The following is a 56,515-nucleotide window of genomic DNA, read 5'->3' on the forward strand; positions in this document are numbered from 1 at the left end:
AACGGCCATTTTTATCTCGCTTATGCTAATTGTTATTATTGGTATAGGTTATTATGCATTTGAACTTGGAGACTCAGAAGATTGGGAGAATAATGTAGTAGATAAAGAAATCAATCAACTACTTGCTTCCAAAAATAAAATGACCATAAATGCAGTTGCTGCAAACAGAAAAACTCGACGTTTTCTCTTAAACTTAAAAAAAGGAGAGAACGCTAAACATACATCTGGATTCCAAGGATTAACACCAGATAATCTACACTATTACGGAACAGAAATAAACAAACAAGATGTTGAACTATATATTCAACCTGGAAAAAAAGAAAACATTATCGATTACATTTTTCCAAAATTCAAGATAAAAAAAGTTAGACTTCTCACTCAACAGTAAACAGCGTCAAATCTTTACTGAGTTTGAGATTAAGGCACTAAAAAAATTACTCAGGGCATACATGCGGGCAAAAATCTGATCCATAGCACGATTAAGTTTATCCTGGATGAGTTGTCAAAAGAGATCCAATTGATACTCCTGGTCTGGCTGCAATCTCGACAATGTGGTACCGATGCTGCGAACAGGCTGGCCCCAAAGTTCATCTAATAGCGATGTTGCGGTGTGCTATATATATCCACGTTTGAACTAGCTGCAAATACGTTACAGGAGTAAAATAATAAAAATGAAAGAGTTATTCACCAAAAATCTACTACGGAAATCTTACTTCTGCCTGTTAATTGAAAAGACATTAATATCCCCCCTCGTATTGTAAACAATCTTATGTTTTTAAATTTTTGAATTAATAGTGTGCTTTTTACACGAACACTATTCAAAATATTTTTCTGCAAATTTCGATAAAGGGAAGCGATTTGATGAAAAGTAGAATAATCAATACGCTAAATATTCTATGGTTACAGTTACTACGTCAACCTTTATTCTTGGTTCTTTTGCTAGGTGGAATGATTTATGAGGGGCTGGGTTTACATCAGATTGTTAACCCAGGAGAATTTATGCCTAGGTCTAGTTTCTTGGTTCAAGGGGGAATACTTGCCTTCCTTTTTATTGGAATCTGGAGTGTGCGAATGGATACCGTTCATCGTGTTGATGATCTCTATCTCAGCATACATCATGCATTTGTTCCCAGGCTATTTGCAAAATGGATCTTTGGGGCGCTCATTTCAATCTTTGTTGGTGTCATTTTATACATAGAATATGCCATTGTTTATTTGGCTGAAGGCTTTTCGTTGAATCATCTATTCTTCAGTGCTTTTCTCTATGTCATGCTTTACTTTTCTTTTACCTTTTATATTAGTTATTTACTCGGCTTTATGCTTGCTTTCCTTACAAAAGATCGCGTGGTCTATCTGTATTCAATAATTATTTGGGGATTGATCGGACCGGCAAATTTTATTTTTCTTGGACGAACACTTCAACGGGCTGCGGAAATTTTAAATCTTGGAGAACCGAATCCAACGATTGGTTATGATGGCCTTTATGGGTTTGCTAATGACAGTGTTTATTGGCAAAAACACCTCTTATGGTTTGTTATTCTTCTTGGAATTTTTTTGCTTACTCTTTCATTGAAGTATCGTGTGTTTACGCGAAGAAAAACAAATGTGCTTGTGATTAGTTTGAGTGTTATTGTATTGATCCTCACAATTTCTTTGAACTTGGATCGACAGGTTTATTCAGCAGGGAATGCACGCACAAAGCCAAGAGAAATGGTGGAACAATACTATTATTTTAAGAAACAAGTAGTTCCGAAACAGTACACTATAAGAGCGACCTCATACACGATCGATCTGCGCGTAAAAAGATTGGTAACTGCACAAGTCAACATGACACTTAAAAATCAAGAGCAGCACTCTTTACGTCATGTGGATCTATCTCTCTATCATGGATTTAAGGTCAAAACAATCCGGGTCAATGGAAAATCAGCTTCTTTTTCACAGAAGAAGGATCTTCTTCATCTTACGTTGAAAAATAAATGGATACCAGGCCGCAATCTTAAGGTTGATCTCAACTATCAAGGGCTAAGTTCACCGCTCTTTTATGCGAATGGACAATCCGTTTATCTGCCCTATTATTTTAATTGGCTTCCATCCACACAATTAAGTCCTTCGTTTACGCTCGATAACGGGAATTTAACGCGAATGAATCATCAAAACAGGCAAAAGATCTCTTATGTGCTGCACTACAGGGGCAGAACACCGCTTTATACGAATATTCCAGAACGAACCCATAATGAGTGGTCAGGAAACACGCACGGTCTCACACTTGTGTCCGGTGAAGTGCAGAGCGAAAACAAGAATGGAGAACGCTACGTTCATACAACAAACTTAAAAAATCCTCAAATGAATGACATGCAGAAACAAACCGAAACATTTATTAAAACGGCAAAAAAGGATTTAGATCTAGGACATCGAGCAGTTCCAAAAACGATTTTTAGAATACCGATCCTTTCCATCTCGGACTTATCTTCCGAAGAGTTTGCTTGGTATACCGATGACACCTTGATTGTTAGCGATGCTTCCGAGTATTTGCTTAAAGAAGGATTGGATTCTTATGTGAACTGGCTGGTGCCTGCAGTCACTTGGAAATATGATGGTATCCACGTGAGTGACCTAGATTATGTACGAGCATTCGACATGACCTATGCCTATCTGTATAATCAGTCCGCACATAGTCGCAATGATTCAGAAGTATTGGATTGGTATCAAGGCGTAAAGAGTACAGGGGAAAAGCAGGAAGTTCTTGAATGGTTGTCTCATTGGATGAAGGGACAAGTCGCGAAAAACATAGATACCAGCGTGGCTAAGAAAAAAGACTTTTGTCGCTCTTGGTATCGGTTAATGAAATCCGGTGACACATCGTGGGACTCTTTAAATCAGTTGCTCAAGAAAGAAATGGGGAGATCTTAAATGGCTACATTAAAAATCAACAGTATCGCTAAAACCTTCGGTAAAAAATGCGCACTTAATGATGTAACACTAAGTATTACTGGAACATTTGGACTTTTAGGACCTAACGGGGCTGGGAAGACAACGTTGATGCGCTTGATCGCTACATTGGATACTCCGGACAGCGGAGAAATAAAGTTAAATGACTTATCTTGGAAGCAGCCTCACCAGGTTCGAAATTTATTGGGCTATTTGCCGCAACATTTCTCCATTTATAAGTCGCTAAACGTTTATGAAGTCATGAATCACTTTGCTGTCTTAAAAGGAATCAGTGAGAAAGACGAACGCAAGAGGGAAATCAATTATATTCTGGAAGCCGTTAATCTGCAGGATCAAAAAAACATAAAGATTCACGCGCTTTCCGGGGGCATGCTTCGTCGTCTGGGTATTGCACAGGCCATTCTCGGTGATCCAAAATTAGTGATCGTTGATGAGCCCACAGCTGGCCTGGATGTACAGGAGCGTGTCCGGTTTTGTAAGCTTCTGCGACGGCTAGCAGAAAATCGAATTATTATCCTATCCACGCATATTGTCGAAGATCTGGAAGCCACTTGTGATCATATTGCCATTATTAATGAGGGGAAAGTGATTACATCAGGGACAAGGCGTGAACTGACAAAACATGCTGACGGACATATTTGGGAAATGGACAGCCCGATAGATGCGGATCCGCCTATTCCTGAGCAGGCAATCATTTCAACAGTGCAGCAGGGGGATCATTACCGTATTCGTTTTTACCATGATACGGAACTGCCGGGTGCCGGACAGGTGGAACCTAATTTGGAAGATGCCTATCTTTATTACATGAAGGAGGCTGATCATGTTTAAACGAATGGATTGGCCGTTTGAAATAAAGGCGATGGGTTACAATTTCTATGTTCCTTTTTGTCCGTTTCTTGTGTTTCTCGCTACGTACTTTTTTGGTGATCAGACGCTTCCGGACACGTTGCTGCACCAAATGGAATTTATTGTTGCTCCTTTTTCTGCATGGTGGATCTCATTTTTATTTTATGGGTATTTTGAGGAAGGAGGGAGTACGTTCTTGTTCAGTTATCCGCTAAGGACCATAGAGCATGGATTTTTCAGGGTACTGCTCTTTTTCCTAGCTTATGTTGTACTGATTTTCGTTTGCAGCTTATTATTGGCAGTGAGGCTTTACCACGTACCATTCATTGCCTTGTTCTTTCAATTTGTATCTGAGGCTTTGGTCTACACGTCACTAAGTTTTATGATCATTATTTTGTTTAAGCTGATTTGGGTCCCCTTGCTTTTTATAGGCTCCTACGTTTCAACAGAATATTTGACAGGAGGGCAAATCATTCCCTATTATCATGTGATGCTGTTTCAACCTGCTGCATCCATTCAAGCCAGTGTTTCTCCGCAAACATTAATAAATCTAGGTATCTCACTCATTTTTTTCTTAACTGGTCATTACTATTTGAAATATAAATTACATGCTTAATTTTCATGGAAGCAGCTGGCATTTAAATTTCCTTTTTTGGAATCTAGAAAACATCTTTACCAAAAAGCATTCTTCTGTGTTATTTTAACTTTATGGAAAAAATTTCGGAAGCTATTCTTTCAACATCATAGAACAGGAGGTTGCAGCTTTGAAGTATTCAAATAAAGTGGCGGCGATTCAGTCTTCGCCCATTCGAGAGATGATGGTGCGAGCAGCACAGATCGACGACGTGATCTCTTTTGCCGTTGGTGAGCCGGATTTCATTTCGGCACCAAATATTATTGAGGCGGCTAAGCGATCCCTTGATGAAGGGGAGACAAAATACGCACCCGGTGCGGGCATGACCAGACTCAGAGAGGTCTATGTGAACTATTTAGAGAAGACGATCGGCGTTTCCTATAATATAGAAAATTGTCTTGTCACTACAGGCGGTATGGGCGCCCTTTTCCTCGGTCTGACCACGCTCTTGAACCCTGGCGATGAGGTTATCTTCAGCTCACCATATTGGACCAATTATGGCCAACAAGTCGTCCTTTGCGGAGGCACTCCTGTTTGTGTTGATGTGACAGAAGAAAATGAGTTTAACATGTCGGCCGATCAACTGCGCAAGGTTATCACACCAAAATCCAAGGTCATTCTTTTAAACGCTCCAAGCAATCCGACCGGCAGTGTGATGGATAAGAAATCGCTCGGTGAGATCGCAGAAATTGCTAAGAAGCATGACCTTTTTGTCATCAGTGATGAGGTGTACCGTCACATCCTGTTCGATCATCAAGAATACACGAGTATTGCTTCTTTCCCTGGCATGGAGGAACGGACCTTAATCGTGGACAGCTGCTCGAAAACGCATGCCATGACCGGATTTCGTGTTGGTTTTGCCACGGGTCCGATTGATCTTATCTGTGAAATGACCAAAATTACCGAAGATGTCTGGAGTTGCGTCAATTCTTCCGCTCAGTATGCCGCAATCGAGGCACTGACCAATGGTGCAAAGTATCGGGAAATGATGGTGAAGGAATACGAAAAACGTCGTAATTATATCTATAAACGCATAAATGCGATCAATAGAATTTCCTGCATCAAGCCGATGGGAGCTTTCTACATTTTTGCGAACATAAAAGAGACAGGTCTTTCAGCCAAAGAATTCTGCGACCGTTTGCTGGATGAGCAGCATGTTGCCGTGGTGCCTGGAGACAACTTCGGCAGTAACGCTTCCGGATACGTCCGCATCTCCTATGCCACATCCATGGAGAAAATCAAGGAAGGCATGGATCGGATTGAGAAATTTATTAAGAGTTCACAAGTTATTTGAAAGAAAAATAGTAGGTCATCACTCGAAGCATTAGGGTGATTTTTTTGCCTATGTATAAATATATTTATCGATAGACTATAAAAACATAATTTGTTTTATCAGTTTGACGCGATTAGACTAACAGGGTACTAGATAATCCATTTAGGAGGTCATGATTGTGTCCAAAAGTATTTTGATGGTTGTCACGAATCATACGGAACTTACAGAAGGCAAAACCACGGGTATTTGGTTATCCGAGTTTGCTGAAGCATATAGTGAATTCATAAAGAAAGGGTATAAGGTTACGGTTGCAAGCCCTCTTGGCGGAAAAAGCACCGTTGATCCCGGAAGTATCGATGAGAGCACACCGCAAGAGATCCTGGATACGGAAAAGTACCTGCAAGATACTGTGAAACTCGATGATGTGTCTTATGAGCGTTTCGATGCCATTTTCTTACCGGGCGGACATGGAGCAATGTTCGATCTTCCTGGGAACAAAAAGTTGCAGGAATTGCTGCGCGATTTCTATGAAGCAGACAAGATTGTAGCTGCTGTTTGCCACGGACCGGCAGGATTGACCGGAGCAACGCTGTCCAACGGCGAGCCGCTTGTCGCCGGCAAGCGTGTGAATGCATTTACGGACAAAGAAGAGGCACAGACGGGACTAGAACCGGTACTGCCTTTCTTGTTGGAAAGTAAGATTCGTGATCTAGGCGCTATTTTCGTTGCCGCGCCAAACTGGTCGACGCATTACGAAGTGGACGGTAACCTGATCACCGGCCAAAATCCTCAGTCTACTTTAGCTGTAGCTAACGCAGTGATCGAAAAACTAGGTTAATCAACGAAAAGCTGGTATCTTATAGGGTATCAGCTTTTCTTTTAGGAAATGAGGCGGACACTATGGAAATGGCACTTGTTACAGGCGTATCAAAAGGGCTTGGGTTTGAGGTCAGCAAAGCCTTAGCGGAGCAGGGTAAAGAGGTTATCGGGTTGTCCCGGAGCATCAATGAACAGGTGCGAAATCTTATCGCAAAGAGCGACGGGAGATTTTCACATGAATGTATCGATCTTAGTCATGTGGAAGAGATTGAGCCCTTTATTAAGAAAATATGCCGGCAAATCGCTGCGCGAAAGCCTCAAAAAGTGTATGTGGTGAATAATGCGAGCACGGTGGAGCCCATTGAGCGCGTCGGCTTTCTAGACAATAGCGCGATTCAGCGAGCAGTCCATTTAAATCTGTTGGCCCCGATGCTTATAAATAATACATTGTTGAACGAATTAAAGAATGAAGCGATTGAGGTGGTAATTGTCAACGTAACCTCCGGCGCGGCCGAGCGACCGATTCATGGATGGAGTGTCTATGGGGCAACGAAAGCAGCGGTTAATATGCACACAAAAGTAGCCGGTCTTGAGCAGGAACAAACAGAAGCTTCTCATAAAATGATCGCATTCAGCCCCGGCATTATGGACACAGACATGCAGGGCCGAATAAGAGATTCTGAAAAAGAAGCATTCACGGACATTGATCAATTTAAACGGTTTAAGACAAGTGGCGCCTTGCGCAATCCCGTCGAGGTAGCACATGCACTAGTTCATTTGATATTAGATGAGCAATTAGTGAACGGAACCGTTTATTACGTTGATGAACTTATCTGAAAAGGAGATTTTGTCATTTGGTGGATTTTGAATGGTATCGAAGCTTTGTTTCGATTTATAAGTATCATTCGGTGTCTGAAGCTGCCAACAAACGAATCATGACACAACCGGCGATGAGTCAGCACTTAGCTGCTTTAGAGGCTGAGGTTGGAGAGCCTTTGTTCATAAGAATGCCAAGGAAAATGGTGCCGACTGAGCGAGGCAAGGCATTATATTCACAGCTCGCGCCTCTTGTCGAGTCATTGGAGAAAGCCACATTGAGCTTCAAAGCAACCTCGTTGCCTACACGTTCTATGGTGAGAATTGGATCGGCGATTGACTATTTTCAGGAAAACATTCTCCAACAGCTTCAAGCCTATCAAACAGACACCGTCTCCTATTTTGGAACGGCTGATCAATTATTGGATTTATTAAAAGAAGACAAAGTGGATCTCATCATTACGTCGCAAAAAGCGCAAGTGCCGGGCATTGAATTCAGCAAACTATGTGAAGAGAAATTTGTCCTTACTGCACCAATACGAATAGGAATACCCGTTAATAATGATTTAAAGGCGACGGAAAAATGGCTGCTGTCACAAGATTGGATCAGCTATGGTCTGGACTTGCCGATCATCAGAAGGTTTTGGCGGGTACACTTTAAGAAGCGCCCGGTGATGAAACCGAAGCATATCATTCCTAATCTGCACTTAATGTTAAAGGCTATTGAAAATGGCGATGGGATCAGTTTAATCCCAACCTATATACTCAATCATTCTATGGATGAAACAAAAGCCAAGGTAATCTTTGAATCGCTAAGCGTTAAAAATGTTATCTATATCGCCTGCAAAAGCAAAAATAAGCATCTGCCTGTATTGAATCGTATCGTGAAGATTATTCAGGAGCAATCCGCGAACTGATCCGATCATTTTACGGATATTACTTGTGGGTACAATAAAGACCGTTTCATCGCGGTCTTTATTTTTTTAGGATCTGCTCATCTTGACATAGGCAGTCGATCATTATACAATTATCTCGAATTCGAGATAATTGAGAGGAGCGTGCTTATGAGCAGTTCGCCAAATACCGGGGATCAGGATCTATCACTCAAATTATTTGTTGTTCTTTCAAGGGCGATGCAAACCATTGCGAAACGTGATGAGGATAATATTAAAAAGTATGGACTCAATCCTACAGAATTTGCAGTGCTTGAACTGCTTGATCATAAAGGGGCACAGCCGATACAAAAAATTGGTGAGCGCATTTTACTTGCAAGCAGCAGTATTACCTACGTCGTAGATAAACTAGAAAAGAAGAACTTCATTAAGCGCAAGCCATGTCCGGAAGATCGCCGTGTCACGTTTGCGGAGATTACGCCACAAGGAAAAGAATTTATGGATGATCTTTTTCCCAAGCATAAGAAAGCCATTCATGAACTATTCAGCGGCGTCACTGATGAGGAAAAACATCAGTTGATTGATCACTTAAAGAAATTAGGCAGGTATGCGGAAAAGCACTGACATTTTTCTGCCTAATATCTCGAATTAAGAATATATGAATTAGTAGTATAAAAAAGGGAGATTATTTATGTTTAGTGTCGGTTTGTTCGTGATTCGTTTGGTTATTGGTATTTTGTTTATCGGTCATGGTGCTCAAAAATTATTTGGCTGGTTCGGCGGTCATGGATTAAAAGGAACAGCGGGCTGGATGGATTCGATCGGAATGAAACCAGGTGTCGTTATGGCTATTCTTGCAGGCGGATCAGAGCTCGTCGGCGGACTTTTCTTTGCTCTGGGATTTCTGACTCCCTTAGCAGGGATCATGATTGCAGGTACGATGGTTGTTGCCATTGTTAAGGTGCACGGTTCCAATGGCTTGTGGGCAACACAAAATGGTTTTGAGTATAATTTGGTCTTGCTTGCTGTCACGATTGGTATAGCAATCGCTGGTCCTGGATACTATGCGGTCGATGCATTCTTATTCTAAAATTTCGGAGAAACGTTGTTCGATTGAGAATAAAAAGGTAAAAAAGAAAGGGTGAAATGATTCATGAAAAAAACAGCAGGTATTCATCACATCACGGCCATCGTTGGCAATCCTCAGCAAAATGTTGATTTTTACGCGAGCATTCTTGGGTTGCGCTTAGTGAAAAAAACCGTTAATTTCGATGATCCGGGAACCTACCACCTCTATTTTGGTGATGAAGACGGCAGCCCGGGCACGGCGATTACCTTTTTCCCATGGGATGAAGGGCATCGCGGAAAAGTCGGTGATGGTCAGGTCGGGCTTACATCATTTGTTATTCCTAAGGGGGCAATGGCATTCTGGGAAAGTCGTCTGGCTCAGTTCAAGGTTGTTTTTTCCAAAGCGGTGCGCTTTGGCGAGCAGAGTCTGCAGTTTCATGATCCGGATGGAATCGCGCTGGAATTGGTTGAACGGGAAGAAGGGAAGACCAGTACCTGGCAATTCGCCGGCGTCACAGCCGATACAGCAATCAAGGGATTCGGCGGGGCCGTGTTGCGCTCCATTCAGCCGCAGCAAACCACTAGGCTGCTTGAAAAAGTGATGGGTTTTGCGCGTATCGGTGAAGAAGACGGCTATATTCGTTTTCAAAGTGAGGCAGATCTTGGCAATGTGATTGATGTGGTTAAGACGCCTTCTGAGCGCGGACGCATGGGCGTTGGAACGGTTCATCATATTGCCTTCCGGGTCGAGGATGATTCGGATCAGCTTGAATGGAAGCAATATCTTGAAGCAAATGGGCTCGGCGTGACCCCTGTCCAGGACCGTAATTATTTCTATTCAATCTATTTTCGGGAATTTGGCGGTATTCTTTTTGAAATGGCTACCGATGTTCCGGGCTTTGCCATCGATGAGCCTAAAGAAAAATTAGGTGAAAACCTGATGCTGCCGCCGCAATATGAAGAATTGCGGCCGCAACTGGAGAAAATTTTACTGCCGATCACCGTTCGAACACGCGACTGACGGCCAAGAAAGCGGGCACTGTTGCTTTCCATCAATCCGTCATCAGTGACGGAAAAAGAACATGATAAGTTGCTAATTGGAGAAATCGTTCCGAGACCGATTGCTTTTGTGACGACTCTGTCCAAAATAAACGCAAAGAAGGAGATTCAGTATGCGCCATCTCTTTATTAAAGGAACCGATCTGTCGAAGCCGACATTGCTGCTTCTCCATGGAACCGGCGGCAATGAAAAGGATCTGTTGCCGTTGGCGAGGCTGATCGATCCTGATGCATCAATTCTCGCCGTGCGGGGAACTGTTTTGGAAAATGGCATGCCTCGCTTTTTCCGCCGCTTAGCTGAAGGAGTTTTTGACGAGGAAGATTTGATCGTTCGTACGTATGAGCTTCATCGGTTTATTGACCAGGCAGCAGAAACCTATTCCTTCGATCGGGAAAATGTGATTGCGATCGGCTATTCAAACGGAGCCAATATCGCTGCAAGCCTGCTTTTTCATCTTCCCAAAGCGCTTCGAGGTGCAGTGCTTCATCATCCGATGGTACCGAGGCGTGGCATAAGATTACCGGATCTTACTAGGACACAAGTATTCATTGCTGCCGGATCGAACGACCCCATCTGCTTAGTGGACGAAACATTAGAACTGCAAACCTTGCTTGAATCCGCACATGCAGAGACCGTTTTGTACTGGGAGAATCAAGGTCACCGGCTCACGCAAAAAGAAGCGGAAGCTGCGGCAAGCTGGTACCATAAGTACATTGATAATTAACGCCTTCGAATGCCCTTAACGAAAGGATGCGAGCAACCAGGTCAAAGCCTGGTTTTTTCTTTTGATTCGTGACCGCCGTTATTGATTATTCGGAAAAAATGTAAAAAAAGTTTGATTCTTATTCAGAAATAAGTGATACTAGGGGTACATTTTCAGTCATTTATAAAGAGTAGGGGTTGCCGGAATGAAAGTCGTTAAGTTTGGCGGAAGCTCACTCGCTTCCGGAGCACAAGTCGAGAAAGTCTATCATATTATTGCAGCTGATCCTGAGCGAAAAATCGTAGTTGTTTCAGCTCCGGGAAAGCGTTATTCGGATGATATTAAGGTTACCGATTTACTAATCAGCTGTGCAGAAAAATATCTTAATGGGCAAGATGCACATCAGCTGGTTGAAACGATACTGAGCAGATATGAAAGCATCGCTCAAGAACTGCATCTTTCAAATAAAGTTATTGGGAAAATATCAGATGATCTTCTAACCTTGCTGAGCGGTGACAAATCGAATCCCGCATCGTTCATCGAAGCGGTGAAGGCGAGCGGTGAAGACAATAATGCCAAGCTGGTTGCAGCTGCTCTGAAACATAAAGGGCTGGATGCACATTATGTTTCCCCTAAAGAAGCCGGACTTTTAGTGAGCAACGATCCGGGGAATGCTCGAGTACTGCCTCAATCGTATGAGCGGCTATATGAGTTAAGAAACAGATCGGGCATTATCGTTTTCCCGGGATTTTTCGGCTACAACACAGACGGCGATGTCGTGACTTTCTCCCGCAGCGGATCGGATATTACCGGATCAATTCTGGCAAATGGTGTTAAAGCCGAACTCTATGAGAATTTTACCGATGTCGATGCGGTATACGCAGTCAATCCACATGTTGTTAAAAATCCGAAAGAAATTCGCGAACTGACCTACCGTGAAATGCGCGAGCTTTCCTATGGGGGATTTTCTGTTTTTCACGACGAAGCACTTATTCCGGCGTTTCGTGCGGGTATTCCTGTCAATGTGAAAAATACGAATAACCCGGAAGCGCCAGGAACAAGAATCGTAAGTGCCAGGAAGAATATAGACGGTCCCGTTGTAGGGATTGCAAGCGATGACAAATTTTGTAGCATCTATGTAGGTAAATATTTAATGAATAGAGAAATAGGATTTGGCCGTAAGATTCTGCTGATTTTAGAGGAATTCGGCCTATCCTTTGAGCATATTCCGTCAGGCATTGACGATATGACGGTCATTGTCCGGCAAAATCAAATGGAAGAAAAGATCGAAAAAAGAATCATGCAAAGGATTATGACCGATCTTGACGCGGATGAGGTCAGGGTTGAGCATGATCTGGCCCTCATCATGCTGGTTGGTGAAGGAATGCGGAAAAAAGTTGGAACGATGGCAAGAGCATCACGGGCGCTCGCTGATGCAAAGATTAATATTGAAATGATCAACCAAGGTTCATCCGAGACGAGCATGATGTTCGGGGTAAAGGAAGCCGTTGAGAAAAAAGCCGTACAAGCGCTTTATGAAGAATTTTTTGCGTCTGTAAGAGTATAAGACGTTAATGGAACAGGGCTATTGGATTCATGCAGTTAAGCATAAAAACAGTAATGGGAGAGGCTTCTTATGGGGACTTTCCCTTTATCTTTTTATGGGATCATCTTTTCGTTGGCGCTATAACCGAAAATGAGCATTTACGTTGCACAATAAATAAGTGTATCATAATATAAGTGTATGAAAATATAAATGGAGGCGAATATATGATAACCGAACTGGAACGTGTATCTGAACTTTCTTCTATGCTAAAGCTTCTTGGTGATAAAACACGGCTAACCCTCCTTTCTTATTTAAAGTACAAAGAGTTGTGTGTATGTGAATTAGTGGACGTATTGAACGTTTCTCAACCGGCGATTAGTCAACATCTCAAAAAGCTGAGGCTCGCAGGGATTATTCGGGAACGGAAACAAGGGACATGGGTCTATTACAGCTTGAATGAAAACATACCGAATTACGTGTCCGTAATTATGGATGCCCTGCCGGATCAACATGTCGAAAGCTGCGGAAGTCCGGAATGTTGTTAATTGAATCGACTGTCTGCAGCTGATACAGACCAAGCAAAAGCCAAAAACGGAAGGAACAGTGACGATGACCAAAAAAATCATTTACTTTCTCTGCACGGGTAATTCCTGCCGCAGCCAAATGGCTGAAGGGTTCGGGGAAAAATATTTGGGAGAAGATTATGACGTGCGTTCAGCCGGCATTGAAGCCCACGGATTAAATCCAAATGCGGTTAAAGCGATGAAAGAAGTCGGTATCGATATTTCGAACCAAACATCTAAGCTGATTGACCAGGATATTTTAAACCGCGCCTACCTTGTCGTGACGCTTTGTGGTGACGCTGAAGAACGATGCCCAATGACGCCTCCGCATGTGAGACGCGAACATTGGGGATTTGATGATCCGGCGAAGGCAGAGGGAACCGATGAAGAAAAATGGGCGGTATTCCAGCATGTCCGTGATGGTATTGGTAAACGAATCAAACAATTTGCAGAGGAAGAGAAGGCATTGAACATTTGAAAAAGGAGATGAATCCAATTGAAAACGATTCAGATTTTTGAACCTGCTATGTGCTGTTCAACCGGTGTCTGTGGACCAAGTGTTGATCAGGATCTCATTCGCATTACTGGAGCTGTAGGTAATCTAAGAAAGAATGGATTTAATATTTCGCGCTTTAACTTAACAAGTGATCCGGCAGCTTTTGTTCAAAATCAGGCGATTCATGATTTGCTGGAGGACGAGGGAATGAGTGTTTTGCCCGTAACAGTAGCTGATGGAAAAGTTGTTAAAAAGGGAACTTATCCGACTAATCAGGAACTGGCTGAGTTGTCTGAAGTATCCATTGACGAAATCAGTAAAAAACAGCAGTTTCAGATCAAGCTTAACGTGAGCAAGTAGGGGAAAGAAGGAGATTCTTTTGACGCGTCTATTTAATCCTCAATCTATGGAGTTGACGCCCTTCCTGTTTTTTACGGGAAAAGGGGGCGTTGGCAAAACCTCGATTGCCTGTGCGACGGCGACCGCTTTAGCAGACATGGGAAAAGGGGTGCTGCTTGTCAGTACGGATCCTGCTTCCAATTTGCAGGATGTTTTTGGTACAGATCTGACGATGGATAACAAAGAAATACCTGATGTGCCTCATCTATTTGTGTCCAATCTGAATCCGGAAGAAGCAGCCGGGCGATATAGAGAAAAAGTAGTTGGTCCATACCGTGGTATACTGCCGGATGCAGCTGTTCAGCAAATGGAAGAGCAACTGTCCGGAAGCTGCACCGTTGAAATTGCAGCCTTTGATGCATTTTCTTCGATGCTGACGGATCAGTCCGTCACTCAATCATTTGATCACATCATTTTTGACACGGCACCTACCGGCCACACACTGCGACTCTTGCAGCTGCCGACCGCTTGGAGCGGCTTTCTCAATGAGAACACCCATGGCGCTTCTTGTCTTGGCCCGCTCGCTGGCTTAAATGATAAAAAACAGCAGTATGCAGAGACTGTTCGCGCACTTTCAGATGGGAAGAAAACAACGCTGATGCTAGTTACAAGACCAGAGAGATCGGCCATAAAAGAAGCTGCTCGGGCATCAAGTGAACTAAAGAAAATAGGCATGAACAATCAATGCTTGGTAATGAATGGTCGGATGAGGCAAACCGACTCCGATGATAATTTAGCCGCTGCTTTTATGAAACGTGAACATGAGGCATTGGCGAATCTGCCGGAAAATTTGAAGGACGTGCCGACATTTGATCTTTTCCTCGCGCCATTCAACATGACCGGTATCCGAAACATCCGACAATTGCTGTCTGATCAAGTGTCGGACAGGGAAAGAAAGAACGAGCATCCGGCGGAAGAAGAGGTTACGGCTAAGTATCCAGAACTTCACGATTTAATTGATGATCTGCTAAACAAAAAGCAGCGTGTGATTTTTACAATGGGCAAAGGCGGCGTTGGGAAGACAACGATTGCCAGACGCATTGCACAAGAGCTTGCAGCACGTGGGAATAAGGTTCATTTAACAACGACAGACCCGGCAGGCCGCTTCGATTCAACCGAATCAGGGGAAGACGGACGGATTACCGTCAGCCGTATTGATCCGAAAAAAGAAGTAGAAAACTATCGGCGACTGGTTATTGAGCGTTCTCGCGATCAGCTGGACAACGAGGGATTGGCTTATCTGGAAGAAGACCTTCGCTCACCATGTACCGAAGAAATTGCCGTTTTTCGTGCGTTTGCCGATGTCGTTGAAAAAGCTAAGGATGAGATTGTGGTCATCGACACGGCGCCATCCGGGCACACTCTGCTGCTTTTGGATGCAACGGAGGAATACCATCGCGAGATTGCGCATTCAGCTGGAGAAGTACCCGTTTCTGTTCAGAAACTTTTGCCCCGATTGCGAAATCCGGAAGAAACGGCCGTTGTTATTGTCACACTCGCGGAAACAACGCCTGTTCTTGAGGCAGAGCGCCTGGCTGCCGATTTGAAAAGAGCCGGTATCCTTCCGTCATGGTGGATCGTAAATCAAAGCTTGATTATGACCCGTACCACGAATTCGTTACTGAAAAAACGTGCGGAAAACGAACGCGACTGGATTGAACGCGTTGATCAAGACGCGAACCATCGATTTGCTGTTATCCCCTGGCAAGAAAGTCAGCAGCCAGGTCTTAAAAAAGGAGTTCGATAAATCATGAAAATAACCGACGAAGCAAAGGACTTACTCGAAAAAAGTATGAAAGAGCATGATTGTGATTGCCTGCGGATTACAGCTGAGCCCGGATGCTGCGGTGCCTCGCTTAATTTTACGCTCGATCAGTTGAAATCAGGCGAACTGCCGATCGTAATTAATGGCATTCCTGTTGTCATGGATCAGCAAGCCCAGGAACAGACGGATGCCCTGACGATCAATGCCGACGATGGCGAGCTTGTCATTGACGGGGGAAGCTGCGGCTGTGGTTCTTCCGGTTGCTGTTGAAGCAGAGCATTTTATGTATCGGAGTTAGAGAAGATAGTATTCTAACTCCATTTTTATTTTGACTTTATCTTTATAGGGGAAAAGGAGAAACGATGATGTTTGCACTCTTAGCTATTGTTGTCTTTTTGCTGACGCTGACGCTTGTGATCTGGCAGCCAAAAAATTTATCGATCGGCTGGTCGGCATGCGGAGGCGCACTCGTTGCACTGCTTGTTGGTGTCGTTCATTTAAATGATGTCTGGACAGTTACCGGTATTATCTGGAATGCCACTCTCGCATTTGTGGCGATTATCATTATCTCATTAATTTTGGACCATATTGGTTTCTTTGAATGGGCGGCTCTGCACATGGCTCGGTTGGCTAATGGGCATGGCATACGCATGTTCATCTTTATTTCGATTTTGGGTGCCTTCATCTCTGCACTTTTTGCGAACGATGGTGGTGCTTTGATTCTAACACCAATTGTATTAGCGATGGTTCGAGCACTGAAATTTGATGAGCGGCGTGTGTTTCCTTTTGTGATTGCCAGCGGCTTTATTGCCGATACGACGTCGTTACCTTTAGTTGTGAGTAACCTGGTAAATATTGTTTCCGCAGACTTTTTTGGCCTATCATTTGGTCAATATGCATTGCATATGATCATACCGACAATTTTCTCACTGATTACCAGTATTGTTGTGCTTTATCTTTATTTTCGAAAAGACTGGCCGCAAAACTATCAGATGGCTGATTTGAAAAAGCCGTCATCTGCACTCAAGGATATCCGAATGTTCCACATTTCATGGTTTGTCTTAGCCGTCCTGGTCATCGGTTATTTTGCCAGCAGCCTGGTTAAGATTCCAGTGTCTTTTATTGCGCTCGCTGTAGCCTTTGTTTTCCTTTTTCTCGGAAGTCGGAGTACGGCCATTCATACCAAAGCGATTTTAAAAAGTGCGCCATGGAGTATTGTGTTCTTTTCTTTAGGTATGTATGTCGTGGTTTATGGCTTAAGAAATGCAGGTATTATTCACCTCCTTTCTCAAGTCATTGAATTCGGAGCGCATGGAGGCCTGTTTGCCGGCACGCTCATCATGGGCTTTCTTTCTGCAGTTCTGTCTGCGCTCATGAACAATATGCCAACCGTCATGATCAATGCGTTATCTATTGACGCGGCATCAATCAACGGAGTCATGCATCAAGCACTAGTTTATGCAAATGTTGTCGGTGCAGATCTCGGACCGAAAATGACGCCGATCGGCTCACTTGCAACCTTGCTGTGGCTCCATGTGCTTTCCGAGAAAGGCGTGAAGATCAGATGGGGAGAGTATTTCAAAATCGGCATTGTGATTACCATTCCCGTTCTGTTTGTGACCTTGATTGGCGTTTATGTATCTATCATTCTCTTGGGGTAAAAGATTGTGATTCATTTTAGCTTTTCGTTTCTTTTGTAAAGATTATATAAAGGTATTGGCGGATGGCTTGTTTTATATAATTATCCACTTATATAATGAAATAAGCATACAATGATAAGCTTAATGAGCTGGAGGGAAACAATGAGAGTTGTCGTTATAGGATCGGTAGCAGCAGGAACGAGTGTTGCAGCGAAAGCAAGAAGAAATACAGAAAATGCTGAGATTGTGGTTTATGACCAAGATAAAGATATTTCCTATTCCGTATGTGGTATTCCCTACTTTGTTGGTGAAGAAGTGGAATCAATCGATAAGTTAACACCGAGAAACGCGGCATGGTTTAAGAAACGTTATAACGTTGATATTTTTACAGAGCATCGCGTCACCCATATTGATCCTTATAAGAAAGAATTGCAGATGACAAATTTACAAACAGGCCAGGCAATCACCGACACTTATGACGTACTTGTTCTGGCAACGGGGGCCGCGCCGGTTACTCCGGAAGCCTTTATCGATCAAAAATGGGACAACGTGTTTCAAGTAAGGTCTATTCAAAATGCCCGATCTATTCGTTCTTATATTGAAGCGCGTCAACCGAAAAGAGCGGTGATATTGGGGGCAGGTTTTATTGGCTTAGAGATGGCGGAACAACTTTTTAATGAAGGCATAGAGGTTACTCTGATCCAGCGCGGGAAACAAGTCATGAAGCATATGGACCCGGATATGGCTTTTCGAGTTGAGCAACTTTTGCGAGATAAAGGTATTCATGTGCTCCTCGAAACAACCGTCGCAGAAGTGGTTGGCACACCGTTGGTGACCGCTGTGAAGACGAACACCGGTGAGATTATTGATACGGATATGGTTATCCTTGCAACTGGGGTCAGGCCAAATACAAAACTGGCCAAAGAAGCGGGCATAACTATAGGCGGCACAGGAGCCGTGCAAGTTGATAAGAAAATGCGGACGAACGTGAGCACTATCTATGCGGTTGGTGATGTCGCGGAAAGTTACTCATTAATCACTGGAAAGCCAATTTATCGCCCGCTAGGATCGACCGCAAATAAAATGGGCCGAATTGCAGGCGATGTGATAACCGGAGGCCGTCTGGAACATCGTGGCATTTTAGGTACGGGTATTGTCCGTGTGTTTGACATGGCTGTCGCTCAAACAGGGCTGACAGAAGAAGAAGCTAGGAAAGCAGGTTACGATCTAGCGGTTTTATTTAATATCAAGCCAGATAAAGCGGATTATCTGGGCGGAATCGAACTGACGATTAAAGCGATTGCGGATAAAGCAACGGGACGTGTACTGGGTGCCCAAATTACAGGGATAAATGGTGTTGATAAACGTATTGATGTGCTCGCAACGGCGATTTCTTTTAAGGCGAAAGCGGAAGATCTGTTTCATTTAGACCTTGCTTATGCGCCGCCGTTTGCGACAACGAAGGATCCTGTTTTGTATACTGGAATGGCTTTAGACAACGCATTGAGAAGGAATCCATTAATCACCCCTGAAGAATTGATAAAAAAACAGCAAGTGAATGAGCGTTTACAAATTATTGATGCGCGCTCACCTAAGCAATATGCGGCTTCTTCTGTAGAAGGTGCGATCAATATTCCACTGGCTGATCTCCGGGAAAAAGCACAAACTTTGGATCCGTCAATTCCCACGATTACTTATTGTAATAAAGGGGTAACAGGGAACGCTGCTCAAAATATTTTGCTGAATTTAGGATTTAAGCAGGTTTTTAATCTATCTGGTGGGAATAAAAATTATCAGATGTACCGTCAATTGAAGAAATGATGCCGATAAAGAAAAGAGGAAACAATCATGCTGACGAACATGATTGTTTTTTTTGCGGGAAATAGTATATAAAAATAATAAAGTTCATGAATTAATAGTTGCATATTGCAAATACATGATTTATAATTTGAATCAATGGAGGAATAGCTATGGAAAACCTTAGAGAACCCTTTCAAATTATGGTCAGACGTTTCGGTTTGCTGGCCAAGTACTGCTGCTCCACCGACGGATACAATATATCGCTTGTGCAAAGCCATATTCTGTACGAGATCGAGCGTAAACCCGGTCAGTCCATGCAAATGGTTGCTGAAACACTCGGTATTGATATTACGACATTCAGCAGACAGATCCAGACACTCGTCAAGATGGATCTTGTGAAAAAGTCGCCAAGCCCGGATGACGGAAGAGTATTCATTCTTACCTTGACAGACGAAGGCCATCAAACGGCTGAAAGCATTGACATGCAAATGAATGCGTTTCTTGGAGATGTTTTTTCGAGGATGAGCAGTTTTGAAAAGGATACGGTCATGCACTCCATTGATTTGCTAAACCGATCAATGGCTGAGTCCGAACATTGCTGCTCCCCATTTTTGTGCAAAAAAAATCAAGACTAATTCTGTTTGGAAGTTGGATGATGACGAAGCACATGGTTTTTTTTATTTTCTTCATTCACATCATATATTTGCATTATGCAAATAAAAGGAGGGCTTCAAAATGCTCTGGACAATTTTTCAAAGTTTCCTATCAATTGCTTTGGAACTTACCGTACTGTTTATTGGCATCTCTTTACTTATTAGTTTGATTCAGGGATTGATCCCTTATGAAAAATTGAATGGTTATTTAAGCGGAAGAAGCACTGCTTTGGGTGTGCTGGCTGCTCTGATTCTCGCTTTTGTTACCCCTTTTTGTTCCTGTTCTACGATTCCGGTTATCGTCAATTTGTTAAAAGAAAAAGTTCGATTCGGAATTGTTATGGTTTTTCTCTTTTCTTCTCCGGTTCTCGACCCTACGATTATTACGCTGATGGGCGCAATGCTGGGCGTTAAAGTTGCTGTGACGTATACGTTGATCACGGCGATTTTGTCAACGGTCATCGGCCTGCTGCTCGAAAAATTAGGTTTTGAAAAGTCGGTGAAGCAAATAATCATGACAGAATATGAGGAGAGCGCACAGAAATTTAGTTTAAGAAGGGCACTTCAGGAAACAATCGGGCTTATGAAAACAGTTTACCCGTACTTAATTATCGGAGCGGCGATCGGTGCAGTGATCCATGGAGCCGTACCCACTGAATGGATTTCTTCTACTTTTGGAGGAGACCAGTGGTGGATTGTTCCGATAGCAGCAATCATTGGTATTCCGTTATATATTCGGTTATCAATGATGATCCCGATGTCGCAAATGTTAATTGTTAAAGGCATGGCGGTCGCTCCGGTGATGGCTTTGATGATCAGTTCAGCCGGTGCAAGTTTGCCGGAACTTGCGCTGCTCAACTCAATTTTCCAAAAAAAATTGGTGACAGCTTTTGTCATCTCGGTCTTTGCCATGGCAACAATTTCGGGCTTCCTGTTCTACCTAATATAGCAATCAAAGCCATTTATTAAAGGAGGTGAGATCAATGAGTTTCAAAATAAAGTTATTCGAAAAGAAGAAAGATCACTCCTGCTGCAACATTAAGATTGAAGAAGTTAAGGCTGAGGAGCAAACAAAGTCTTGCTGCCATTCTGAAAAAGCGGATGCTGAAAAATCTAAGTAAACATCGTTTATTCTCTAGGAAGAAGTGAGTCTCATTGACGTTTAATAGAGCAAACTTTCAGATTGATTATATGAAAGAATCCGATTGGGATCAGGTGAAACAGATTTATTTAGACGGAATTAGAACAGGAATTGCAACCTTCCAAACCGAGGCACCTGAATGGGAAGGTTGGGACAAGGCTCATGTTCCGTCATGCCGAATCGTTGCGCGTTCGGAAGATCTTATTCTAGGATGGGCCGCGTTAAGTCCCACTTCCAGTCGCTGTTGTTATAAAGGAATTGGTGAAGTGAGTGTTTACGTTAGCGAAAGGTGTAAAGGCAAAGGAATTGGGAGCGCACTTCTGCAGCGTTTGATTAGTGAATCAGAAAAAAATGGTTTCTGGACATTACAGTCTTCAATTACTAAGGAAAACAGAGCAAGCCGAGCGTTACATGAAAAGTGTGGATTTAGGGAAATAGGGTTTAGAGAAAAAGTTGCTCAAATGCCTGATGGAGCTTGGCATGATGTTGTTCTCGTTGAACGGAGAAGTTCTGTCATTGGCAAGTGAAAGATTTCTTACTGTTACCGTACGTGTCTGTTGCCAAAAAGAGCTTGGATCCCTATCGCAAGCTCTTTTTGTATCCTAAGAAACATTTCACTTAATAAACGATCTCCATTTTTTGTTGTATAATACGATACAAATGAACGATGTCGTAGATATGGGAGGGCACATTGAAAAAGATACATATTTTCGCTATTTCTGCTTCGGCACTTCTCGTGGTTTTTGCACTCGTGGGCTTATTTCTCTATCAATTTCACGGCTTTCATGATCAAAAGGTCTTTTCAGGCAATATCGATCAAGATCATATCAGCAATGAATTTGATGCCGACACGGATGGAGACGGTGTTGCTAATTTGAAAGACAGTGATGCCAATGAAAATGGGAAATCGAATAAACAGGATGTTGTCTCCGAGGCAAAACGTCTCGTAGGTGTCCTCTATGATCCGCTTAAAGGCGGACATGGAAATATAGGTGGGAAGATGGGGTTTATTGTATGTATTGATGTTCCGCGGATCGCCTATGCAGATGCGGGAATTTCTTTGGATCAGCTGCTTAAAGCGGATTACGCGCGGCATCCGGGCCATTACGAGACTCAAGGTGGAACCAATACGCCTGCGACGCCTTACTTTTATCGCCGCGTGCGCAATGTCTATGATTATGCACGTGGCAATGGACAACTTGTCCGTCATGCATCAACACCAAAAGTGGGCGATATTGTTTTTTACAGCAGGTATCATGCGACACTTGTGATTGGTACACACAAGGACGGCACGTATGATGAAGTATCGGCGAGTCCCAAAAAGATTTACACCAGAGAGACTCTGCATAAAAAATGGAAGATTCGTGATGTTGCCCGATTGCTGAACTGAGCACACGGGCTCGCTTGGTTTAATCAGCGCGATTTGCTTGGAAAAAAGTCACACTAATGAAGAGTGCAGGAACGCTGACGGCGGCGAGCACCCAGGTCAGGATCAGGAAATCCGTTGATGTGATGGTTGTTGCAAAGATGACGCCGAGTACGGCTGAAGCGCTGATGGAACCGATAAAACGACAGGTTTGGAAAAGTCCGGCGCTTGTACCGACCATTTCTTCAGGAGACTCGCGCAGCATCATCGTTTGCAGGGCGACATTTCCGATGCCGTAACCGCAGCCGATCAGCAGCAGAAAAAGTCCGATGAGAAGGAGTGATCGTTCAAAAGCGACGATCATGAGAAGCAACGAACCGATCGCGGTCAGAAATGCACCAAGCTTAAGCGGTACGGTGGGTCCGGAATGATCGATTCGGTGGCCGGTAATTAATGATGCAATCACACTGGCGAGTGACATGGACAGCATCATGACTCCGCTTAAGCGGATACCCAAGTGCATACCGCTTTGAAAAAAAGTAGGCATCCCATAAAAAAGGCAGTAGTTGGCGACGTTAAGCAGGATAAACAGCAGATAGACAAGGGTTAAGCGATGATTTATTTTCAACAGATGCAGGTTAACAAATGGAGCGCGTGTTTTGCATTCTCTCCAAACAAACAAACCGCCGGAAAGTAAACCTGCTGCAGCAGCCCAAATGTTCACGCGCTCCTTGATCGTGAGTAAAAACCAAAGCAAGCTGACAATACTGATGGAAAAAAGGATAATTCCCGGAATATCCAAGTGTTTCAGCAAGCTTTTCAAACGATGCGACCGATTATTGATGTCCTTGGGAAAGATTATCAGACCAAGCGCGAGGCTGACAACGATAAAGGGAAAATTCACGTAAAAGATACTTGGCCAGCCGCCCCAGACAATTAATAATCCGCCGACTGACGGCCCGCACGCGGTCATGACTGAAGCACAGATCGCCAGAGCGGCGAGGGTCGAACCTTGACGTTCTTTATTGACGGATTGATGTACCAGTGCGACACTGGACGGATAAATGGTGCTGTTGCCAATGGCTTGAAGCAGACGCATCAAGAGCAGCACGAGAAAGGTAGATGCCAGCGGGGCAAATAAGCAGGCAACCGCGGAAAGCAGCAGTCCACCGATAAACAGCTTTCGGCGTCCGATGAGATCACCTACTTTTCCTGCAACCGGCTGACCGACAGCGCTGACCAGATAAAAGGCGGAGACGAGCCAAGAAACCGTTGCAAATGTGAGATGAAAATCTTGCTGAATGCTGTGCAGTGCGAGCGCAATCATTGATGAATTCAACGGATTGAGAATCGCTCCGGATAAAACGGCCGCCATAAAGGCCATATGACTTTTTTTCAACGTATGCATTTTCCCGCCTCCGACTCCAAGTATATCTGCTCCGGCTTATTCACAAGTGACAGGTTTATCCGGCGTGCAACGAATCATTGATTCTAATCTATAGATATGCAGCCTCAACGTTTTCGACTGCAGTTTCATCGAGTCTATAAGTTCATGGAATACTCCGAAAATACTTTTGGTCAGACCAAAAGCATTGTATAATAAAAGCAACCAAATAAAAGGAGGCGATTAAATGCCGAATAAGGAAAGCGAATTTCACCAATTGTTTGAGGTGCTCACGGATACAAGAAAAATTATGCTGGATTTTAAGGAGGATGTAGACCAGCGCTTAGACTCAATGGATCAGCGTTTTGATTCGATAGACCAGCGCTTAGACTCAATGGATCAGCGTTTTGATTCGATAGACAAGCGTTTAGACTCAATGGATCAACGTTTTGATTCGATGGACAAGCGCTTAGATTCAATGGATCAGCGTTTTGATTCGATGGACCAGCGCTTAGATTCAATGGATCAGCGTTTTGATTCGATGGACCAGCGTTTAGACTCAATGGATCAGCGTTTTGATTCGATAGACAAACGTTTGGATGATTTGAGTGCCCAGCAATCGGTCATGAATCACCGCATTGGCAATTTGGAAACGGCTCAAATTGAAACCAACGTCCGGCTCTCAAAGATTGAAGCGGCTCAAGATAAGACAACGAAAGCGTTTATGACGATGGCGGAATTATTTAATGAACATTCCCATTAAAGGAGTGAACCGTTATTAAGTATATCGGGCGTTTCCTGATCACACGTTTTGACTTAATGTCCCCTAACATGTATTTCTTCTTGTTCCCTTCATTCACAGCTGAAAACAGATAAGTTAAAAGGATCGTTGATTTCACGATGTGGCTCGGATTATGAATAATAGGGCAGCCAGGTTTTATGCAAAAGCTTTATTCCCTGCTTTATTTCTTCCGGTGAAAGTCCTCCGAACCCGAGTAAAAGTGTTGTGCTTTTTATATTTTCAATAGACCAAGCGGGTTCATACACGTGTATACCCGCCTTTTTTGCTTGCTTGATCAGTGTTTCCGACGGGTACCGGCTTTTGACATGAATGACGATATGCAAGCCCGCATCCTGTCCGCTGACACGAACATGACTGCCCATTACCAATTTAATGGTATCAAGAAGCAGTATCTGTTTTTTCTTGTACAGCGTCCGCATTTTGCGAATATGGCGGTCCCATTGTCCGCTTTCGATAAATAGCGCCAATGTCTTCTGGTGCAGCCGTGAAGCAGTTTGTCTCCACTCAAAGCTTTGGTAGGCTTCAAGCAGAGCGGGCGGCAGAACCATATAGCTTACTCGAATCGCAGGCATAAGCGATTTAGAAAAAGTTCCGATGTAAATGACACGATTGTGTTCATCGATCCCTTGCAACGAAGGAATCGGTTTCCCTCTGTAACGGAATTCGCCATCATAATCATCCTCGATAATCCAGCTGTTATGCGCATAAGCCCATGAAAGTAGCTTCATTCGTTTTGCAATCGGCATCACCATGCCAAGCGGATATTGGTGCGAAGGTGTGATATAGACCGCGTCTGCTTGACTTTTACTTAGCTCATCTATGGATAGTCCGTCTTCTTCAACAGGAATGGGCACTAAGTGAATCGACCATCCTTGCAGCGATCTGCGGACGCCTTGATAACCCGGATCTTCCATTGCTAATCGATGATTTTTCCATTCAATCAGATGATAGAGTAGGTCAAGGATCGATTGGGTGCCGGCAGCGATAACGATTTGTTCCGGTATGCACTGGACACCGCGAGAATGATGCAGATAGTCGGAAAGTACCGCTCTTAATCGCGGTTCACCTTGAAAGTGACCGTATTTCAGTATCTCTCTATTCTCATGGTTCAGCAATTTACGTTCGCATTTTTGCCAGGCATCCAGTGGAAATTGTGCAGTATCAATGTCCGACATAAAGAAATCGTATAAGATGGGGGTTGGTTTCTGTTTGGGAGAATATCCGGCAGAAAAATTCACATCTCGATTTACGTTGTAATCAATGTAATCTCCTTCAAATTCTGCGACAAAATAACCGCTGCGCGCGCGGCTTTCAATATATCCTTCGGCAAGAAGCTGTTGATAGGCCATCTGCACGGTTGTCTTACTTACCTTCAGATTTTCCGCAAGATAGCGGATGGATGGAAGACGTGTACTTTTTTCAAGGACGGAGTGTTCAATCTCATTTTTAAAATAACGATATAACTGAATATATAAAGGATCCTTTGAATCTTCATCCAGCCGAGGAATAAGTTCCATTTTCATCCCACCTCTGTACTTGCTCAAAACTCATAATCTGTACCTTTTAAAAGGCACAATCGCTTTTATAATTAGAATTATAAACAATAAATGACAGAAAAGGTGGAAAATAATATGCGCCCTTTACGGAAACAGATGCTCGAATGCCGCGACCCTGAGAAGATTAGTGATTTTCTGACACAAGCACGGATTGGATTTTTGGGCCTTTCTGATGAGGACTATCCCTATGTTGTGCCGCTTAATTTTGTTTGGTACAGCAATAAGTTTTATTTTCATGGGGCGGATGAAGGCAAAAAGGCAGATTTAATGAAGGCGAATGCGAACATCTGCTTTACGGTTTGTGAAGAATACGGAACAATGGCCCATCCTGTACCGGCACACACGGACACGGCTTATATGAGTGTTATGGCTTTTGGCAAAGTGACACATCTCACCGATTGGGATGAAGCGACAGTGGCGATGCAAAAATTGTTGGATAAATATGTTCCCGGCTATTATGATCGAACGTTATCGCGAAATCATTTGGAAAAGTATCGTTCATCCATGGGTAGTGCGACAGCAGTATTCTGTCTTGATCCAGAGGCTTTGACTGCAAAAGAAAAACCGCTTGATCAAACCCGAAAATTTGAACCGGGAATGAAGGCAGGAAAGCATGAAGGTGATTAAGAAAGGGCAATCAGGTGATGAGAAACGAATGGATACTCGGTACTACATTTCTGAGATAAGTCAACGTTTAGGGATCTTTTTTGACAATAGCAGAACATATGTGCTATATTTTTGAAGTGCTTAAAGCAGAAATTAATGATTCACTTGAACGTCGATTATGACCGTTTCTTTTTGGCGGACAAGCTTTGGCAAATTTATCGCAGAAGGTGATTTGATGAACGAGTATTTTGTGAAAAAAGCGAATGCAGTCCTTCGCTATAACGATTTTCCAGGTACTGAACAACCTATTTTGTTTATTCATGGACTTGGTTGTGCCGGTTCTTTTGACTATCCGCAAGTGGCAGCCCAGGAAGCGTTAGCGAAACATCGCTGTGTAATTGTCGATCTTTTGGGCTCCGGCTACAGTGACAAACCAAATGACTTCGGTTATACCGTTCAGGAACATGCAGAGTATCTTAAGGAATTTGTTGAATCGATAGGACTCGAGTCGTTTATCTTGTTTGGACATAGCTTGGGAGGAGCAGTAGCTCTGTCTTTAGCGGATCAATGCAGAGAACGAATCGATCGAATCATTTTGAGTGAAGCAAATTTAGATAAAAGTGATGAAGGATCGTCCAGCAAATATATTGCGGATTTTGATCGAAATGAATTTTTGAAAAATGGATTTAGAGAGTTAGTAGAGGAAAGTCGGAATAGCGGAAATCAAATGTGGGCGGCATCTTTATCTCTATGGTCGCCCAGGGCAGCCTACTTAATTTGTAAATCTGCAGCAAAGGGGCAACAACCTTCAGGAAGAGAAGTTTTATACTCACTTGACTGTCCGAGGACGTTTATCTTTGGTGAACGCTCACTGCCGGACGCGGACGTACAGGTACTCCGAGCGCACGGTGTCACAATTGAAATCGTTGAAAATGCCGGACACTCAATGGCGTGGGAGAATCCGCAGGGCCTGGCCGAAGCCATTCAAAAAGCTATTCAAGCGTGAAACTTGGACCCTTTCTTCGTTCATTCATCTGAATGGAAGTGCAGCTCCAGCCAACGAGCGACACCATCTTCATCGTTTGATTCAATGATTCCGGTCGCCTGCTCTTTTAATTCATCTACCGCATTTTCAACAGCGTAGGATTCATTCGATATTGAAAACATGGACAAGTCGTTCACTCGATCGCCAAATGAAACGATGCGATCAAAGCCCATGAGTTCTCTAAGTCGGACAATGGCATTGGCCTTCGTTGCCTGTGAGGGCATCACTTCGCACCAGTATTCCTCACGGTAGAGCTCTTGTTGGAAAATACACTGATATCTGCTGTCTTGGTCAAACCATTGATGAATCTTAGACATAGGTTTCTGCTCACCGATACAGGTAAAGTAGAATACATCCCCGGCATACAGATCGCTGATCGTGTCTACACTGCGAAGGCGAGGGTCTCCTCTTCTTGAATGAAGATAATGGAGCATCCCGTCATTTTCGTATCCTTTTAGCCAACTCACACGCTCCACTTCGTTGACGAATGAGTAGACAAGCGGATAAAGGCTTCGCTCCGTGAGCCATTCCGCGACATTGCGTATGTCTCGCTCATTGAATGAGGCAGAGTCCAGCCGTTCGCCGGTTTGCGCATCGACAATGAATGCACCGTTATAGATAATGACCGGAATCGGTGTTCTCAGTCTCTTCGTAACAACAGAAGCTGAGACAAGTGAACGTGCCGTGGCATAGGAAAAAGACATTCCGGATTCGATCAATTGGTTGATGGTGCTCATGCTGTATTCGGAAAGCTTGGATTGACTGTTTAGCAGCGTACCGTCAAGGTCCGATACATAGAGTGTTTTCATGGAACACCTCACAGGAAAAATTTTGATTGCGAAAGAATCTCAAGTTGAGGACGTATAGTTGTGTAAATTAGAGTTATCTATGAGGTAACAATGAGGTGATGAGAAGTTCGTTTTCACTGTGGTGGGCCGCGCTCCACCACAGTGAAAACGCAAAAATTTGATCTTCGCCTTCTTATTGAGTTCCCATAGAAAATGAACCAAAGTCCATGATCCCAATTAGAATTGAGTGAACCAATAACTTTTTCTAAAAGGAGAGATTCATAGGACTCAAGTACAGATTACTCTAAATGATCAGATCTTGCATCAACTTTTTCTAGGATATTCTAAAGAATCCCTGCTGTTAATGTACTTTTGGAGGCGATTCTCAATCAGGCCCAAATGAAACAATGATCGATAAAAAATTAGTTGCGATATTGGTGTTTCTATTTAAGATGGATCATTAAAACTTGAATGTTTTAATGATCCATCTTTGAAGCTTAAGTCTTAGTTTACATTTTTATGAAAGTTGATTAAAAGTCACTTTTGGGTACTGTGAAAATTACTTTAGAACTATCGCTATGCAGAGATACATTTAAATAAACATAATCCCCCTTTAACTGAATCCCTTCAGTTTCAACCTCATTACCAACTGGATTGTTTAAGACGCTACCTTCAGCCCCTTCAACAGCAACAGCGTATGGAGTAAAGTCAGTTGTGCCCCAGTTGCCCTTTTGAATAACTGGCTGATTACCAACGCCACCACTTGAAATATAAATGGCTTGTCCGTCAGAAAACTCAATCCCTTGAACAGATTGATGTGCAACTTTATTGTAAAAATCACTTGACGTATATGACTTTACACATTGAGCCACAACAGAAGCGTCACCAGCTGAAATATACTTTGAAGCTTGAGCTTCCTGAGTATCCAAAATATTATTTAGTCCAGCAGCATTGTAATAAGCAAATTGAACCGTATTGGACGTATTCATTGACCAGATCATTAAATAGTTACGAGAGCTATCTAAAGCCGCTTCACAACGCTTTAATGTACCAAAAGATGAACCTGATTTATTGGCATGATTGATGCTCGAGAAACGAGGAACATCCGTGTAATCAATCGAAGCGCCGGCTTGATATTGAATCCGGGCAATTTGTGTTCCCCAGTCGATACCAGAAGCATCTGGGTTATCTACCTGCGTAGCCTTTGCAACTACCCAAAAATAATCTTTTCCATTGTGATCCCCCCACTGTAACGTTTCACCATGCCCAAATCGCCTGAGAGTCATGTAATCTTTCGCATTTAGTGATGAGCCGTTCAATGGAAAACGTGTAATGATTTGGGTGGCTCCCACACCACTATTATTAATTTGTTGAGTGGTGTAAACGTATTGAGTTCCTACATAGGCAGTTTGGACAACATTTTTGTAGTGTAAACCATTTAATGTAAAAACCGCGGTACCAGTTGCCGCCTGAGAGGAAACAGTTACTTTTTGTTGATGACCTGCTGATTTTTCTTCTTTATACGCGTCATAGGCCTGCCGAGGGGCTTCAGGGTGATCCTTAAAATAGTGCTCCATGGCTTCATCGGAATCAAAATCGTCTCGGTTCATAACTAATTGGTCGGTCGGAACAGGTTCACCAGCATCAAATCGCTCATCTAATGGGACGGCTTTATCATTTCCACTCATAACAAATTTCTCCCCGTCTAAAAATTCGGTTTGTAATAATATTCGCATTATTAAAACCTCTTTCATTATAACACTATTGTGGGTTGATTTAAGCAATATAAGCTTTTCTTTAAGAAAAAGGAAAACCGCAAAGGCGTTTAGTCGATGCGTGACGTTATGTTATAATGAGGCAAAATAAGAGGATCATCACGCGGTCTCTGAACTGGGCGTTACGATTAAGTCCAAAACTTATTAGCCGAGGGGGATTAAGGTATGAACAAACGGACAAAATTATTCATGATTTCAGTCCTTGCCGTAGCGAGCTTACTGACTATAACCTCATGCAATAAAACTAATGCATCAGCAACAATTAAAGTGGGCTACACGCCTTTAAAGACAGCTGCATCAACCCGTAACGTGGTTGCTACGGGTAAATACGCCCTTTATACAAAACCCGGCACGGTAAAGGGGGCTAAACGAGTGGCTTCCAAGAGCCAAATGAAAAAATTTGCTTCTTATACTCGTGCAGATACTGATTATTACGAGTTAATAGGGAGGAACCACGCTTATAAGGGTTCAACTTATTATTTTCGTGCCTATGGTTATAAAGTCACCTACACCGGTTCAGTTTATTATCGGGTCGTGACGATGAATGGTAAATATCGGGGGTACGTCTATGGAGGTAAAAAAGTTGGTTCCTTTGCTGGTGGAGTTAAAAAAGCAACAACTACCCAAGCGGCAGCAATTCCTGCTAACTTTAAAGATTACGTCGGAGTTATCATTCCAGGTAGTGTTTGGAATTATCCTCCCTACACGCAATACAAGACTAAGCGATTAGGTAAAGTAAACTGGACGATTCCAAGTCTGGCTAAATTTAAAGTCACTAAGGCTGTAAAACGGACTCGGGAACAAGATACTTACTACTACCTTAAATCTCAAAAGAGCTCCGTACCTTCAGGTTGGGTCAGTAGCCGTTACGTTATTTCTTACAGTGAAGTTGAAAGCAATGAAGGCATTACTCATAATTGATTGCTCTAACGCGTCATTATATGTCACTCATCAACGATCAAATAAAAAAGAGGTTGCTCCGTAAGCAGTCTCTAATCAAAGAATGGTTCATGAAAATCCTTGGGATTTCATGGACCATTTTTAAGTCAATGAGCTTCTGATCTAAACCCACTCCAGTAGACCCTTTTAGGACTCGTGGGAACTTCTTTGTCCTCTGAAAGGTCTGCTATAATAAATCCAGGTGAGTAAAACGGGATATATCCACTATGGAAGCCACTATTTCACCTAGCTAACGACTTGTTCCAACTGAGATATTGACACACAAAAAGGACTTGACCGGTTTATGCGTTATAATGGAGCAAAATAAGAGGATCATCACGCAGTCCCTGAGCTGAACTGGGCATTACGATTAAGCCCCAAACGTATTTGACGAGGGAGATTTAGGTATGAACAAATGGACAAAATTATTCATGGTTTCAGTCCTTGCTGTAGCGAGCTTACTGACTATAACATCATGCAATACATCCAATAAACCCAATAAAACCGTTAAAACCAATACGGCAACAATTAAAGTGGGCTACACGCCTTTAAAGACAGCTGGCTCCACTCGTAATGTGGTTGCTACAGGTAAATACGCCCTTTATACGAAACCCGGCACGGTAAAAGGGGCTAAACTAGTGGTTTCCAAGAGCAAGATGGCAAAATTTGCTTCTTATACTCATGCAGATGCTGATTATTACTATGGTAGTCTGAGGAACCACGCTTATAAGGGTTCAACTTATTATTTCCGTGCCTACGGTTATAAAGTCACCCACACCGGTTCCGTTTATTATCGTGTCGTGACGATGAATGGTAAATATCGGGGTTACGTCTATGGGGGCAAAAAAGTCGGCTCATTTGCTGGCGGAGTTAAAAAAGCAATGACTACCCAGCCCACAACAATTCCTGCTATCTATAAGGATCACGTCGTCGGGATTCACACTCCAGGTAATATTTGGAATTATCCTCCTTACACGCAATATAAGACAAAGAGTTTAGCTCAAAAATCTGATTTTATAAACTCAACAATTCCAAGCAAGGCTGAATTTAAAGTCACTAAGGCTGTAAAACGGACTCGGGAACAGGATACTTACTATTACCTTAAATCTCAAAAGAGCTCCGTACCTTCAGGTTGGGTAAGCGCCATGCGCATTCTTTCTTATTTTGAGATTCAGTGAAATGGAAGGTAATGAAAGGCGTTATTGATAATTGATCGCTCTAACGCGTCATTCATGTACGATCAACGATCAAATAGAAAAAAGAGGTTGCGCCGTAAGGATCTTCGCACAACCATTAGAGCAGTTTTTTTGAAGTATATACTGAATGTTTCTCCCATCTTATTCTTAGTGATCTATTGTTTTTTCATAGGTTTGATCTGGGTAGGTACATGTTTCTTTGTATCTCCTCAGTCGGAAACGTTATGATTCCAAATAAAATAAATGATTTTTGGAGGCAATGAATGGAGATCAAAAAGGATGATTTGACCGGAACCACGGTCATTGAATTGATCAGCGAGCATCTAAGGGATGGCAAAAAATTCGCCGCCCGAAAGTATTCATGCTCCTGATCTTGCCGCATTGAGAGGCCCGAAAATCACATTCTGGAGTGCGTGGAAAGGAGAAAAACTGCTTGGCTGCGGCGCACTGAAGGAGCTTGATGATCAACATAGAGAGTTAAAATCAATGCGAACATCCTTGCTGCATTTGAGGAAGATGGTCGCAAGGAATATTCTTCAGCACATCATTGACGTCGCAAGGTAGCGTGCCTATCGGCGAATCAGTTTGGAAACCGGATCAATGGATGCTTTTGAACCAGCGAGAAGACTTTGCGAATGTTTTGGAATTGATGAGTGTCCTCCGTTTTCAGAATACAGGGCAGATCCAAATAGTGTTTTTATGACAAAAATGTTATAAACGATTGTTGGCAGGCAAACGTTCAACGTGACGAGGCATTAGTGATAAATGCTCTGAGTTTCGACAGCGGGAATTCCTTTGCCCACAGTACATAATGCGCACCAGGAACCTTTACGATGTCACAATTTGATTGAGCAGTAAATGCTGCACTATTTTTTTGCTCAAATTGTGCTCTTTTTTGATTAATGCCTTCATAGGAGGCGTAGCAGAGACAGACGAAGCCTCCGGCCGAGTGCCCAATCAGATGAACCTGATCTTTTTTTTCTTCATCTAGAAAGTTGATTACCCAGTCGGCAATAGCTCTCGGCTTAATGGAACGATCAAAGCCCGAGCTCTCTCCGTATCCCGGCGAATTACAGAGATAGAATTGATAATCCTCCTGAAAAAAATCGGCAATCATTTCGCCCTCCATTCCGGAAAAACCGGCAGCAGGAAAAAACAGGATCGTTTCCGTTCCTTTTCCAAATTTCTTGAATGCGCAGTGTCTCATCAAAACAGCTCCTTTACCTAATTTTAGTCCAATGAGTGGATCAGTTCATCTGTTTCGAAATGGAAATGATCTATTTTTTTTGCTCTTGATAGACGAACAATTGAACGATGGATCCTGTATACTTGTACCATGCGAGTTATATGAACGGAAGTGTTGATTGTGCCTGAGACCCGTAATAACCAGATGATTCGAAGTATGCTGCGACCAGAATGTGAAAAATGTTTTGGCCTCTGCTGCGTGGCGCTGCCCTTCTCGAATTCTGCGGATTTTGCTTTCAATAAGCAGGCGGGTGTGCCCTGTTCAAATCTGCAACAAGACTTTCGCTGCCGTATCCATAGTGGACTGAAGGAAAAAGGATTTAAAGGATGCACAGCTTTTGAGTGCTTTGGCGCGGGGCAAAAAGTGTCCCAAATCACTTTTCATGGAGTAGACTGGCATGAGGACGCGGAAACTGCTCGCAATATGTTTGCTGTGTTTCCAAAAATGATTATGCTGCATGAACTGCTTTGGTACCTCCAAATGTCGATGCTACGGACTGCGTCAAAGCCCATTTATAATGAGATTTACCAAGCATTCGATGAGATCGAACAACTGACTCAACTCAGTTCAGATTCAATGATGAACTTGGATCTTCAATTACAGCATGCAAAATTGAATGATCTTTTTTTGAGAACGAGCGAACTTGTGTGGCAGGAAGCACAGCGACAAGACATGAAGCTTAGTCGGAAAAAGCGGAAAAATTACCGGAGCGCCGATCTTATGGGGAAGAAGATGAGTGGCGCTGATCTAGTAGGCGCGAATTTCAGAGGTGCTTACTTAATCGCTGCCGACTTGAGGAATGCAGACCTAAGAGCCGCCGATTTTATTGGCGCTGATCTGCGCGATGCCGATCTAAGAGGTGCCGATTTAACGGGCAGCATTTTTCTGACGCAGGCGCAGTTGAATGCTGCAAAGGGTGATGCGGCTACCAAGCTGCCGTCCGAGCTTGATCGCCCCCATCATTGGCAACAAAAAGTCATCATAAAAAGAGGCTAAGAACATGAAAAAATTAATCATGATCAATGGCACAATGGGTGTCGGAAAAAGTACTGTATCCGAACAATTATCTGATCAGCTCATGCCAAGTGTGTATCTAGATGGCGATTGGTGCTGGAAGATGAATCCGTGGGTGTTCACAGAAGAAAATAAGCGGATGGTCATCGATAACATAACACATCTGCTTAATGCATATTTGGCGAATTCCGGCTTTCGCTACATTATTTTTTGCTGGGTGATGCATCAAGAACCAATCTTCGAAGACATCTTGAGTCATCTTCACGGTGACTATGAGCTGCACAAGATTTCGCTCATCTGTTCCGAGAATGTACTTAGATCCCATATCATGCAGGACGTGCAAAAAGGAATACGAACCGTTGATTCAATTGAGGGCAGCATTGCTCGTTTAGAGCTGTATAAAAAAATGGACACCACCAAAGTGGATGTCAGTAATTTGAACGCATCGCAAGCGGCTGAACAAATAGCGGGGATAGTGAAGTGAGAAAAGAATAACCTTTTTCTGTTTAAAGGTACATCGGGATTTAGGGTTAATTGTCGATCGAGAACTTCTTGAAACGAATAATCGGTAAACAAACATTTATTTAGTACACTGATTCGTTAATTAGCATTGTTCATTAAGGGATACATGAGTAAGTATGTTCCTCTACAAGTTATCCCAATGCTACATCCAGTACCATCATCACGGCAAAACCCAGCATTGTTGCGGCTGTGGCTAGATCGGTTGAGCCTTCGCGTTGAGACTCCGGGATGAGTTCTTCAACAACAACGAAGATCATCGCGCCTGCTGCAAATGCAAGGGCATAGGGGAGGACTGGGGAAACATGGACAACTAAATAAGCGCCAATGACAGCAAAAATTGGTTCCACTATGGCAGATAATTGTCCGTACCAGAAACTTCTCGCTCGTGAAAGGCCTTCGCCTCGAAGTGGAATAGATACCGCCGCACCCTCTGGAAAGTTCTGAATACCGATGCCGAAAGCAAGAGCAAGTGCCGCGATTAATAATTCCGTGTCTCCGGTGACGATGGCGCCAAAAGCAACTCCGACCGCTGCGCCTTCCGGAATATTGTGAATAGTAATGGAAAGAACGAGTAAAATGATCTTCCGCAGTTTAGTCTTTGGCCCCTCTTTTTGAGCTACAGGGAAACCAAAATGCAAATGAGGAATGAGACGATCAACGAGTCTTAAGAAAGCCCCGCCTAGTAAAAAGCCAATAAGTGCAGGAACAAACGAGAATTTACCCATTCCGGAACTAATCTCAATTGCAGGTGCGAGTAATGACCAAAAACTAGCCGCGATCATAACACCGGCAGCAAAGCCGAACATGACGTTGGCCATCTTTTGATCTAAATCTTTGAAGAAAAAAACGAGTGATGCTCCGGCTGCAGTGCAGCCCCAGGTAAAAAGTCCGGCAAGCAAAGAAAGTAGTACCGGATTCAATGCAGACAACTCATGCAGCATTTGAAAACTCCTTTTTGTAAATTATAATCATGCGCGATTATTTGGAATCAGACCAATGCATCCTCAATGATGATCACCGGTTGAATAAATCATTCTCATAAAGCCGGCCATCACTGTCAACTCACTTCATCTTTTCCACTTTACTAATGTATTTCCCTGATTTGCTCGAGAGTATGCCTTGCAGAGCAATGTTTTTTGTATTATAAGAAAGAATATAATTTTAAGGCTTATAGTTTAAACGCAACTAGATTTTTGCCATCGCCCGCGGCAAGCGAGTAACCGAAGCGATGATTCAACAGTACCGCAAAGGCACGAACCAATAACACACGGCTGGGGGTTTAGGACCGGGTGATTAGGTAAGCGCCTAATTCTGATAAATAAGCGGAAAAATTACCCTTAATTAGAAAATGAACGAAAAAATAGCTTGAATAGACGGAAAAATTCCGCTTATCGAATCGAAAAACGTGAAGATGGTAGGGTTTTACTTTGCATAAGCGGAAAAATTACCCTTATTTACCGGCGAAGTACGCGCCATGATGCAAATAACCGGAAAATTTCCGCTTATTTACTCGCCTGATTTAATGAAGCCAGAATGCTGGTGAAATAGAGGTGAGTGTAAGGACCTAGCGCTTTTTTCCTAGTTTTTCTAATCGTGAATGCTCATTTCTAAAGCTTATGACTGATCTATTGAGGTGTATGCCTCCGCGCACTCATTGCTGCCCACCCATATAATTCCATAACTGTTTCCGGATGCTAGTGATTCTAGAATATAGTTTGAATATGAAATTATTGACCCTTTTTGTCATCAGAATGTATCAGTGCTGTCAATAGGATGTTATTGGAATGCAACCTCTAAGACCTATGATTAGTTGTGTTGCAAGGTTACATAGAACAATGACTGAAAGAGAGAAATTTTGGGAGCATACCATAGGGGGAAACATGATGAAAAAAAGCATATTATCGTTAGCATTGATCGGTGGGTTGACCGTAACCGGACTTGGAACCCATCAAGCGGATGCAGCATCGGCAACATCTGTAGTGAATTTAGCACAGCAAGGTGTCGGCTCAGCTTACTCTTGGGGACAGAATGACTGCTCGGGATTTACAATGCGCGTCTTTTCACATTTTGGTATTCAATTGCCTCATAGCGCGGCAGCACAAGCGGGTTATGGTACTGCAGTCAGCCGATCGAATCTTCAACCTGGAGATCTCGTCTTCTTTAACACATCAGGTGGAGGTATTTCACATGTTGGGATTTATGTTGGCAATAATCGCATGATTAGTGCGGAAACAGAAAAAACCGGGGTACGTGAAACGCAGATATTTGGTGGAGGCGCGTCAAGTTATTGGGAGCCGCGTTACGTGACTGCCCGAAGGATCGCAACGAACGCTCAAACAGCAGCGCAGCAATCTGTAAAAACAGTTCAGCCGCAAAAAACGACACAAGAATCAGCGACTTCTCAATCTTCATCAACTCAGGGTTCAAACGATCAAACACAAATCAGTGCGTCAACTGATCAATCATCATCAACTGCTCAGACGAATGGGACACAAAGTGACCAAGCATCAACTACTGATCAGACACAATCAACACAAAGCAGCCGGTCAGTAACAACAGATCAGACAAAATCGACCCAAAATGACCAAGCATCTGTAAATGAAAACCAGACTTCTGAGACGACCGCATCTACAGCAGATAACTCAAATTCCAGTTCAAATGAGACAAGCTCATCACAAACGATAAATAACGGGGTATACATTGTGCAGACAGGAGATACGTTGTGGGCAATATCGAATAAAAGCGGCATCTCCGTGCAAAAGATCCAGCAAATCAACAAGCTGGAGGATACGATGATTCGTCCGGGACAGAAAATTCAATTGCAGGATCCATCCGAAAAATACACGATAAAGTCAGGCGATTCGCTCTGGTCGATCGCTAAGGAACATGGAACAACGGTGGATCAATTAATGAAAGCAAACAATCTGTCCTCTGATCTAATCTATCCGGATGACAAGCTGACCGTATCTGATAACTAATTAAGTTAATGAATAACAAAGGCTGCCGCTCATTTGCGACAGTCTTTGTTATTTTTGTTCCTTGGTACAAGGCACCATTTCATCAATGGCTAATGCCTCGATATATTTGGGCACGACCATCGGTTCATCGCTTGGTGGCTTGCTTTACGCGCATGCCGGAGGATTTAAAACGCTTGATCTGTTTACGATTATTTGTTTTCTTATTTCTCTTCTCTTATTTATGAAGAGCGGATTGTTTACATCAATGAGACAAGCCAAAAAAGAATTAATCTAATGACGTGCAAGTTTATTGCACTATTTGGGTGCTGTGCACTTCGACATGAATTATACATTGAACATATGCTGGGGAAGAGTTAAAATGAAACAACTTGAGTGAAGAATGTAATACCTTATTGACTATTCTTCACCGTTGCTTTATGCACTCATTCATAGCGATTAAAAAAGAAATGAACTAAAGGAAGGAAATGTTCGTGTACGCTAAGCATGCACTGCCCGTTCGCACTCACAATCATAATGAGAATCTCTTGTATTTCATGATTTCGATTTTCTTTAACGCCTTTGGAAATGCGCTGACCGTTTCACTGAATCTGGGAAGCGCGCTCTGGACAGCATCAGCAGTTAATTTTACAGCACTGACAAGTATTTCATTAAGCATCATTTTGATTGCCTCAGGTGTTCTTGTCGTTATCATCAATGCCCTGATTATCGGTAAAATTGATTGGCACCGCATTATTGGCAACATGATCTTTATGGTCCCGTTCAGCTATTTAATTGGGATGATCAGCACTTATCTTGTTGCTATAGGGATTAATGAATTGCCGCTTATCGTGCGTGTCGTTCTAGATATTGTAGGCGTATGCTTTATTTCGCTTGCGATTTCGATCTACCAACGTGTGAATCTGATGCTTCATCCTTGCGATGATTTGATGCAGATTATTCGTTTTAAATTTTTTAAAGGTAATGCGACGGTCGCACAGCTTGTAACCTTTTCTCCGCCGATTGTGATCCTCCTCATTTGCTGGATCGATTCACATCAGCTCTACGCGATCAATGTCGGTACTATTTTCGCTTTACTGTTTCAAGGCACATTGGTTGGCGTGTTTGATAAGACGGTTTTCCCAACGCTCAAGCACCAGAATATTGATCATGGTCAAGCGAGCAGTCAAAGCCATAAGCATCATGGACTGAACGTGTAAAAGTAGTGTAGCAAACAGTGAATGAACCCGATTTGTTGTCGTATTGAACCCTCGGAGCTTGCTCATACTAGTTCCGGAGGAGGTGAGCGACTTTGGCTAAAGATGTACTCTGTGAAGTGAACAATTGTACGTTTTGGGATGAAGGAAACCATTGCTCTGCAAATGCCATTTACGTCATCAGTCATAAAGGCAAGCAGGCATCAAACGTCGAAGAAACAGACTGCAAGACCTTTAAACCGGAAAAATAACAGATGAAAAAACGAAACCATGAAAAAGCGAGCGGACACTGTGTCCACTCGCTTTTTTAGTATAAGATTTTCGGAACACAAGGCGGATGCACAAACAAGTAGTTAAATGACTTAATACACTATGGTATCAATGCGCGAGGCAGGTGGTATGTGTTGACCGATTTTTTTGACAGACCGGATGAATGCAGCTCACATAGAAAGAAAGAGACACCGGCCCGCAGACTACAGAAAACAAAGCTGAGATCGGAAAAAAGAAACATAAATACGAATACAAATTCAAATGGATTGAATCAAACAATTACGATTAATTGTAATGGGTCAGTATCTGTCCCGGGAAATTCTCTCAAAGCGGAAACAACCTACTATATCACTACTGGGGTGGAGGGGAAACGAACCTATACAAATGCTGACGGATTATCCCAATATGGAAGCCAGAGCATCCCTGATCCGGGCGATGTTACGTTTTTTAACTTATTTGTCAATGGGATGCTTCAGCCATCCGTCTTTTATACGGTATCCGCAGGAACACTTTCCTTTATTGGTCCTAATGATGTACTTACAACTGGTGTACCTATTATCCTTCAAACCATTAAGATTCAATCGGGTTAAAAAAAGTACAGACCTTGTTAAGTCTGCACCTTTCTTTCTCTGTCACGTTCAGTTAACGACAAAAGCGACTGTAATCGGTGTTGCACCATCAAGGGTGTCGCCGTCAGGAATTGTAATGGCAGTTGTCGTAACCGTAGAGGTATCTGAGGTTTGAATCACACCATTAATATAGAGTTCATAATAGGCGAAAGAGCTTGGAAAGGCAGTTGCCGCGGCACCAGTATCATCAGTAAAGCTGGTTGCTGTCACAGCAAAGGTTGCGCCTGTACCTGTTCCTCCACCAAGTGTTGACGTGAATTTTCGACTGGCCATAAAAGGTTTAACAATGGGCATAAAACTGCATCCTTTCTGAAATTAGTTTACTGTGCATGGAAAGATGCTCCTTGTACAGCTAAACTAATTTATGCTTGGCAACGCTCTTGAGACACGTATAGATGATGCAAGAGAAATGCGGCTTTTATAGAAGATGGGTGGGAAACATCATTTCATGACAGCTTTTTATCCATATTGAACCACTGAATGCCTCCGTGCTGGGATGCGGCAATTCCTCGGTTTGTATAGCCTTTCTTCTCATAGAAGGCGATGAGCGATTGACGACAAGTAAGCGTTACCGTTAATCGATATTTTTCACGAGCCTGGTCTTCAAATGCATGGAGAAGGTTGCCGGCTACGCCTTTTCCTTGATAATCAGGAGCGACAACAATGCCCAGAATGCTTTGGTAACCGCCGCTTTTCGGATTAGGGATTGTTTGGTCGAAAAGGTCGTCGGTAATAAAGGGAACAGATAGAACCGGACCGTTCACATAACCGATCATTTGATTTTTCTCCTCTGCTATCAAAAAGGTATCGGATATCGTCGCAATTCGATTGATAAATGCCTGCTTAGTCGCAGCCTCTTCAGGAGTAAAGCCTGTATTTTCAAGGGCTATGAGCTGCTCTAAGTCCTCTTTTCGAACATTCCGAATATGCATCATTTCTCATCCTCATTCTTAGCTTTAAACAATTCAATAAATTGACGTGCTTTTTTTGTGAGATAGCGATTTTTCATCCAAATAATACCAACATCGGATTGGACCGTGATATCAGGAAGCTCGAACAGATCAATGTCGGCTACCGAAAAGGCTGAAAGGACAGATTTAGGAAGAACAGTGACTCCGATTCCGGCAATCACTAGAGCAATGGTAATCGATACACTGGAGCATTCACAGACAATATTCGGCTCAAAGCCTAACCGGCGGCATTCGTTCACAACTTTTTCGTTAAGCTGTACGGTTTTGTCGCTTTTCAAGGCAATAAGCGGCATGGATGCAAGATCTTTTAAATGGACATCTGAATTTGATGGTCGCCATTTTTGATTTGTCGGCACAATCATCACGAATGGATCGGAAGGCAGGCGGAGGATTCCATAATTGCTGGAATCATAGTTCGATTCAAACGGAAGTCGTGTGACAACCAAGTCAATACTGCGATTGGCCAAATAGTCGCCTAAGACAACATGATCCCCTTCTAAAATCTTAAACGTGACCTGAGGATAATGCTCGCGAAAATAGGCAATCTTCTCCGGGAGCAGGGAAACACATGAGAATACCGAGCCGATTTTCAGTGTGCCATGAATGCCCAGATCAAGCTCCTTAATTTCAGTAACGGTTTCGTCCATTTGCTGGAGGATTGCTTCAGCTTTAACTTGCAAAACGGCACCGGCTTCGGTAAGTGTCATGCCTTTGCCTTGACGATCAAACAGGATGACGCCGAGTTCTTCTTCAATTTGCTTTAGCTGCCGGCTCAGAGGCGGCTGCTCGATATTCAGCTTTTTGGCAGCACGCGTAATTTGGCCCTCTTTGGCAATTGCGAGAAAGTAACGAAGCTGGCGGATATCCATTAGCAGTCCTTCTTTCTTCATATATTAAAAGTATGATAAATGAATAAAACAGATATTTTTCGTATGGTTAATTGGATGATATCATAAAAATTAACAAGCAAAAAGGGGGAAGCAACATGAAAACCCACCGCATCTCAGTGATTGTCAAAAATCAGCCGGGAATTCTGGCACAGGTTTCCCGATTATTTAGTCAACGCGGCTTGAATATTGATACATTAACGGTTGGCACTTATAAAGAAATGCGTACATCACGAATGAAGATTTCATTGCGCTCTGAAAAGACAGTCCTTGATCAAGTGATTAAGCAACTCAATGGGTTAATGGACGTTATTCAAGTGAACGTTGCACACCCGATTATTTCGAATAAACCGATGGGCGGGAGATTAAGCGCCTTGTTTTCACAACGTGCGGTCGCCTTTTGGCTCGTTGCATATAGTCTATGTATTACATTGCTGGGGACGAATATCCCCTCCCCCCTGCTCGCACTATACCGCGTTCAGTGGCACTTGTCACCAAGCATGGTGACGCTGCTTTTTGCAATTTATGCCGTTGTCGTTATTCCAACGATTATTATCTCCGGTCAGCTGTCCGATCAATTAGGAAGGAAAAAGCTGCTGATTCCAGGCGTTTTTTTCATTATTATCGGCTCCATATTATTTGTTCTTTCCACCAATTTTACGATGCTGATCATTTCGCGGATCTTTCAAGGCATTTCAGTCGGAATGATGAATGGCGTTGCCGTTGCAGCATTAACGGAACTTGATGAAAAAGGGAATCGAATCAAAGCCGCATTTATCGGATCAATGGCCGTCACAGTAGGCAACGCACTCGGTCCTGTGCTCTCAGGTTTCCTGGGCGAGTACGCACCGTTTCCACTGAAATTGGCCTATTTTATTCATATGTTTCTTGCACTCCCAGGTTTTTTCGGGCTTTTATATATGAGTGAAAAGGTTAAACGAGTTCCGAAAATACGTATGCATCGGCCTGCTGTTCCGCAAAGTATTCGAAAACGGTTCTACCTGTCCGGCATGACCTCTTTTATTGCATGGTCAATTATGAGCTTAATGCTGTCGATCATCCCAAGTTATACCGATCAACTGGTGGGAAGCTCAAATTTAGCGGTTGCAGGTGCGATTGTGGCTTTAGTACTGAGCATTTCCACAATCAGCCAAATTGTGCTGAAACGCATGTCACTGCAGAATCTGTCCATTTTCGGCTTTTTCTTAATTCTTTTGGGGTTAGTAGCATTAGTGTTTACGCTCGAAACGAAATCAATCCTGTTTTTATTCCTGACAACCGTACTGATTGGATTCGGACATGGGCCAACGTTTGCGGGAAGTCTGGCGCTCACCAATCACATTTCACCGGACGAATCGCGCGGCGATATCATTGCATCATTCTATGTATTGACTTATCTCGGCGTAAGCCTGCCAATCTTGGGCCTGGGATTCGCTGCCCGTTGGGTGGGGCTGAACAACTCAATCATTTTATATACAGGTGTGATGGCGGTGATGATCCTTTTCGGTATGGCCTTTTGGATCATCGATCGACGGAAAGAATATCAGTTACAGACGAAATGAAATTAGCGACAGCAAAACGGCCGCTCTGCTCCTTCGATTGAAGTGAGTGGGCGGTCGTTTGGTTTATTAAATGATGTGTGGCGCGATATCTTTCATTCAATGATTTAAATGAGCTCGGGCTTTCGATAAACCTCTGAGCTATAGACGGTCAACAAGAACTTACAAACTGTCGGAGCTGCGCGCAGGTTCATACACACGTTTAATTGCTATGCCCATTTTATTCACCATGCTGAGCGTCTGACTGTTCAAAAGGTTCATCTGAAACAAGGATGGATTCAGTCGGGCATCCTTCATAAGCATCGTCCAGGTCCATAAGTAATTCCTCTGGAATTGTTTTGATTCCTTTGTTGTCGTCGATAATCGAAAAGGCAAGACCTTGATCGTCATAATTGAAAATGTCCGGAGCAGCCATTTCACATGCACCACAAGAGATGCATGTATCCCGATCGACTCGTGTATACTTCGGCTTTTCTCCCATGGAAATCACTTCCCTATTCATGTATTAGGTGGATCAGCATCCACGTACGGGACCGGCAGCCGATTTAACGAGAATGACATCGCTATCTTCCTCGGCATGTACGGAATGAAGTTCCATTGCGTTCAGGTGCACAAGCCTACCGGGTACAAGATGTTCCGATTGACCGGATGCGGTGAATAGGATCGCACCGCGCACAGGAATAACGGTAACCTCCGCATCGCCTCCATGATGTTCCGGAATGCGCTGTCCTTTTTGCAGGGATAAATGCATGACGGTCTGGTATTCGTCATGATAAAGTCGTTCCTTTAAAGCTGTCTGATTTTGGCATGTAAGAAGTTGCATTGGTGTTCGCTCCTTTTCTATTTAAATACGTTTAAGTTTACTTTAATTGAGAACTGCTATCATCTATACTATATAGTGTTTCGAATCAATTTGAACATGATCGAGATCAAGTTTCGACTGACTGTATAGAAAAAGTCTATCTACGGATGGAATAGTGATGAAAAATGACGGAAAGGAAGAGGTTCGATGTCTGAACTAAAGGCAATCGGCTGGTTTCAAAATCTTAAGGATGATGAACTGAAGCAAGTGGAAGCAATGGGGATCATGAAACAATACCGTGCTAAAGAGGCAGTGTTTGTCCAAGGAGAAATATTGACTCATTATTTCTTTGTTGTGGACGGATTGATCCATGCCTATCATCAAAATAGGGATGGGAAGAAGTGGATCGCAAGTCTGTTCTCTTGTGGTGACCTGTTTCCGCATACCGGTTTGGTTGATGAAGAAAATCGGTATCCTGCGAATGGCGAGACGATTACACCGTGTACGCTTTTTATGATCAGACGGGAGAAGATGCATGAACTGATGAATTGCTTTCCTTCAATCGAACGTCAACTTACACAATTTTTCGCTAAGAAAAGTCAGGAGCTGATGAACCGATACTCTGATTCGGTTCTTGAGCCGGCCCTCGTTCAACTGGTTTCGCTATTGAAGCGGCTCGCTCAGCAGTCAGGTGTCCGGGCGACGGACGGCTGGGTCCTTATCTCGGCTATGATGACGGAACAGGATATGGCCGGGTACATTGGTGTCACTCCGGAAACCGTCAGCCGTTTACTAAACCGCCTGTATCGTGAGAAGCGCGCTAAATCCGCCGGTCGGGGCAAAATTTACATTGATCTCGATAAGTGTTGATCAGCTTCAATACAAATCTGTTATACTTTAATCAATAACTTGGCAACTAGTTATGCTGCAAACGGTAAAGGAGTGCTGCTGATGAACCAGGCTTTACTTGTTATTGACTCACAACTGACGCTGATTGAGGGTGATTCACAGGAGCGCGGCGTATATAATAAAGAAGAGTTGCTTCGGAAAATCAATCTTGTAATCGAAAAAGCTGTGGGATTGGATATTCCCATAGTTTTTGTCCGCGACACCAGTGTATCCGGCGGTGAAGGAGAAGGATTCCAGGTTCACCCGGCAATTCATATACCGGATGATGCTGAGATTTTTAATAAAAGCGCAACAAGTTCTTTTTATCACACACCTTTATTAAAATTCCTTCAGGAGCGTGGTAGTGAACATCTCGTTATTGTAGGATGTAAGACCGAATATTGTATTGATACCGCCGTTCGAATGGCTACGGTCAACGGCTTTGATGTGACACTGGTCGGCGATGCCCACTCGACTGCGGATACTCCGATATTATCTGCGGCGCAGATTATCCAACATCACAATCGAGTGCTGAACGGTTACGACAATGACGACCATTTCTCGCTGGTACGGAATTCAGACGAGGACGTGTTTCAACCGACGCATAACAACTATCGTTAATGTGGGTCATTTGAATCGAATAGGCAATGCAGGAGGGATAGCATTGACGCTATCCCTCATTTTGGTGTGTTCATTTGATGAGAATGAACGAAAGAAAGAATCGCGCGCCAGGGGAGATACCGCTGGCATGCGTCTGCTTGAGAAGGCTCCCAGATCGCCACGGCAAGCGAGCAGCTGAAGCGACGCTCGTTCAAGTCACAAGGTTGATGGATCAAAGCTCCATACAGATTGACAGCAGAGGACCGGGTACTTTTCGCTCGATTTTTCTTACAAGTAAAAAAACTTATGATTTTGTCCCGCTGGTACGACGATAAGCGTCATAAGAGGCTGATTCCCAATCCGAACTTATCGGTTGGGCGATCAGGTTAAGCGTCAAATCTGATAAATAAACGGAAAAATTCCGCTTAATTAGAAAATTAATGAAAAAATTCCCTAAATAGACGGAGAAATTCCGCTTATCGAATCGAAAAACGTGAAAATAGCGGGTTTTGCAGTGCATAACCGGAAAAATTACCCTTATTTACCTGCAAAACAAGCTCTATGGTGCAAATAACCGGAAAATCTCCGCTTATTTTCCCCCGCGATACTGAATTAAGGATCGAAATGATTTATTAGAAAACTTGGCTTCGCCAAGCCCCTGGCGAAGGCGAAGCCTTAGTTGCGACGGCCATGGACGGCCTAGTGTCCGGTGAGCCGCAGGACGCGGCGTTTTTTCGGACCGCTTACACTCGTTTCCTTTAAATGTTTTCTTATACTTTCCTACCAGTGTGAACTAGAAATGTCTGTTCAAGACAAGGTTGATGATTCAAAATGGTATTTGGAGCAAATGAACTTTCGTATGTAAGGAAATTTCGCTAAGCACGCGTATGTCCTGTACGCAACGCGAAAGTAAGGATCGCCCGCTCTGTGCCCGGTTTTTCTTATTGACACAGGTGGGAATAGTGCTATAATACAATAAATCACACCTAAATACTTGGTTATATGTTTGTTTATCCAGAGAGGGTAAAGGATCTGGCCTGATGATCCCTCAGCAGCGGACCTTGCAAAGAGGTACTGTGCTAAATCCAGCGGTAATCCCGGCAGATAAACAGAACCTGTAAAGAGGTTTTCTGAACACGGGAAATCTCTTTTTTATTTGCCTCAATAAATGGATAAATAGTCATCTGAGCTAGTCCGAGAAAAATTAAGGGTGATTAAAAAACGAAAAAGGGTGAATGAACATGGCAGAACACTATTTTGAAGTAGAGCCAGGTATTGAGTTGCACTATCGTGATGAAGGGAGTGGACGGCCGCTCATTTTTATTCCGGGTTGGACATTCAGTATTGATGTATTTGAAAAACAGATTGCTTACTTCTCCACGCGTTATCGAGTGATTGCGGTAGATCCGCGAAATCATGGAAAATCAACGATCAGCGTAAACAGAAATACGTACGATGTGCAGGGAGCGGATCTTGGAAAACTGATCGATCACCTTGATTTAAAAAATGTCGTGTTGGCCGGTTGGTCGTTTGGTGGTCTAACCTTATGGTCTTATGTGGAACAATTTGGAACTCAAAACATTTCGGCTGCTGTCACCATTGATGTATCCCCGCGGACCCTTAGCTCGGATTCTGATGAGTGGGTAGCTGGGACACTTGAAGACCTCATAGCCGTCCACAATCATTCTCTGGATTCTGCCGAACATTATCGTCAGTTTATTGATTCATTTGCTGAAAATCTCCTATTCGACCACGCGATTACTGCTGAAGAAAAGAGTCGATTTACAGCGCCAAGCTTGCGCATTCCGCATCAAATTGCCGATGCGCTCTATGTCGACGGCTGGCTTACAGACAAAAAAGCAGCGGCAAAAACGATTGATGAAACAGTGCCCTCGTTAACATTTACTTCATCCGCGCGCGCAGATGCCGCTACGCCTTATATACAAAAAGAATTTCCAAATAGTGACGTGCATTCGTTTGGCAATCATCTGTTATTTTGGGAATACGCGGATCGGTTTAATGAAATTCTCGATCAATTCCTTAACAAACACCAACTTTCAGATACTGTTTTACAAAAATCATAAAAGAGATAACAGGAAGAATAGTATAAAGCACATCAAGTTCCGAAAAACAGGTAAATGGAGAACCTATAAAATATTTTGTCTTCTTGAGTGCCTACAACTATAAAAACGTCCACAAGATTAAAGTGGACGTTTTTCTTTGACTATTTTCGCTGACCAGTAGGGTACTCTATATGTATCTCGTTAAGAACGATGAAAGGGTAAAAAAGGGAACATAAGATGCATATAAATGTTTGTTTAAGGGAAAGGAGCGGATTTGTCGATGAAATTTGTGGACACAGAGCGTAAAAAAGAAATTGATGCAAAGCTAGAATTGGTAAAACAACAGACAGCAGCATTATGGGCGGCTGTTTGCTCCGATCACGTCATCCGGTATTTTGAACAGGAACGTCCTCAAGATGAGCGGCCTCGGCAAGCGATTGCAGCGGCTCGTCTGTGGGCAAGGGGCAGAATCAGCGTCGATGAAGCGCGAAAAGCCGCTTTTGCGGCAGATGCCGCGGCGCGCGAAGCAACAGGAGCTGCAGCCATCGCCGCTGCTCGAGCGGCAGGCCAAGCTGCTGCGACTGCGTACATGTTTGGTCACGCGATCCATGCGTCTACCTATGCTGCAAAAAGCGTATTTTATGTTGCGGACAGTGAACAGGAAGCGGTCGAGAAAGAGCGTGCTTGGCAATATGACCGCCTGCACGAGCTTGCGATTTTGATTAACAAGGGAATTTAGCATCTGATCTTAAACCACAGCTGCAAACGAGAAAAAATGATTAGGACCTGGAGTCAAATAAAGCTTGTAGCAACCGTTACAGCAATATCAACGAGCAAATAGATCCAAAATGCGGGCCAACTATATCCGGGATGAGTTTGAAGGTAGTGAATGCGGTCGCTGCGATCCGGAGTTTCTGTTTTCAATTTTTTAATCGCTGTCAAGGCGTTTACGAAGCAAAAATAGTTGCTAAATAAAGCGAACAAAACGCCAATGAGAAGGCTAAAAAACAGATTAGCAAGATCAGGTATACTGCTGAAGAGTAAGCCGAAAAGTGTAGAGAGTATTAAATATCCGTAGGACAAGTAATACATTTTTCGGTGTGCGGACCAAAAAGTGAAAGCAAAGAACGCCGACCAATTCCACGAGAAAAAATGGCGTTTTTCACTCATTTTCGTCCACCGTTTCTCATAGGTTTCGTCATTCTTGCCAAGATAGAGCAACAATTCTTGACGTGTTTCTTCACTTAAATCCAGATAATGGGTGCCCCATTCAGCCATTAATAAAACACCCCCTTAATAGATGGAAGATTGGATAGTCTGCGTGCGTTTCTAATCAGCACTTATCGGTTGGGCGATCTGATTAAGCGCCCAATCTGATAAATAGACGGAAAAATTACCCTTATTTAGAAAATGAACGAAAAAATAGCTTAAATAGACGGAGAAATTCCGCTTATCGAATCGAAAAACGTGAAAATGGCGGGCTTTTCTGTGTATAACCGGAAAAATTACCCTTATGTACCTGTAAAACAAGCGCGATGATGCATATAACCGGAAAATCTCCGCTTATTTTACTCGTTACATAATCAGGGAGCAGAAGTGAGATGGAGTAACTTTCGCTAAATGCGCATGTGTCCTGAACGCAAAGCCACCGGCACCCTGCGCACTTTTGTAATCAGCACTTAAATGTGTAATCCCGTTCGACCTTGCTGATTCGCGTGACGAACGATTCGTACCAGTCACGTTTGCCTTTTTCCTGAGCCATTTGGTGCTCTGCGTTCTTTTTCCACTGCTTGGTGGCGTCGAGTGAGGACCAGTACGAAACGGTTATGCCGATGCCCTGTTCCTCCCGCGCACTTTCGACACCAAGGAATCCAGGCTGTTCTCTAGCAAGCGCAACCATTCGATCGGCGACAATGCCGTATTCTTTTTCCTCAACCTCAGTTCGTTTTGAGGTGAAAATAACTGCGTAATAAGGTGGGGTAGGTGTTTTTGCGAAAGACATCTGCACTCGCCTCTTTCTAAAGTATCTATTGGCTCTTTTAGATCATTTATTAAAAAATCAGACGGCTGAGCCTTTTCTCCCAATTAAAAGCACTGCATTCCCCAAAGCTTTCTTACTTTGAAGGACACGAGGCAATTTTATCAAATCACTGAGTTTAACCGCCTTGAATTCAGAAACCCCGAGTTTCTTCACTTCGGTTAAAAAGTCACTATAGTTTCCGTATGTCTTATTGTCCATAAATAAATCCATAAAAACGAAAACACCGTCTGAATCTAAGACTCTGATAGCCTCTTTTAGAAGCAGAATTTTATTTTTTTCATCCTTAACTTCATGAAACGTCAAGCAACTAATAACTGATTGAAATGCATTATCTAAAAACGGAAGCTTCGACGCACTCGCCTTAATGAATACAATTCGATCCGAAACGCCTTCAATTTCAGCATTACGCGCACATAACTTTTGCGAATATTCCCAGTTGCTGCCCCAATAATCAATTCCTACAAATTGCCCCTTTGGAAATGCTTTCGCTCCTTTGATGGTAAGGGAGCCGCTTCCTGTACCGATATCGAGTAATTTCCCCTCTCCATCCCATTTTAATTTTTGTAAAATCAAATCATGGATGATCGATTGAAAATTATTCCCAAACGTTGCAAATTGATAGTACGTGTAGGAAACGATAAAGGAAATATAGCAAAACGGAAGTGCGAACAGCCCCGACAAAATACGTATATACAGGTTTATGGGACAAAAAGCGGCAGCAATAAGACAAACACTGATGGCTAAAAATGTAATTAACTTATGTTTTCTGATCCATGTTTTGTAGACGGGTTTTGACCCCATATAGTTTCCTCTTTCTATTTAATACTTTACAAGCCCCTGACTTCTTAATGTCTCCAACATTCTCTTCTTTGCTTCCGATTGTTTGCCGGAAACGGCTTTGGCAATTTGATTGGTAAAAGTATCCACACGGCGGTTGGCATCGCGCAGATCGTAATACTGATTCACGTCATGGTCATAGTTCTCTAATTCTTCCAGCGGATGTTGAGGTGACTGGTACTCGTTTTCAAAATAGACGGCTTCCTTAGGCAGACGCGGCTTAAGCTGTGGCGATTGATCCGGGTAGCCAATTGCGATTCCGAAGGCCGGAAAGGTGAACTTTGGCAATTTTAAAAGATCAATCACGGCCTGAGGATCATTCAGAATACTGCCGAGGTATACGGTGCCAAGTCCCAGACTTTCGGCTGCTGCGACTATATTTTGTGCCGCAATGACCGTGTCGCTGAATGCTCTGAAAAAGAAATCCGTAGAGCTCAGGACGTCGGTCGGCTGTTCTTTTGCTTCGGCAATCTTCGCATTGCGGTGCATGTCGATGACAAGTACAAAAAGACGGTCTGCTTCTGCTATGTAATGCTGGTTGCCAATCTCAGCCAATGCTTTTTTCTTTTCCGGGTCGGTCACACCGATAATGGAGTATTGCTGAAAAAAGTTGCTTGTCGCTGCATGCTGGGCAGCACTGATGAGCAGATTGACTTGTTCCTGCGGGATATGCTGTTTCGTGAAGCTTCGAATGCTGCGGTGGTTCAAAAGGGTCTTAAGTGTTTCGTTCATGGGACGTATCTGCTCCTCTAAAGGTGGATTTTTCAAGTGTTCATCTATGTACCGATTATAGCACGGTGCGACTTTGATTTATAAGAACGGGTTCGATTCGAAGCTCTTGAATAAAACTTAAAAAGATGGTATGTTGTATAACAACATAGTTGTGAAACGACGTAGTTTCATATTTTTTTGTTCTTCTATGTTGCAATACAATATAGTCATTCGTGATGAAGAGGTGAATGCATTGTCTTCTAGCCAAATTCTTAAAGGAATTTTAGAGGGGTGTTTGCTGTCCGTTATTTCTAAAGGTGAAATTTATGGCTATGAAATGATTGAAAAGCTGAGTACTTATGGGTTCACGATGGTTAGTGAGGGGAGCATTTATCCTTTGTTAATCCGAATGAGAAAAGAAGGGCTTGTCACGACGCGCTCAAAGAAGCTGCCTTCAGGTGGGCCAAAGCGAAAATATTATTCTCTGACTGAACAGGGCAAGGAAGAATTGGATTCCTTCAAACAAAAGTGGAGGGTAATTTCAGATAGTGTAAATCAACTTATGGAGGATGATTGAACATGGCTGCTCTTTTAAAGGAAAGGCGTGAATTTCTGCAAAATTTGCGCATCTACTTACTATCTAGTGGAAAAAAAGAAGAGGAAACCGAGGAAATTGTCGGAGAGCTGGAAGATCATTTGTACGAAGCCGAAAAACACGGAAAAAGCGTCCAAGATATTATTGGTCAGTCACCCAAGGCATATATGGAGCAATTAGCCGGCGAAATGCCATTTGACTACAAAAACTTGCTGATTTATGTACCACTCATTTTGATCGGGCTCATTTGCTACAATATATTAAATAAAGCGGTAGAGGGCGTGTTTTCCTATTCATTGCTGGAGGCAGTTGGAGATATCGTGATTACGCTAATAGGACTAGGTCTCATTATTGTTCTTTTTAAATATGTTGCAAGCAGCAAGCTCTCGAAGATAAGCGAGGGACTGCTTTTTTATGGAGGCAGCCTAACGCCTATCATTCTTCTTGTCGCATTAACCTATTTAGATCGTGCGGTTGATTCGCCTATGATTCATTTAGGGTTAGTATGGCGAATTCTCGCTGTAGCACTTGCATGCCTCTTTTTAATTGGCATCGCGATATGGGCAAAAACATGGGTGTCAATTATTATTCCGTTCTTATCACTTTCTCCGGAACTCGTTTTAAATCAAACAGGCATGCAGGAAACATCAAAAACTGTCCTGAGTACTGTGATTACTTTTCTGGGATTAGGTATCTACATCTTTATCGTGTTTAAGAGGGAGCGAAAAAAAGAAACAAAGATTCTCTGAGCTTGATAAGGGTAACCGATCCGGCATTTTTCATATAACGCTGTTTCAGATTTGTACTTCTCTCACCTTTTCAAGGTATTTTGCCATAGAAACAGCACCCGGTTTTTCAGGTGTTGCTTCTTAGAAATCATTGTTTCTATCAGTATTTGAGGATTCTCTCTAGATCATTAAGAGAGTCTCTTTTTTTGCAAGTAAATCAATTTCCGCGTACTTTTCTATAAATGTCACATGCAGCGTATGATCGACAGTGTTGACCATTGCCTTGGGCAGGAGCGTGATGCTGTTCTGAATCGTTTTGATGCTATTTAAAATAGAGCCAAGGTTATCAAAGGCAACGAGATTATAATCTCTATCTTCCATAATTTTAATAAGTTCTTTTCGATAAGGACAACTTGTATCGCTGCTAACAACAAGATTAACTTCACTCAATGAATGCCAGTCACAATTGCTGAGGATAAAAAGTTCTTCGCGTACATGGAGTAACGATTTGTATTTGTTTTTATTAAATTCACGATTGGTCCAGATACAATCCAATTTGTCTTGCTCCAACTGCTGAAATAATTCAGAAGTTGCATGTGTAGAATTAAATACATCACTATAACCTGAATCCTTCAAGCGCTTTGTAAACAAAGGAATAACGGAATAGACCAGAGTTGGTGTCGCTCCAATTCGTATCATTTTATATTTTGATAAATCTTCAATCATATTGTGGTAGTCTGTAAGGATTTTTTGGGAATGAACATAGAGTTGATCTGCTGCTGGAAGTGCTTTTATCCCTTTATTTGTCCGCTCAAATAGTTTGAGCCCCAATTGACGTTCAATACTTTTAATTCGATGAGAAATATTTGGTTGAACATAGCCAAGATTAACGGCTGCTTTTGAAAAAGAACCGCTTTGATAGACTTCTTTGAAAATGACTAAATCATTAAATTCCATGTTTTTTACCTCTTGTCATTATTTATATTGATAGCAAACATGATTATTAACCATTATACAGAGGAATTTTATTCATGTAACCTTATCTTGTAGATAATAGAATGAGGTGAGAAGATCGTGTTTCAAGATAAAGTCGTATTAGTTACCGGAGGCGGAACCGGAATTGGGCGAGCAACCTGCATCAAACTTTCTTCTTCCGGTGCAAAAGTGGTTGTGAACTATTCAAAGTCATTTAAGGAAGCGCGAGAAACGTACGATCAATTAACAAATGAAGGGCTCTTGTATCAGGCGGATATTAGCGATGAGATACAAGTCAAAGAAATGATTCTTGCGTGTATTGAAAAATTTGGGAAACTCGATTATCTCGTAAACAATGCTGGAATTACGCATCAATTAGCAATGGATAATCTTGAGGGAGCAACTGACGAGGTTTGGGATAAACTTTGGGATGTGAATGTTAAAGGAACGTTTCATTGCATTAAAGAGGCAGTTCCTTATTTAAAGAAGAGCAAAGATGCCGCAATTGTTAATGTCGGAAGCGTGGCAGGGACTACTGGATTAGGTTCCTCAGTCCCCTATGCAGTGACAAAATCAGCAGTTCATGGATTAACCAAGTCATTGGCATTTTCACTAGCCCCGAAAGTCAGAATCAATAGTATTGTACCCGGTGCTGTGAAAACAAGGTGGTGGAAAGGTAATGAGGAAAAGATGGAAGAATTGGCAGGACGTATTCTTTTAAAAAGAATAGCTATTCCTGAGGATATTGCTGAATCCATTTGCTACGCTCTTGTACAAAAGTCGCTCACAGGACAAATAATTACTGTAGACAATGGACAGACAATGTGACGACCGCCTCTCAGAAGGTCAATGATACAAAATAAAGCAGCACCGTTCGTTAGGGTGCTGCTTTTAACTTTTATTACCGGGTGAGCTTTCCATTTTATTTCAATTTGTAGAGAGCAGCGGAACATAAAAGACTTATGAATAAGAATGCGTCAATCACTTAAAAAGGACGTATATACGGATATGGTTAGGCAACAATGGGCTTACTACAAGTAGTAGTTCAATAGATTTTGTGATTCATTACTCCTTTTTTGGAGAAGAAAAATTTTGCTCAAACCATGGTAAAATAACAGAAAGATATCTAATATTTGAATTCGTTCAAAAGTATTGATAGGCTGTAGCATCAAATAAATTGGTTATAAGCTGCGAAAGGCAGCCAAAAAACCATACTGACAAAAGGAGTTCCCTATGGTAACTATCAAAAAAATAGCCGAAATGGTTGGCGTTAGTCCGACAACGGTTTCGAATGTGATTCATGGACGGAAGAATAAGGTATCAGAAGAAAATTACAAGAAGGTAAAAGAGGCACTGAATCAAGCAAATTACGTTTCCAATATGAGTGGCAGAATTCTATCTCAAAATGGTTCGAAAATCATTGGCGTGATTTTAAATTATTCGCGACGTTCTGAAGTTAACGTTGTGTCTGATCCTTTTTACAACCAAATTATTGGGTATTTAGAGGAGCAGATACGGATGAATGGCTACTATATGATGCTGTACACATCTGGGAGTGTTCAAGAAAGCCTCAATCTAGCCTCAGCGTGGAAAATTGAAGGCCTTGTTATCCTGGGGGCTTTACCTGCTGATGCGGAAAAATTTAGTCAGGTCGCGCAGATGCCGATTGCTTTTATTGATACGTATGTTGACGAGCCTGTAATGAAAAAAGGATTTATCAACGTCGGTTTGCAAGATTATGAAGGTTGTTATGATGTGACTAACTATTTAATTCATTTAGGGCATAAGAACATTGGGTTTTGTGCTGATGGAAATCAGTTAATTGGTGTTGATGAGCAGAGACTTAGTGGTTTTAATCAGGCAATGGCGGATGCCGGTATTAAATTCGATCAAGAAAAAGATTTCTTTGGACTTCCTTATAAAGTTCATGAACGTCATGACTATTTAACTCAATTAATAAAAACACGATTTAAATCCTATACAGCACTCGTTTTTACTTCTGATTACTTAGCCGTTGACGCGTTGAATTTGCTGCAAGATAATCATTTTCGGATTCCAGAGGACATGTCGATTACCGGATTTGATCATAATATTTTTTCGGAGCAATCCCGGCCAAAGCTAACAACGGTTGAACAGAACGTGAAAGAAAAGGCTCAGTTGACCATTTACTATTTAATGCAGGAAATCCATCAACCAAAAGCGCAGATTGCAAACATCAAACTCAAGACGAAGCTGATCATTCAGGAAAGTACAAGGAGCTTGGAGAATGAATAGATGCTCGCAGAAAAATGGGTATGGATCCATCTGTGATTGCTAGAGAATTAAACAGGCCGATAAAACGTATAAAGAGACCGATAAACTCCGGAAACGGACCGATAAAACGCGCAAACGGACCGATAAATTCTTCAAACGGACCGATAAACTCCGGAAACAGGCCGATAAGATCAGGAAATCCGAACCTCCGCAGTTCAGGTGTTCATTCATA

At 42.8% G+C, this 56,515-nt stretch carries 63 protein-coding genes, 3 pseudogenes and 1 riboswitch; of the genes and pseudogenes, 49 read left to right on the forward strand and 17 right to left on the reverse strand.

The genetic code is table 11. The features are described 5' to 3' along the window. Positions 1–388 (forward strand): hypothetical protein (locus NOM01_RS09040; RefSeq protein WP_255748204.1); only part of this gene is annotated, 388 nt, incomplete at its 5' end. 114 nt (positions 389–502) lie between these two features. Here NOM01_RS09040 and NOM01_RS17235 read toward each other — a convergent pair. Further along, positions 503–598: pseudogene (locus NOM01_RS17235) on the reverse strand (DinB/UmuC family translesion DNA polymerase); the annotation flags it as partial. Between the two features lie 473 nt (positions 599–1,071). On the opposite strand from NOM01_RS17235, the gene NOM01_RS09045 reads away from it, so the two are divergent. The 25 genes and pseudogenes from NOM01_RS09045 to NOM01_RS09165 all read left to right on the forward strand — a co-directional run bounded on the left by NOM01_RS09045 (position 1,072) and on the right by NOM01_RS09165 (position 22,454). Beyond that, on the forward strand, positions 1,072–2,910 hold the full coding sequence (locus NOM01_RS09045) for a hypothetical protein (protein ID WP_255748206.1): 1,839 nt from the start codon (positions 1,072–1,074) through the stop codon (positions 2,908–2,910). Further along, positions 2,911–3,777, forward strand: coding sequence for an ABC transporter ATP-binding protein (locus NOM01_RS09050; RefSeq protein WP_255748207.1), 867 nt, complete (start codon positions 2,911–2,913; stop codon positions 3,775–3,777). Then, a complete protein-coding gene (locus NOM01_RS09055) occupies positions 3,770–4,411 on the forward strand; it encodes a hypothetical protein (protein ID WP_255748208.1) in 642 nt (213 codons plus the stop codon). Before NOM01_RS09050 ends, NOM01_RS09055 begins: the two co-directional genes overlap by 8 nt. Positions 4,412–4,559: 148 nt before the next feature. Further along, a complete protein-coding gene (locus NOM01_RS09060) occupies positions 4,560–5,723 on the forward strand; it encodes a pyridoxal phosphate-dependent aminotransferase (RefSeq protein WP_255748210.1) in 1,164 nt (387 codons plus the stop codon). Between the two features lie 157 nt (positions 5,724–5,880). Continuing rightward, complete coding sequence (locus NOM01_RS09065; protein ID WP_255748211.1) at positions 5,881–6,540, forward strand: type 1 glutamine amidotransferase domain-containing protein; 660 nt, start codon at positions 5,881–5,883, stop codon at positions 6,538–6,540. 62 nt (positions 6,541–6,602) lie between these two features. Further along, positions 6,603–7,358, forward strand: coding sequence for a (S)-benzoin forming benzil reductase (locus tag NOM01_RS09070; RefSeq protein WP_255748212.1), 756 nt, complete (start codon positions 6,603–6,605; stop codon positions 7,356–7,358). Between the two features lie 20 nt (positions 7,359–7,378). Beyond that, entirely contained in the window at positions 7,379–8,254 is an 876-nt protein-coding gene (locus tag NOM01_RS09075) for a LysR family transcriptional regulator (RefSeq protein ID WP_370646021.1), read from the forward strand. 147 nt (positions 8,255–8,401) lie between these two features. Further along, complete coding sequence (locus NOM01_RS09080; RefSeq protein ID WP_255748214.1) at positions 8,402–8,854, forward strand: MarR family winged helix-turn-helix transcriptional regulator; 453 nt, start codon at positions 8,402–8,404, stop codon at positions 8,852–8,854. 67 nt (positions 8,855–8,921) lie between these two features. Then, positions 8,922–9,320, forward strand: a complete 399-nt coding sequence (locus tag NOM01_RS09085; RefSeq protein ID WP_255748215.1) for a DoxX family protein — start codon at positions 8,922–8,924, stop codon at positions 9,318–9,320. Positions 9,321–9,383: 63 nt separating this feature from the next. Beyond that, positions 9,384–10,319, forward strand: a complete 936-nt coding sequence (locus NOM01_RS09090; protein ID WP_255748216.1) for a ring-cleaving dioxygenase — start codon at positions 9,384–9,386, stop codon at positions 10,317–10,319. Between the two features lie 21 nt (positions 10,320–10,340). Next, positions 10,341–10,445, forward strand: a pseudogene (locus NOM01_RS09095) (flavin reductase family protein); the annotation flags it as partial. A gap of 25 nt (positions 10,446–10,470) precedes the next feature. Next, positions 10,471–11,082, forward strand: a complete 612-nt coding sequence (locus tag NOM01_RS09100) for an alpha/beta hydrolase (protein WP_255748217.1) — start codon at positions 10,471–10,473, stop codon at positions 11,080–11,082. 184 nt (positions 11,083–11,266) lie between these two features. Then, the gene (locus tag NOM01_RS09105; RefSeq protein ID WP_255748218.1) at positions 11,267–12,628 is read left to right on the forward strand and encodes an aspartate kinase; all 1,362 of its coding nucleotides are present in this window, start codon (positions 11,267–11,269) and stop codon (positions 12,626–12,628) included. A gap of 203 nt (positions 12,629–12,831) precedes the next feature. Further along, positions 12,832–13,152, forward strand: a complete 321-nt coding sequence (locus NOM01_RS09110) for an ArsR/SmtB family transcription factor (RefSeq protein ID WP_255748219.1) — start codon at positions 12,832–12,834, stop codon at positions 13,150–13,152. A 64-nt stretch (positions 13,153–13,216) separates the two neighbouring features. Beyond that, a complete protein-coding gene (arsC, locus tag NOM01_RS09115; protein WP_255748220.1) occupies positions 13,217–13,648 on the forward strand; it encodes an arsenate reductase (thioredoxin) in 432 nt (143 codons plus the stop codon). Between the two features lie 18 nt (positions 13,649–13,666). Then, the gene (gene arsD / locus NOM01_RS09120; protein ID WP_255748221.1) at positions 13,667–14,026 is read left to right on the forward strand and encodes an arsenite efflux transporter metallochaperone ArsD; all 360 of its coding nucleotides are present in this window, start codon (positions 13,667–13,669) and stop codon (positions 14,024–14,026) included. Positions 14,027–14,045: 19 nt separating this feature from the next. Further along, complete coding sequence (gene arsA, locus NOM01_RS09125) at positions 14,046–15,812, forward strand: arsenical pump-driving ATPase (protein WP_304654841.1); 1,767 nt, start codon at positions 14,046–14,048, stop codon at positions 15,810–15,812. A 3-nt stretch (positions 15,813–15,815) separates the two neighbouring features. After that, entirely contained in the window at positions 15,816–16,100 is a 285-nt protein-coding gene (locus tag NOM01_RS09130; protein WP_255748223.1) for a hypothetical protein, read from the forward strand. Between the two features lie 92 nt (positions 16,101–16,192). Continuing rightward, positions 16,193–17,491, forward strand: a complete 1,299-nt coding sequence (locus NOM01_RS09135) for an arsenic transporter (RefSeq protein WP_370646023.1) — start codon at positions 16,193–16,195, stop codon at positions 17,489–17,491. A 141-nt stretch (positions 17,492–17,632) separates the two neighbouring features. Then, a complete protein-coding gene (locus tag NOM01_RS09140; protein ID WP_255748225.1) occupies positions 17,633–19,291 on the forward strand; it encodes an FAD-dependent oxidoreductase in 1,659 nt (552 codons plus the stop codon). A 149-nt stretch (positions 19,292–19,440) separates the two neighbouring features. Continuing rightward, a complete protein-coding gene (locus NOM01_RS09145; RefSeq protein ID WP_255748227.1) occupies positions 19,441–19,905 on the forward strand; it encodes a MarR family winged helix-turn-helix transcriptional regulator in 465 nt (154 codons plus the stop codon). A 100-nt stretch (positions 19,906–20,005) separates the two neighbouring features. Then, positions 20,006–20,872, forward strand: a complete 867-nt coding sequence (locus NOM01_RS09150) for a permease (protein WP_255748229.1) — start codon at positions 20,006–20,008, stop codon at positions 20,870–20,872. A 34-nt stretch (positions 20,873–20,906) separates the two neighbouring features. Next, positions 20,907–21,044 carry a hypothetical protein gene (locus NOM01_RS09155; protein ID WP_177184760.1) on the forward strand — a complete coding sequence of 46 codons (138 nt, stop codon included), beginning with the start codon at positions 20,907–20,909 and terminating at the stop codon, positions 21,042–21,044. Positions 21,045–21,078: 34 nt separating this feature from the next. Next, on the forward strand, positions 21,079–21,591 hold the full coding sequence (locus NOM01_RS09160; RefSeq protein ID WP_255748233.1) for a GNAT family N-acetyltransferase: 513 nt from the start codon (positions 21,079–21,081) through the stop codon (positions 21,589–21,591). A gap of 164 nt (positions 21,592–21,755) precedes the next feature. Next, a complete protein-coding gene (locus NOM01_RS09165) occupies positions 21,756–22,454 on the forward strand; it encodes a DUF1287 domain-containing protein (protein WP_255748235.1) in 699 nt (232 codons plus the stop codon). 19 nt (positions 22,455–22,473) lie between these two features. Here the strand turns inward: NOM01_RS09165 and NOM01_RS09170 are convergent, their stop codons facing one another. Next, positions 22,474–23,838 carry an MFS transporter gene (locus tag NOM01_RS09170; RefSeq protein WP_255748237.1) on the reverse strand — a complete coding sequence of 455 codons (1,365 nt, stop codon included), beginning with the start codon at positions 23,836–23,838 and terminating at the stop codon, positions 22,474–22,476. Positions 23,839–24,061: 223 nt separating this feature from the next. Here NOM01_RS09170 and NOM01_RS09175 point away from each other — a divergent pair, with 223 nt between their 5' ends. Further along, positions 24,062–24,577, forward strand: coding sequence for a DUF16 domain-containing protein (locus NOM01_RS09175; RefSeq protein WP_255748239.1), 516 nt, complete (start codon positions 24,062–24,064; stop codon positions 24,575–24,577). A gap of 149 nt (positions 24,578–24,726) precedes the next feature. On the opposite strand, the gene pdxR is transcribed toward NOM01_RS09175, so the two are convergent. Continuing rightward, positions 24,727–26,133 (reverse strand): MocR-like pyridoxine biosynthesis transcription factor PdxR, encoded by a 1,407-nt coding sequence (gene pdxR, locus NOM01_RS09180; RefSeq protein WP_255748240.1) that lies wholly within the window; start codon positions 26,131–26,133, stop codon positions 24,727–24,729. Positions 26,134–26,247: 114 nt separating this feature from the next. Here pdxR and NOM01_RS09185 point away from each other — a divergent pair, with 114 nt between their 5' ends. Next, positions 26,248–26,799 carry a pyridoxamine 5'-phosphate oxidase family protein gene (locus tag NOM01_RS09185; protein WP_093673182.1) on the forward strand — a complete coding sequence of 184 codons (552 nt, stop codon included), beginning with the start codon at positions 26,248–26,250 and terminating at the stop codon, positions 26,797–26,799. A gap of 214 nt (positions 26,800–27,013) precedes the next feature. After that, positions 27,014–27,784, forward strand: a complete 771-nt coding sequence (locus NOM01_RS09190) for an alpha/beta fold hydrolase (RefSeq protein WP_093673184.1) — start codon at positions 27,014–27,016, stop codon at positions 27,782–27,784. Positions 27,785–27,804: 20 nt separating this feature from the next. On the opposite strand, the gene NOM01_RS09195 is transcribed toward NOM01_RS09190, so the two are convergent. Together NOM01_RS09195 and NOM01_RS09200 are read right to left on the reverse strand one after the other, a co-directional pair. After that, complete coding sequence (locus tag NOM01_RS09195; RefSeq protein ID WP_093673186.1) at positions 27,805–28,632, reverse strand: HAD family hydrolase; 828 nt, start codon at positions 28,630–28,632, stop codon at positions 27,805–27,807. A 509-nt stretch (positions 28,633–29,141) separates the two neighbouring features. Next, positions 29,142–30,347 (reverse strand): helveticin J family class III bacteriocin, encoded by a 1,206-nt coding sequence (locus NOM01_RS09200; RefSeq protein WP_093673188.1) that lies wholly within the window; start codon positions 30,345–30,347, stop codon positions 29,142–29,144. Between the two features lie 204 nt (positions 30,348–30,551). On the opposite strand from NOM01_RS09200, the gene NOM01_RS09205 reads away from it, so the two are divergent. The 3 genes and pseudogenes from NOM01_RS09205 (at position 30,552) to NOM01_RS09215 (ending at position 33,238) form a co-directional block, all read left to right on the forward strand. Beyond that, positions 30,552–31,307, forward strand: a complete 756-nt coding sequence (locus tag NOM01_RS09205) for a hypothetical protein (RefSeq protein WP_093673190.1) — start codon at positions 30,552–30,554, stop codon at positions 31,305–31,307. 425 nt (positions 31,308–31,732) lie between these two features. Further along, positions 31,733–32,503, forward strand: a complete 771-nt coding sequence (locus NOM01_RS09210) for a hypothetical protein (protein ID WP_093673194.1) — start codon at positions 31,733–31,735, stop codon at positions 32,501–32,503. Between the two features lie 281 nt (positions 32,504–32,784). After that, positions 32,785–33,238: pseudogene (locus tag NOM01_RS09215) on the forward strand (GNAT family N-acetyltransferase). Between the two features lie 22 nt (positions 33,239–33,260). On the opposite strand, the gene NOM01_RS09220 reads toward NOM01_RS09215, so the two are convergent. Further along, the gene (locus NOM01_RS09220) at positions 33,261–33,728 is read right to left on the reverse strand and encodes an alpha/beta fold hydrolase (RefSeq protein WP_093673196.1); all 468 of its coding nucleotides are present in this window, start codon (positions 33,726–33,728) and stop codon (positions 33,261–33,263) included. A 195-nt stretch (positions 33,729–33,923) separates the two neighbouring features. Here NOM01_RS09220 and NOM01_RS09225 point away from each other — a divergent pair, with 195 nt between their 5' ends. Both NOM01_RS09225 and NOM01_RS09230 read left to right on the forward strand, forming a co-directional pair. Beyond that, positions 33,924–34,763, forward strand: a complete 840-nt coding sequence (locus NOM01_RS09225; RefSeq protein ID WP_255748246.1) for a pentapeptide repeat-containing protein — start codon at positions 33,924–33,926, stop codon at positions 34,761–34,763. A gap of 4 nt (positions 34,764–34,767) precedes the next feature. Beyond that, positions 34,768–35,265, forward strand: coding sequence for an AAA family ATPase (locus NOM01_RS09230; RefSeq protein ID WP_093673198.1), 498 nt, complete (start codon positions 34,768–34,770; stop codon positions 35,263–35,265). A 169-nt stretch (positions 35,266–35,434) separates the two neighbouring features. Here the strand turns inward: NOM01_RS09230 and NOM01_RS09235 are convergent, their stop codons facing one another. Continuing rightward, on the reverse strand, positions 35,435–36,244 hold the full coding sequence (locus NOM01_RS09235; protein WP_093673200.1) for a ZIP family metal transporter: 810 nt from the start codon (positions 36,242–36,244) through the stop codon (positions 35,435–35,437). Between the two features lie 942 nt (positions 36,245–37,186). Here NOM01_RS09235 and NOM01_RS09240 point away from each other — a divergent pair. From NOM01_RS09240 to NOM01_RS09260, 5 genes are all read left to right on the forward strand, one after another. After that, positions 37,187–38,281, forward strand: coding sequence for a LysM peptidoglycan-binding domain-containing protein (locus NOM01_RS09240; protein ID WP_093673202.1), 1,095 nt, complete (start codon positions 37,187–37,189; stop codon positions 38,279–38,281). A gap of 85 nt (positions 38,282–38,366) precedes the next feature. Next, entirely contained in the window at positions 38,367–38,555 is a 189-nt protein-coding gene (locus NOM01_RS09245; protein WP_093673204.1) for a hypothetical protein, read from the forward strand. Positions 38,556–38,751: 196 nt separating this feature from the next. Beyond that, positions 38,752–39,477 carry a YczE/YyaS/YitT family protein gene (locus tag NOM01_RS09250; RefSeq protein ID WP_218143251.1) on the forward strand — a complete coding sequence of 242 codons (726 nt, stop codon included), beginning with the start codon at positions 38,752–38,754 and terminating at the stop codon, positions 39,475–39,477. A 92-nt stretch (positions 39,478–39,569) separates the two neighbouring features. Next, a complete protein-coding gene (locus tag NOM01_RS09255) occupies positions 39,570–39,725 on the forward strand; it encodes a DUF1540 domain-containing protein (protein ID WP_093673208.1) in 156 nt (51 codons plus the stop codon). 153 nt (positions 39,726–39,878) lie between these two features. Beyond that, positions 39,879–40,334 carry a DUF4183 domain-containing protein gene (locus tag NOM01_RS09260; protein WP_177184764.1) on the forward strand — a complete coding sequence of 152 codons (456 nt, stop codon included), beginning with the start codon at positions 39,879–39,881 and terminating at the stop codon, positions 40,332–40,334. A gap of 48 nt (positions 40,335–40,382) precedes the next feature. Here the strand turns inward: NOM01_RS09260 and NOM01_RS09265 are convergent, their stop codons facing one another. From NOM01_RS09265 to NOM01_RS09275, 3 genes are all read right to left on the reverse strand, one after another. Beyond that, positions 40,383–40,667 (reverse strand): DUF4183 domain-containing protein, encoded by a 285-nt coding sequence (locus NOM01_RS09265; protein WP_093673212.1) that lies wholly within the window; start codon positions 40,665–40,667, stop codon positions 40,383–40,385. Between the two features lie 152 nt (positions 40,668–40,819). Further along, positions 40,820–41,305, reverse strand: a complete 486-nt coding sequence (locus NOM01_RS09270) for a GNAT family N-acetyltransferase (protein WP_093673271.1) — start codon at positions 41,303–41,305, stop codon at positions 40,820–40,822. Continuing rightward, complete coding sequence (locus tag NOM01_RS09275; protein ID WP_093673214.1) at positions 41,305–42,213, reverse strand: LysR family transcriptional regulator; 909 nt, start codon at positions 42,211–42,213, stop codon at positions 41,305–41,307. Before NOM01_RS09275 ends, NOM01_RS09270 begins: the two co-directional genes overlap by 1 nt. 116 nt (positions 42,214–42,329) lie before the next feature. Here NOM01_RS09275 and ilvN point away from each other — a divergent pair, with 116 nt between their 5' ends. Then, a complete protein-coding gene (ilvN, locus tag NOM01_RS09280; RefSeq protein WP_093673216.1) occupies positions 42,330–43,793 on the forward strand; it encodes an acetolactate synthase small subunit in 1,464 nt (487 codons plus the stop codon). Positions 43,794–44,010: 217 nt separating this feature from the next. Here ilvN and NOM01_RS09285 read toward each other — a convergent pair whose 3' ends face one another. Together NOM01_RS09285 and NOM01_RS09290 are read right to left on the reverse strand one after the other, a co-directional pair. After that, a complete protein-coding gene (locus tag NOM01_RS09285) occupies positions 44,011–44,271 on the reverse strand; it encodes a ferredoxin (RefSeq protein WP_093673218.1) in 261 nt (86 codons plus the stop codon). Between the two features lie 33 nt (positions 44,272–44,304). Beyond that, complete coding sequence (locus NOM01_RS09290; protein ID WP_093673220.1) at positions 44,305–44,613, reverse strand: cupin domain-containing protein; 309 nt, start codon at positions 44,611–44,613, stop codon at positions 44,305–44,307. A 186-nt stretch (positions 44,614–44,799) separates the two neighbouring features. Between NOM01_RS09290 and NOM01_RS09295 the strand changes: the two genes are divergently transcribed. From NOM01_RS09295 to NOM01_RS09315, 5 genes are all read left to right on the forward strand, one after another. Then, positions 44,800–45,462: a Crp/Fnr family transcriptional regulator gene (locus NOM01_RS09295; protein WP_093673221.1), complete on the forward strand. Its 663-nt coding sequence runs from the start codon at positions 44,800–44,802 to the stop codon at positions 45,460–45,462. An 81-nt stretch (positions 45,463–45,543) separates the two neighbouring features. Next, entirely contained in the window at positions 45,544–46,101 is a 558-nt protein-coding gene (locus NOM01_RS09300; protein WP_093673222.1) for a cysteine hydrolase family protein, read from the forward strand. A 77-nt stretch (positions 46,102–46,178) separates the two neighbouring features. After that, on the forward strand, positions 46,179–46,415 hold the full coding sequence (locus tag NOM01_RS09305) for a hypothetical protein (RefSeq protein ID WP_143128460.1): 237 nt from the start codon (positions 46,179–46,181) through the stop codon (positions 46,413–46,415). 672 nt (positions 46,416–47,087) lie between these two features. Next, positions 47,088–47,191, forward strand: a riboswitch (SAM riboswitch). A gap of 130 nt (positions 47,192–47,321) precedes the next feature. Next, positions 47,322–48,164, forward strand: coding sequence for an alpha/beta fold hydrolase (locus NOM01_RS09310; RefSeq protein ID WP_177184765.1), 843 nt, complete (start codon positions 47,322–47,324; stop codon positions 48,162–48,164). 259 nt (positions 48,165–48,423) lie between these two features. After that, positions 48,424–48,882, forward strand: coding sequence for a putative immunity protein (locus NOM01_RS09315; protein WP_093673224.1), 459 nt, complete (start codon positions 48,424–48,426; stop codon positions 48,880–48,882). A 53-nt stretch (positions 48,883–48,935) separates the two neighbouring features. Here the strand turns inward: NOM01_RS09315 and NOM01_RS09320 are convergent, their stop codons facing one another. From NOM01_RS09320 to NOM01_RS09335, 4 genes are all read right to left on the reverse strand, one after another. Continuing rightward, the gene (locus NOM01_RS09320) at positions 48,936–49,421 is read right to left on the reverse strand and encodes a DUF2628 domain-containing protein (protein WP_093673225.1); all 486 of its coding nucleotides are present in this window, start codon (positions 49,419–49,421) and stop codon (positions 48,936–48,938) included. Between the two features lie 394 nt (positions 49,422–49,815). After that, positions 49,816–50,145, reverse strand: a complete 330-nt coding sequence (locus NOM01_RS09325) for an antibiotic biosynthesis monooxygenase family protein (protein ID WP_093673227.1) — start codon at positions 50,143–50,145, stop codon at positions 49,816–49,818. A 57-nt stretch (positions 50,146–50,202) separates the two neighbouring features. Beyond that, complete coding sequence (locus NOM01_RS09330) at positions 50,203–50,985, reverse strand: class I SAM-dependent methyltransferase (protein ID WP_093673229.1); 783 nt, start codon at positions 50,983–50,985, stop codon at positions 50,203–50,205. Positions 50,986–51,003: 18 nt separating this feature from the next. Beyond that, entirely contained in the window at positions 51,004–51,753 is a 750-nt protein-coding gene (locus NOM01_RS09335) for an NADPH-dependent oxidoreductase (RefSeq protein WP_093673231.1), read from the reverse strand. A 232-nt stretch (positions 51,754–51,985) separates the two neighbouring features. Between NOM01_RS09335 and NOM01_RS09340 the strand changes: the two genes are divergently transcribed. Continuing rightward, entirely contained in the window at positions 51,986–52,309 is a 324-nt protein-coding gene (locus tag NOM01_RS09340; protein ID WP_093673233.1) for a PadR family transcriptional regulator, read from the forward strand. A 2-nt stretch (positions 52,310–52,311) separates the two neighbouring features. Beyond that, complete coding sequence (locus NOM01_RS09345) at positions 52,312–53,076, forward strand: HAAS domain-containing protein (RefSeq protein WP_093673235.1); 765 nt, start codon at positions 52,312–52,314, stop codon at positions 53,074–53,076. Between the two features lie 159 nt (positions 53,077–53,235). Here NOM01_RS09345 and NOM01_RS09350 read toward each other — a convergent pair whose 3' ends face one another. Then, positions 53,236–54,012: a LysR family transcriptional regulator gene (locus NOM01_RS09350; protein WP_093673237.1), complete on the reverse strand. Its 777-nt coding sequence runs from the start codon at positions 54,010–54,012 to the stop codon at positions 53,236–53,238. Between the two features lie 114 nt (positions 54,013–54,126). Between NOM01_RS09350 and NOM01_RS09355 the strand changes: the two genes are divergently transcribed. Both NOM01_RS09355 and NOM01_RS09360 read left to right on the forward strand, forming a co-directional pair. Further along, positions 54,127–54,858: an SDR family NAD(P)-dependent oxidoreductase gene (locus NOM01_RS09355; protein WP_177184767.1), complete on the forward strand. Its 732-nt coding sequence runs from the start codon at positions 54,127–54,129 to the stop codon at positions 54,856–54,858. 405 nt (positions 54,859–55,263) lie between these two features. Continuing rightward, positions 55,264–56,304, forward strand: a complete 1,041-nt coding sequence (locus NOM01_RS09360; RefSeq protein ID WP_093673241.1) for a LacI family DNA-binding transcriptional regulator — start codon at positions 55,264–55,266, stop codon at positions 56,302–56,304. The last annotated feature ends 211 nt before the right edge of the window (positions 56,305–56,515 follow it).

Source organism: Sporolactobacillus sp. STSJ-5, assembly GCF_024385605.1.
Lineage (GTDB): Bacteria > Bacillota > Bacilli > Bacillales > Sporolactobacillaceae > Sporolactobacillus.

What these genes read in the sequence shown, in the direction of transcription:
- arsC (WP_255748220.1), top strand. Translation starts at nt 13,217, where the DNA reads ATGACCAAAAAAATCATTTACTTTCTCTGCACGGGTAATTCCTGCCGC.
- pdxR (WP_255748240.1), bottom strand. Translation starts at nt 26,133, where the DNA reads ATGGAACTTATTCCTCGGCTGGATGAAGATTCAAAGGATCCTTTATAT.
- NOM01_RS09130 (WP_255748223.1), top strand. Translation starts at nt 15,816, where the DNA reads ATGAAAATAACCGACGAAGCAAAGGACTTACTCGAAAAAAGTATGAAA.
- NOM01_RS09070 (WP_255748212.1), top strand. Translation starts at nt 6,603, where the DNA reads ATGGAAATGGCACTTGTTACAGGCGTATCAAAAGGGCTTGGGTTTGAG.
- NOM01_RS09270 (WP_093673271.1), bottom strand. Translation starts at nt 41,305, where the DNA reads ATGCATATTCGGAATGTTCGAAAAGAGGACTTAGAGCAGCTCATAGCC.
- NOM01_RS09315 (WP_093673224.1), top strand. Translation starts at nt 48,424, where the DNA reads ATGAAATTTGTGGACACAGAGCGTAAAAAAGAAATTGATGCAAAGCTA.
- NOM01_RS09210 (WP_093673194.1), top strand. Translation starts at nt 31,733, where the DNA reads ATGAACAAATGGACAAAATTATTCATGGTTTCAGTCCTTGCTGTAGCG.
- NOM01_RS09105 (WP_255748218.1), top strand. Translation starts at nt 11,267, where the DNA reads ATGAAAGTCGTTAAGTTTGGCGGAAGCTCACTCGCTTCCGGAGCACAA.
- NOM01_RS09200 (WP_093673188.1), bottom strand. Translation starts at nt 30,347, where the DNA reads ATGCGAATATTATTACAAACCGAATTTTTAGACGGGGAGAAATTTGTT.
- NOM01_RS09360 (WP_093673241.1), top strand. Translation starts at nt 55,264, where the DNA reads ATGGTAACTATCAAAAAAATAGCCGAAATGGTTGGCGTTAGTCCGACA.
- NOM01_RS09350 (WP_093673237.1), bottom strand. Translation starts at nt 54,012, where the DNA reads ATGGAATTTAATGATTTAGTCATTTTCAAAGAAGTCTATCAAAGCGGT.
- NOM01_RS09345 (WP_093673235.1), top strand. Translation starts at nt 52,312, where the DNA reads ATGGCTGCTCTTTTAAAGGAAAGGCGTGAATTTCTGCAAAATTTGCGC.
- NOM01_RS09195 (WP_093673186.1), bottom strand. Translation starts at nt 28,632, where the DNA reads ATGAAAACACTCTATGTATCGGACCTTGACGGTACGCTGCTAAACAGT.
- ilvN (WP_093673216.1), top strand. Translation starts at nt 42,330, where the DNA reads ATGAAAACCCACCGCATCTCAGTGATTGTCAAAAATCAGCCGGGAATT.
- NOM01_RS09190 (WP_093673184.1), top strand. Translation starts at nt 27,014, where the DNA reads ATGAACGAGTATTTTGTGAAAAAAGCGAATGCAGTCCTTCGCTATAAC.
- NOM01_RS09325 (WP_093673227.1), bottom strand. Translation starts at nt 50,145, where the DNA reads ATGTCTTTCGCAAAAACACCTACCCCACCTTATTACGCAGTTATTTTC.
- NOM01_RS09045 (WP_255748206.1), top strand. Translation starts at nt 1,072, where the DNA reads ATGGATACCGTTCATCGTGTTGATGATCTCTATCTCAGCATACATCAT.
- NOM01_RS09185 (WP_093673182.1), top strand. Translation starts at nt 26,248, where the DNA reads ATGCGCCCTTTACGGAAACAGATGCTCGAATGCCGCGACCCTGAGAAG.
- NOM01_RS09170 (WP_255748237.1), bottom strand. Translation starts at nt 23,838, where the DNA reads ATGCATACGTTGAAAAAAAGTCATATGGCCTTTATGGCGGCCGTTTTA.
- NOM01_RS09275 (WP_093673214.1), bottom strand. Translation starts at nt 42,213, where the DNA reads ATGGATATCCGCCAGCTTCGTTACTTTCTCGCAATTGCCAAAGAGGGC.
- NOM01_RS09150 (WP_255748229.1), top strand. Translation starts at nt 20,006, where the DNA reads ATGCTCTGGACAATTTTTCAAAGTTTCCTATCAATTGCTTTGGAACTT.
- NOM01_RS09235 (WP_093673200.1), bottom strand. Translation starts at nt 36,244, where the DNA reads ATGCTGCATGAGTTGTCTGCATTGAATCCGGTACTACTTTCTTTGCTT.
- NOM01_RS09155 (WP_177184760.1), top strand. Translation starts at nt 20,907, where the DNA reads ATGAGTTTCAAAATAAAGTTATTCGAAAAGAAGAAAGATCACTCCTGC.
- NOM01_RS09145 (WP_255748227.1), top strand. Translation starts at nt 19,441, where the DNA reads ATGGAAAACCTTAGAGAACCCTTTCAAATTATGGTCAGACGTTTCGGT.
- NOM01_RS09300 (WP_093673222.1), top strand. Translation starts at nt 45,544, where the DNA reads ATGAACCAGGCTTTACTTGTTATTGACTCACAACTGACGCTGATTGAG.
- NOM01_RS09090 (WP_255748216.1), top strand. Translation starts at nt 9,384, where the DNA reads ATGAAAAAAACAGCAGGTATTCATCACATCACGGCCATCGTTGGCAAT.
- NOM01_RS09055 (WP_255748208.1), top strand. Translation starts at nt 3,770, where the DNA reads ATGTTTAAACGAATGGATTGGCCGTTTGAAATAAAGGCGATGGGTTAC.
- NOM01_RS09220 (WP_093673196.1), bottom strand. Translation starts at nt 33,728, where the DNA reads ATGAGACACTGCGCATTCAAGAAATTTGGAAAAGGAACGGAAACGATC.
- NOM01_RS09305 (WP_143128460.1), top strand. Translation starts at nt 46,179, where the DNA reads ATGAGAATGAACGAAAGAAAGAATCGCGCGCCAGGGGAGATACCGCTG.
- NOM01_RS09080 (WP_255748214.1), top strand. Translation starts at nt 8,402, where the DNA reads ATGAGCAGTTCGCCAAATACCGGGGATCAGGATCTATCACTCAAATTA.
- NOM01_RS09175 (WP_255748239.1), top strand. Translation starts at nt 24,062, where the DNA reads ATGCCGAATAAGGAAAGCGAATTTCACCAATTGTTTGAGGTGCTCACG.
- NOM01_RS09140 (WP_255748225.1), top strand. Translation starts at nt 17,633, where the DNA reads ATGAGAGTTGTCGTTATAGGATCGGTAGCAGCAGGAACGAGTGTTGCA.
- NOM01_RS09110 (WP_255748219.1), top strand. Translation starts at nt 12,832, where the DNA reads ATGATAACCGAACTGGAACGTGTATCTGAACTTTCTTCTATGCTAAAG.
- NOM01_RS09265 (WP_093673212.1), bottom strand. Translation starts at nt 40,667, where the DNA reads ATGCCCATTGTTAAACCTTTTATGGCCAGTCGAAAATTCACGTCAACA.
- NOM01_RS09285 (WP_093673218.1), bottom strand. Translation starts at nt 44,271, where the DNA reads ATGGGAGAAAAGCCGAAGTATACACGAGTCGATCGGGATACATGCATC.
- NOM01_RS09230 (WP_093673198.1), top strand. Translation starts at nt 34,768, where the DNA reads ATGAAAAAATTAATCATGATCAATGGCACAATGGGTGTCGGAAAAAGT.
- NOM01_RS09320 (WP_093673225.1), bottom strand. Translation starts at nt 49,421, where the DNA reads ATGGCTGAATGGGGCACCCATTATCTGGATTTAAGTGAAGAAACACGT.
- NOM01_RS09310 (WP_177184765.1), top strand. Translation starts at nt 47,322, where the DNA reads ATGGCAGAACACTATTTTGAAGTAGAGCCAGGTATTGAGTTGCACTAT.
- NOM01_RS09085 (WP_255748215.1), top strand. Translation starts at nt 8,922, where the DNA reads ATGTTTAGTGTCGGTTTGTTCGTGATTCGTTTGGTTATTGGTATTTTG.
- NOM01_RS09295 (WP_093673221.1), top strand. Translation starts at nt 44,800, where the DNA reads ATGTCTGAACTAAAGGCAATCGGCTGGTTTCAAAATCTTAAGGATGAT.
- NOM01_RS09245 (WP_093673204.1), top strand. Translation starts at nt 38,367, where the DNA reads ATGGCTAATGCCTCGATATATTTGGGCACGACCATCGGTTCATCGCTT.
- NOM01_RS09205 (WP_093673190.1), top strand. Translation starts at nt 30,552, where the DNA reads ATGAACAAACGGACAAAATTATTCATGATTTCAGTCCTTGCCGTAGCG.
- NOM01_RS09240 (WP_093673202.1), top strand. Translation starts at nt 37,187, where the DNA reads ATGAAAAAAAGCATATTATCGTTAGCATTGATCGGTGGGTTGACCGTA.
- NOM01_RS09225 (WP_255748246.1), top strand. Translation starts at nt 33,924, where the DNA reads ATGCTGCGACCAGAATGTGAAAAATGTTTTGGCCTCTGCTGCGTGGCG.
- NOM01_RS09290 (WP_093673220.1), bottom strand. Translation starts at nt 44,613, where the DNA reads ATGCAACTTCTTACATGCCAAAATCAGACAGCTTTAAAGGAACGACTT.
- NOM01_RS09100 (WP_255748217.1), top strand. Translation starts at nt 10,471, where the DNA reads ATGCGCCATCTCTTTATTAAAGGAACCGATCTGTCGAAGCCGACATTG.
- NOM01_RS09050 (WP_255748207.1), top strand. Translation starts at nt 2,911, where the DNA reads ATGGCTACATTAAAAATCAACAGTATCGCTAAAACCTTCGGTAAAAAA.
- NOM01_RS09135 (WP_370646023.1), top strand. Translation starts at nt 16,193, where the DNA reads ATGATGTTTGCACTCTTAGCTATTGTTGTCTTTTTGCTGACGCTGACG.
- NOM01_RS09330 (WP_093673229.1), bottom strand. Translation starts at nt 50,985, where the DNA reads ATGGGGTCAAAACCCGTCTACAAAACATGGATCAGAAAACATAAGTTA.
- NOM01_RS09335 (WP_093673231.1), bottom strand. Translation starts at nt 51,753, where the DNA reads ATGAACGAAACACTTAAGACCCTTTTGAACCACCGCAGCATTCGAAGC.